This window comes from Sphingomonas sp. ID1715 (assembly GCF_013044515.1).
Lineage (GTDB): Bacteria > Pseudomonadota > Alphaproteobacteria > Sphingomonadales > Sphingomonadaceae > Sphingomonas_B.
Map to the genome: position 1 here is coordinate 1 of NZ_JABEPR010000011.1, position 41,920 is coordinate 41,920.

36 protein-coding genes and 2 pseudogenes are annotated in these 41,920 nt (G+C 60.7%); 8 read left to right on the top strand and 30 right to left on the bottom strand.

Annotation, left to right across the window (positions count from 1 at the left end; translation table 11 throughout):
- Positions 1–232: pseudogene (locus HJG53_RS16895) on the top strand (recombinase family protein); the annotation flags it as partial.
- Between the two features lie 6 nt (positions 233–238).
- Here the strand turns inward: HJG53_RS16895 and HJG53_RS18435 are convergent.
- From HJG53_RS18435 to HJG53_RS16915, 5 genes are all read right to left on the bottom strand, one after another.
- Positions 239–517 (bottom strand): hypothetical protein, encoded by a 279-nt coding sequence (locus HJG53_RS18435; protein ID WP_217352916.1) that lies wholly within the window; start codon positions 515–517, stop codon positions 239–241.
- Between the two features lie 453 nt (positions 518–970).
- Positions 971–1,117, bottom strand: coding sequence for a hypothetical protein (locus HJG53_RS16900; RefSeq protein WP_217352917.1), 147 nt, complete (start codon positions 1,115–1,117; stop codon positions 971–973).
- Positions 1,118–1,161: 44 nt separating this feature from the next.
- Positions 1,162–1,539 (bottom strand): hypothetical protein, encoded by a 378-nt coding sequence (locus tag HJG53_RS16905; protein ID WP_171132415.1) that lies wholly within the window; start codon positions 1,537–1,539, stop codon positions 1,162–1,164.
- 188 nt (positions 1,540–1,727) lie between these two features.
- Positions 1,728–2,150, bottom strand: coding sequence for an antitoxin Xre-like helix-turn-helix domain-containing protein (locus HJG53_RS16910; RefSeq protein ID WP_171132417.1), 423 nt, complete (start codon positions 2,148–2,150; stop codon positions 1,728–1,730).
- Positions 2,151–2,355: 205 nt separating this feature from the next.
- Entirely contained in the window at positions 2,356–2,619 is a 264-nt protein-coding gene (locus HJG53_RS16915) for a hypothetical protein (protein WP_171132419.1), read from the bottom strand.
- 117 nt (positions 2,620–2,736) lie between these two features.
- Here HJG53_RS16915 and HJG53_RS16920 point away from each other — a divergent pair, with 117 nt between their 5' ends.
- Together HJG53_RS16920 and HJG53_RS16925 are read left to right on the top strand one after the other, a co-directional pair.
- Positions 2,737–3,795 carry a tyrosine-type recombinase/integrase gene (locus HJG53_RS16920; RefSeq protein ID WP_171132421.1) on the top strand — a complete coding sequence of 353 codons (1,059 nt, stop codon included), beginning with the start codon at positions 2,737–2,739 and terminating at the stop codon, positions 3,793–3,795.
- Positions 3,796–3,999: 204 nt separating this feature from the next.
- Positions 4,000–6,063 (top strand): FG-GAP-like repeat-containing protein, encoded by a 2,064-nt coding sequence (locus HJG53_RS16925; RefSeq protein ID WP_171132423.1) that lies wholly within the window; start codon positions 4,000–4,002, stop codon positions 6,061–6,063.
- A gap of 418 nt (positions 6,064–6,481) precedes the next feature.
- On the opposite strand, the gene HJG53_RS16930 is transcribed toward HJG53_RS16925, so the two are convergent.
- The 11 genes from HJG53_RS16930 to HJG53_RS16980 all read right to left on the bottom strand — a co-directional run bounded on the left by HJG53_RS16930 (position 6,482) and on the right by HJG53_RS16980 (position 19,209).
- Positions 6,482–7,510: a hypothetical protein gene (locus tag HJG53_RS16930; RefSeq protein ID WP_217352918.1), complete on the bottom strand. Its 1,029-nt coding sequence runs from the start codon at positions 7,508–7,510 to the stop codon at positions 6,482–6,484.
- Between the two features lie 194 nt (positions 7,511–7,704).
- Positions 7,705–9,927, bottom strand: a complete 2,223-nt coding sequence (locus HJG53_RS16935) for a polysaccharide biosynthesis tyrosine autokinase (protein ID WP_171132427.1) — start codon at positions 9,925–9,927, stop codon at positions 7,705–7,707.
- 15 nt (positions 9,928–9,942) lie between these two features.
- Complete coding sequence (locus HJG53_RS16940; RefSeq protein ID WP_254447847.1) at positions 9,943–10,656, bottom strand: polysaccharide biosynthesis/export family protein; 714 nt, start codon at positions 10,654–10,656, stop codon at positions 9,943–9,945.
- Between the two features lie 39 nt (positions 10,657–10,695).
- Positions 10,696–12,045 (bottom strand): O-antigen ligase, encoded by a 1,350-nt coding sequence (locus tag HJG53_RS16945; RefSeq protein ID WP_217352919.1) that lies wholly within the window; start codon positions 12,043–12,045, stop codon positions 10,696–10,698.
- A 52-nt stretch (positions 12,046–12,097) separates the two neighbouring features.
- On the bottom strand, positions 12,098–13,366 hold the full coding sequence (locus tag HJG53_RS16950) for a glycosyltransferase family 4 protein (RefSeq protein WP_171132431.1): 1,269 nt from the start codon (positions 13,364–13,366) through the stop codon (positions 12,098–12,100).
- Between the two features lie 3 nt (positions 13,367–13,369).
- On the bottom strand, positions 13,370–14,503 hold the full coding sequence (wecB, locus tag HJG53_RS16955) for a non-hydrolyzing UDP-N-acetylglucosamine 2-epimerase (protein ID WP_171132433.1): 1,134 nt from the start codon (positions 14,501–14,503) through the stop codon (positions 13,370–13,372).
- 4 nt (positions 14,504–14,507) lie between these two features.
- On the bottom strand, positions 14,508–15,608 hold the full coding sequence (locus tag HJG53_RS16960) for an NAD-dependent epimerase/dehydratase family protein (RefSeq protein ID WP_171132434.1): 1,101 nt from the start codon (positions 15,606–15,608) through the stop codon (positions 14,508–14,510).
- Positions 15,605–16,645 (bottom strand): polysaccharide biosynthesis protein, encoded by a 1,041-nt coding sequence (locus HJG53_RS16965; RefSeq protein WP_171132436.1) that lies wholly within the window; start codon positions 16,643–16,645, stop codon positions 15,605–15,607. Before HJG53_RS16965 ends, HJG53_RS16960 begins: the two co-directional genes overlap by 4 nt.
- 15 nt (positions 16,646–16,660) lie before the next feature.
- The gene (locus HJG53_RS16970; RefSeq protein WP_171132438.1) at positions 16,661–17,437 is read right to left on the bottom strand and encodes an AglZ/HisF2 family acetamidino modification protein; all 777 of its coding nucleotides are present in this window, start codon (positions 17,435–17,437) and stop codon (positions 16,661–16,663) included.
- Between the two features lie 3 nt (positions 17,438–17,440).
- Positions 17,441–18,058 carry an imidazole glycerol phosphate synthase subunit HisH gene (gene hisH, locus HJG53_RS16975; protein ID WP_171132440.1) on the bottom strand — a complete coding sequence of 206 codons (618 nt, stop codon included), beginning with the start codon at positions 18,056–18,058 and terminating at the stop codon, positions 17,441–17,443.
- Complete coding sequence (locus HJG53_RS16980) at positions 18,055–19,209, bottom strand: N-acetyl sugar amidotransferase (RefSeq protein ID WP_171132442.1); 1,155 nt, start codon at positions 19,207–19,209, stop codon at positions 18,055–18,057. The genes hisH and HJG53_RS16980 overlap by 4 nt, the downstream gene beginning before the upstream one ends.
- 194 nt (positions 19,210–19,403) lie before the next feature.
- Between HJG53_RS16980 and HJG53_RS16985 the strand changes: the two genes are divergently transcribed.
- Positions 19,404–21,488: a hypothetical protein gene (locus HJG53_RS16985; RefSeq protein ID WP_171132444.1), complete on the top strand. Its 2,085-nt coding sequence runs from the start codon at positions 19,404–19,406 to the stop codon at positions 21,486–21,488.
- Between the two features lie 3 nt (positions 21,489–21,491).
- On the opposite strand, the gene HJG53_RS16990 is transcribed toward HJG53_RS16985, so the two are convergent.
- The 13 genes and pseudogenes from HJG53_RS16990 to HJG53_RS17045 all read right to left on the bottom strand — a co-directional run bounded on the left by HJG53_RS16990 (position 21,492) and on the right by HJG53_RS17045 (position 34,648).
- Complete coding sequence (locus HJG53_RS16990; protein ID WP_171132446.1) at positions 21,492–22,355, bottom strand: glycosyltransferase family 2 protein; 864 nt, start codon at positions 22,353–22,355, stop codon at positions 21,492–21,494.
- Positions 22,356–22,379: 24 nt separating this feature from the next.
- Positions 22,380–23,591, bottom strand: a complete 1,212-nt coding sequence (locus HJG53_RS16995; RefSeq protein ID WP_171132448.1) for an O-antigen ligase — start codon at positions 23,589–23,591, stop codon at positions 22,380–22,382.
- Positions 23,592–23,684: 93 nt separating this feature from the next.
- Complete coding sequence (locus HJG53_RS17000; RefSeq protein WP_171132450.1) at positions 23,685–25,073, bottom strand: oligosaccharide flippase family protein; 1,389 nt, start codon at positions 25,071–25,073, stop codon at positions 23,685–23,687.
- Between the two features lie 59 nt (positions 25,074–25,132).
- A complete protein-coding gene (locus HJG53_RS17005) occupies positions 25,133–26,260 on the bottom strand; it encodes a DegT/DnrJ/EryC1/StrS aminotransferase family protein (protein WP_217352920.1) in 1,128 nt (375 codons plus the stop codon).
- 91 nt (positions 26,261–26,351) lie between these two features.
- Positions 26,352–26,810, bottom strand: a pseudogene (locus tag HJG53_RS17010) (acyltransferase); the annotation flags it as partial.
- Positions 26,807–27,874, bottom strand: a complete 1,068-nt coding sequence (locus tag HJG53_RS17015) for a Gfo/Idh/MocA family protein (RefSeq protein WP_171132455.1) — start codon at positions 27,872–27,874, stop codon at positions 26,807–26,809. The gene HJG53_RS17015 and the pseudogene HJG53_RS17010, both read right to left, overlap by 4 nt.
- 5 nt (positions 27,875–27,879) lie before the next feature.
- Positions 27,880–29,139, bottom strand: a complete 1,260-nt coding sequence (locus tag HJG53_RS17020) for a nucleotide sugar dehydrogenase (protein WP_368039599.1) — start codon at positions 29,137–29,139, stop codon at positions 27,880–27,882.
- A gap of 83 nt (positions 29,140–29,222) precedes the next feature.
- A complete protein-coding gene (locus HJG53_RS19225) occupies positions 29,223–30,410 on the bottom strand; it encodes a sugar transferase (protein ID WP_217352921.1) in 1,188 nt (395 codons plus the stop codon).
- A 402-nt stretch (positions 30,411–30,812) separates the two neighbouring features.
- Positions 30,813–31,076, bottom strand: a complete 264-nt coding sequence (locus HJG53_RS18910) for a ribbon-helix-helix domain-containing protein (RefSeq protein ID WP_254447849.1) — start codon at positions 31,074–31,076, stop codon at positions 30,813–30,815.
- Entirely contained in the window at positions 31,073–31,726 is a 654-nt protein-coding gene (parA, locus tag HJG53_RS17030; RefSeq protein ID WP_171132459.1) for a ParA family partition ATPase, read from the bottom strand. The genes HJG53_RS18910 and parA overlap by 4 nt, the downstream gene beginning before the upstream one ends.
- 259 nt (positions 31,727–31,985) lie before the next feature.
- Positions 31,986–32,792: a helix-turn-helix domain-containing protein gene (locus HJG53_RS17035; RefSeq protein WP_254447850.1), complete on the bottom strand. Its 807-nt coding sequence runs from the start codon at positions 32,790–32,792 to the stop codon at positions 31,986–31,988.
- Between the two features lie 405 nt (positions 32,793–33,197).
- On the bottom strand, positions 33,198–34,190 hold the full coding sequence (locus tag HJG53_RS17040) for a replication initiator protein A (protein WP_171132463.1): 993 nt from the start codon (positions 34,188–34,190) through the stop codon (positions 33,198–33,200).
- A gap of 170 nt (positions 34,191–34,360) precedes the next feature.
- Positions 34,361–34,648 (bottom strand): WGR domain-containing protein, encoded by a 288-nt coding sequence (locus tag HJG53_RS17045; RefSeq protein WP_171132465.1) that lies wholly within the window; start codon positions 34,646–34,648, stop codon positions 34,361–34,363.
- Positions 34,649–34,818: 170 nt separating this feature from the next.
- Between HJG53_RS17045 and HJG53_RS17050 the strand changes: the two genes are divergently transcribed.
- The 4 genes from HJG53_RS17050 to HJG53_RS17065 all read left to right on the top strand — a co-directional run bounded on the left by HJG53_RS17050 (position 34,819) and on the right by HJG53_RS17065 (position 40,286).
- The gene (locus HJG53_RS17050; RefSeq protein WP_171132467.1) at positions 34,819–36,462 is read left to right on the top strand and encodes a hypothetical protein; all 1,644 of its coding nucleotides are present in this window, start codon (positions 34,819–34,821) and stop codon (positions 36,460–36,462) included.
- Entirely contained in the window at positions 36,452–39,358 is a 2,907-nt protein-coding gene (locus HJG53_RS17055) for a site-specific integrase (RefSeq protein ID WP_171132469.1), read from the top strand. The genes HJG53_RS17050 and HJG53_RS17055 overlap by 11 nt, the downstream gene beginning before the upstream one ends.
- Before the next feature lie 250 nt (positions 39,359–39,608).
- The gene (locus HJG53_RS17060; protein WP_171132471.1) at positions 39,609–39,869 is read left to right on the top strand and encodes a ribbon-helix-helix domain-containing protein; all 261 of its coding nucleotides are present in this window, start codon (positions 39,609–39,611) and stop codon (positions 39,867–39,869) included.
- 3 nt (positions 39,870–39,872) lie between these two features.
- Positions 39,873–40,286, top strand: coding sequence for a putative toxin-antitoxin system toxin component, PIN family (locus HJG53_RS17065; protein ID WP_171132473.1), 414 nt, complete (start codon positions 39,873–39,875; stop codon positions 40,284–40,286).
- 349 nt (positions 40,287–40,635) lie between these two features.
- Here the strand turns inward: HJG53_RS17065 and HJG53_RS17070 are convergent, their stop codons facing one another.
- Entirely contained in the window at positions 40,636–41,265 is a 630-nt protein-coding gene (locus HJG53_RS17070; RefSeq protein WP_171132475.1) for a hypothetical protein, read from the bottom strand.
- Between the last annotated feature and the right edge of the window lie 655 nt (positions 41,266–41,920).

A 41,920-nucleotide genomic window follows, 5' to 3' on the forward strand; every position in this document is an offset into this window, starting at 1 on the left:
AAAACCCGCTCGGGAGCGGATTGAGGCGATGCTGGAACGCGACTACGCCATGGTAAAAAACGGCAATTGTGATTACAAACTGACCGTCGCCTATGACCCCGATCCGGATGGCATTTCCCTTGATGAGGAAATCCAAAGCCTCCTCTCCGAGATGTTCAACATCGCAGAGAGCTACAATTGCTCCATGGAAGCCGATATCTACGAGGTCGGTGGTCAGCAACGGTCCTGGTAGAATCAATCAAGCGTTCAGTGTTCGTTCTTCAACCTGGCCAAAATCGCAGCTTCGGGCCGACTGGGCCGCATAGGGAATCAGGACGAGCTCGCATCGCGGCTCGTGCAGAAATCCACGACACGCCTTTGGCGCGATTGAGGTGAGGGGATCGAGCGACCACCCTGCCAGCTTGGCGACCGCCAGAGCAGCGGAGAGAGAGCGCGCTTCTTCGGCAAGCTGGGCTTGCGACTTATACTTCATAGGTTCGAGTTCCTGAGCCGGGCGCGAGTGGCTGCCGTCCCGCACCGTGATCCTTTCGCCCTTCAGGCGTCAGCCGCAGACCAGCTCACGTCCCCCTTCACTCCCGCGGCTTTGGATTAGGGCCTTTGCGATAAGCATCGTGGGTCTCGGATCGTCGGCATCGGACCGTGCCTAGAGCACGCGATCACAGCATCGACATGCTTATCATCTGAGATCCGCGAAACCGGCGACATCCGCCGGCATGGTGGCTGCACGGAAAAGCCCGCCCTACCATCTCCACGTTTGTCGCAAGCGCGGCGTTGGCTCGACCTTCGCGTCCCATTCTTCTTTCAGACGAGCTAGGCATCCAGATGGCGCGAAACACCTGCAAGTCGTCCAGCTGCATGGTAAACAACTTGACAATCAGTCCACGTGCCCCACCGCCGTCGCTGAGAAAGACTTGAGTTTCCCACTTCCGTCGGATTGGCGCAGATCACGCCTTGGAACAGGTTCTTCTCTTCAGCCCTCCGGCAATCGCCTTGTGTCCCGCGACCGTCGCGCTTCGTCGATGATGACTTCGAGCCGGATCACGCGCTCTCGCGTTTCGGCATGAGCAGCAGTGAGCGCTTCCACGTCGCGAGCCAGCATGTCGACGCGGTGCTCCATGAGCATGACCTGTCGAAGACCAGAAAGAATGTCGCCAATCGTGCTCACCGGGTGAGTGCTTCGAACAGCCCTTCGCCCGAGCCGGCGAACTCCTTCTCAAACCGGACGCGCAGCTCCGTTTCGCGCGCCGGATCGAGTGCCGCGCGCACCGCTGCGCTTGCTTCCTCCAATCGTGCCGACATCCGCGATGTCGCGGCTTTCAGTTCCGCCGCCAGCGCCTGAAGCTCGGCCTCCTCTTTAGTGGAGATGGTCACTTCCTCCACCAACTCGCCAGGTCGTGCCGCGACGAGCCGTCCATTTTCGACGCTGACGTCGAGCGGCTCGCCCTCACGCGCGCCCATGGCCGCGAGGATCGCCTTCGGCACGATCATGCCCGTGGAGTTACCCATGCGGCGGAGGGCGGTGCGAGCGAGCGGTTCCATATAACAGAGATGGCTGGAACAGAGCGTTATTACAAGTGATAACGACACACCCGTCGAGCAACTGCGCAAGGTGCCAACGTGCGCGGGCTTCACCGACAGCCGAACGTACTGCACGGGAAAGTCCGCGCCACCATCTCCACATGTGTCGCAAGCGCGGCGTTAGCTCGATCTTCGCGTCCCATTTTGCTTCAGACGAGCTGGGCATCCAGGTAGCGACGGAGCGCTTGCAGATCGTCCAGTCGCCCGCTCATCAACACATCCAGCGCGCTGCGCCCGCCGAACAAAGGCGCATGGTTTGGCGCGCGCATCCAGGCGGCCGCTCGGGCGGGATAGGGGATGAGGGTAGTAATCGCCCGGTAAATGCCGAGCAGGAAGGAAATGCGCTCGAGCGTTTCCGGGCTGATCCTCTGAACCTCGCCGCGCCGCCACCGCCGCAGCGTGGCAGGGGAGGGTCCGCCCAGCAGGCGCCGCTGCTCCGCCGGACTGAGCTCCCATATCCTGGCCAGGTTAAAGAACGCCTTGAGAGCAGGGTCTGTCAGGCGGAGCCGGGTACGCCCGGAGTCTTCGCCTGCGGCGATTAACTCAGGGATGTCTTTCTTCCTTTTGGACATAGCCCAGCGCTGCCCGCGACGATTTCTCTATGATCGCCGCATGTCTGCGGCGCCGCACATGCGTCATTCTGAGAGTGGAGGAAGCACTTTGTGTCCCATTTTGTCGTAAGCGATTAGACCCGGGCTGCGGCCGATCATATCGCTGCATGTGAGGTTCCCGCGCGGTGTGTCACGGTGCAGTCCGCCTGGCCAACTGGAGCGCGGATCACTGGAGGGTTCGCCCGCTGTACCTACCCGGTTCGGCACTGGCCCGAACCGGGCACAGCAGATAGCGGCTATTCAGCGTCGTGATGACCTGTCCGCTCTCGATCGCATCCAATGACGTCAAGACCATAGAGGTGCGGATCCAGATGCCATCGGCAAACCGGCCTTTGCGGTCGCTATAGACCCGTCCGGTCAGAACGATGCAGCGCCGGGTGACGATCACCAGCCAGTCCTCGAACTCCGCATCATAATCTGGCTTCGCCACCTCCTATTTCCTCATGTTGTTCAACTCGCCTTCAGACCTCCATTTTGCACTAGCGATAATGTCTGCTATCGCTGGTGCGCTTGCCAAATCGGGCCGGGCAGGGCAGCTTGGGCGACCATGTCCGAGCTCCTCGCGCTTCCCGTGTTGGCGGCCGCACCCGCTCCCGTCGACTCCGCGGTGATCGACGCGGCCCGGCGCGCGATGAGCCCGAACAGCTGGCGGGCGCTGCGCGCAGACGCCCGCGTGTTTGCCGACTGGTGCGCGGCGCGCCGGCTGCTGACCGTGCCGGCGCTGCCCGCCACGGTCGCCGCGTTTCTCCGCGACCAGGCCGAGCACGGCAAAAAGGCCGCGACGCTCAGCCGCTATGCGAGTTCGATCGCGCGGCTGCATGCGCTCGCTGATCAGCCGGACCCGACCCGCACCGAACTGGTCCGCCTCGAGCTCAAGGCGCAGCGCCGCGCGCTCGGCGTGCGCCAGCGCCAAGCGCGCGGGCTGCGCTTCAAGGGCGAGGTTGCCGACCCGCTCGCCGCCGCCGGTCCTGTCGGCGTCTGCATCGAGGCGATGCTGGCCGCTGCGGCCGACACGCTTCAGGGGCTGCGCGACAGGGCGCTCCTCAGCCTCGCCTTCGACACCGGCCTGCGCCGCTCGGAGCTGGTCGCGATCCGCTGCGGCCATCTCGAGCGCGGCAGCAGCGGTGGCGGGCGGCTGTTTGTGCCGCGCTCGAAAGCCGACCAGGAGGGTGCCGGCGCCTATGCCTATCTGTCGCCGCGGACCATGACCGCCCTGTCCGGCTGGCGCCAGGCGGCCGACATCCGCGACGGCGCGGTCTATCGGCGGCTGCATCGGACGCGCGACAAAACGGGCGCGGATATCTGGACCGTGGGCGCTGCGCTAACCGCTCAATCCGTAACGCTGATCTACCGCGCGATGCTGGACGCGGCGCGCGCAGCCGGGCTGCTGGAGAGCATCGGCGCGGCTGACTTTGACGCGTGGCGCGCCGGGCTGACCGCCCACTCGACTCGCGTCGGCCTCACCCAAGACCTGTTTGCGAGCGGCCAGGACCTGGCCGGCATCATGCAGGCGCTCAGGTGGAAAAGCCCAGCCCAGCCGGCCCGCTATGCGCAGGCGTTGGCGGTGGAGGCGAATGCCGCCGCGCGGGTCGTCGGAAAGCTATAGCAGATTGTTCTGCACCATATTCGACATGTCGATATGTCGACGCTTCAGATGTAAGCAGATCGGTAGGCACGTCAGCGCTGGATTGTGACTGCCCAGCCAAGTTCGGGCTTGATTACATTAGCGAATCCGCCCTTTCCGCATGTTCGGGGAACCGTTCCACGCTCGCAATGTTCAGCCTGAAATTTGTGTGCAAGGGAGCGTTCTATGGCCGCCACCGCGTTTGTCTCTACTCCTCGGTTCGTTGTCCGTGAAGGTGATAACGTAATCCGAATCGCTCTTGTTCTTAGAGATGTTAACTCGGCGAGTGGAACGGTCAGCCTCTCGTTCCTACAAAACCAATCAACTGTCACAAACAACTCGGATGTGATAGTTCCAAATTACTCTGGAAGCTATAACGTCACAATTTCTCAAACGGCTGATTACGTTATCAATCTTCCGGAAATATCAATTTTCGACGACATTATTGACGAGGACACCGAAACCTTCACCGTCCGTATTCAAGCGTCTGGGCGGGTTTTCGATAATGGAACAGATACGACCACACTCTCATTTACTGTTGAAGACAATGATCTGATAGGCACTGACGGTATCGACACGCTGACTGGTAGCACCTTCGCGGACTATATCGATGGTCGTGGCGGCAATGATCGGCTGTTCGGTGGGAGCGGTAATGACACTATCTTGGGTGGCGCCGGGTCAGACCGCCTCGACGGTGGATCGGGCGCGGATCGTATGAGCGGCGGCCTTGGCAATGATGTATATGTCGTGGACTCTACTGGAGATGTGGTTGTCGAAGATGCTGATGGCGGTGATGCAGATGCTGTCGAGTCGAGCATTAGCTACACGCTAGGTGCCTCCATCGAAGATCTGATTTTACTCGGCTCGGAAAGTCTGACTGGCACCGGCAACGATCTGAACAACTCTATATTTGGTAACAGCGCAGCTAACCTGCTAAATGGGCTCGATGGGGCTGATCGTTTGTTCGGGCTGGGTGGCGATGACATTCTGATTGGTGGTTCTGGCATCGACACTGCCTACTTCAGCGGCCTCAAGTCAGGTTATAGTCTCGTCTATCAAGGCAATGGTCGTGTGAGCGTTGTCGGACCGGATGGGAATGACCGGCTGGAAGGTGTGGAGCGGCTGTCGTTTGATGGTCCTGGCGGTGTTCAGACCTTCACGGTTCCGACCAGTTTCTTTGCGTCGAGCGTCACGCAGGCGAGCAGCAGCTTTGGTGCGGATCCGAGCGCGGGTGGCTGGACGCAGGGCTCGGTGTATCCACGCATGACTGGTGACGTGAACGGCGACGGCCGCGCCGACCTGGTCGGCTTCGGCGGTGCCGGCGTGTTTGCAGCACTCGCCGACGGTAATGGCGGCTTTGGCTCCGCCTATCAGGCCAGCAGCCTGTTCGGCGCCGACCTGGGCGCCGGTGGCTGGCTAAGCGTCGATGCGGCGCCGCGCACGTTGGGCGACATCAACGGTGACGGTCGGGACGATCTGATCGGCTTTGGCGGGGCCGGCGTGTTCGCAGCTCTCGCTGACGGCAATGGCGGCTTCGGCTCAGCCTACTTCGCCAAGAACTCGTTCGGCTCTGACCTGTCGGCAGGCGGCTGGGCGAGCAACAAGGCGCACCCGCGCCTGCTCGGCGACATCAACGGTGACGGCAGGGACGACCTGGTCGGCTTTGGCGGTGCCGGCGTGTTCGCCGCACTGGCTGACGGCAATGGCGGCTTTGGCTCCGCCTATCTGTCGTCGACCAGCTTCGGTGCCGACCTGAGCGCCGGTGGCTGGACCAACAATGACGCCAGTCCACGCCTGCTGGCTGACGTCAATGGCGACGGCCGGGACGATCTCGTCGGCTTCGGCGGCGCCGGCGTGTTTGCCGCACTGGCCGACGGCAATGGTGGTTTTGGCGCCGCATATCTCGCCTCATCGAGCTTCGGCGCCGATCCGGGTGCAGGCGGCTGGGCCAGCCAGACCGCCTTCCCGCGCCAGGTCGCCGACATCAATGGCGACGGTCGCGCCGACCTGGTCGGCTTTGGCGGATCCGGCGTCTACGTGGCGCTCGGCCAAAGCGATGGCCGCTTCGCCGCACCCGTCCTCGACGTCGGCCTGATGGGCCAGAACGCCTCCGCCGGCGGCTGGACCGACAACGACAAATACCCCCGCATGCTCGCCGACACCAACGCCGACGGCCGCGCAGACCTCATCGGCTTCGGCAACAACGGAGTCTTCGTCGCTACCGCATCAGACTTCTTCGCACTCGGCTGATGGCAAAGCTTGGCTCAAGAGCCAAGCTACAGACATGCCGGGTATTCACGCCAAGGGTGTGGCCGAACACCAGCTAACGGCGGTTCGGCCCACCCGCCTTGCGCGCCTGCTCTCCTGCGACCTTAAACGGCGATGCCGCGTTTGCTTGCGGATCATAATAACGGTCGAGGCGACTGCGGATTCGAGATTGAACACGGTTCTGTACGCGGCTGGGGATCCGGATCATTGGTTGGAGATTAGGCGCCGCCTCATCCCTTCTTTGCCGTTGCCCAACCTCACCGAGCGAGGTCTCTGCAGTGCGTCCACCAGACCGTTCCTGCGCACTGGCCGGCGTGGTCAGGGCGAGTAGCAGCAGGCTAAGCCAAACATGGTACATGACGTTTGTCCCTTTGCCCCTACTGATCTGCTTGCCGTCATCTCAGCGAACCGGATAGAGCCGCGCCTGCTCAATCTGCCCAGTCATACCAGATGCCGAGTTCGAGGGACGTGCAACTAAAGCAAGGACCTGGACCGGGCATCCGCTGGGCACACTGAACTGACCGGAAAATAATCCGTTCAATCTTGAGGAGTTGGGCAGGACGATCCGTCCCAACTCGCGACCGTCACGTCGACAAGTGAGGATCCAGTAAGGGCGCGCGCCTTCATCCTGATCAATCCCGGCACTGCGGCCCACGAGACGGTAATCCCCGGCTGGAAGAACCTGTATCTGCTGCAGCAAAGTTCCGCCCACACTCGGAGACGCTGCGAAGTCGAAAACCCCTTTTTGGTTGCCGGGCTGAATAGAAGTGGTGACGCCCGCATCATTGATCGGCGTCCAATCGAACAGCGAGGGCGTGGTGCTGCGGGATGTGAAAAGCGGGTCCCGTGACGTCCGCCGATCGGCGCCCGGGTGAATGGCCGCATAATAGGACCAAGCATCTTCCCAGAAGCCTCCTGAGATGAGGCGATTGATAACGACGGAGCTTGCTTCGTCTAGAACACTCACCCCGGCCCGACGTAGATCTCTGTAGAGAGAAGCCACTGCACGCGGATTGGGAGCATTGACCGCCGCATGGAAGATAAAGCTTTCGGCCCAGGCTGGCTTGCCGGAAAGTGTCTTGACCAGAGCCAAGCGGATCGCCTGATCATCTGTAGCTGCCGCAAGGACGGGAAAGAGCAACTCCGGAGCTGTCCGCGAAGTGCGAAGCGCCACATCGTAGTTCACCAACGCCGCCGGGATGTCGTTTCGACCAACCGCGTCTTCTATTGCCCAAAGCCGCAACTGAAGATCGCGCCGCGATAGGGCATTTCCATAAACCAACAGTCGTCGCGCTGCCGCGGTATGGCCACGCAGCTGGGCATCCAATCCCAACGTGGCGACGGCTTGAACAGCCGTTGGGTCCTGCCGCAGCGCCAGTCGTGCAAGGTCTGCGGCTCTTGCACGAGCGCTTTGCTTGCTCAGAAGCATCTTCTGAGCAAGTCTCGCGGTGATCCGGCCGTCGCCTGGCGCCAGCGCATGCGCGCGCTGTGGATTTGCTTTAAGGGCAAACCCGAAAGTTTGGCTAACGCTCACATATCCAACCACAGCCGCGAACAGAGCGAGCGCTCCCCGGAGGCCCCACTCCACCGGCGTACGCCGCGAGGCGAAGCCGCTTTGTGGCATCAGCCGCGCGCAGCCTTTGCTTCAGCGTCTCCTACACGGCCATAGTTATAGCCATACTCATAACCATAGCCGTAATGGGCCCTCTTGGCCTCGAACTTGGTCAGCACGCCGCCAATGATCCTCGCATTGGCGCTTGCGAGGCGCCCAAGTGCGGTTTTGACCATGCTTGACCGAATGCCGTGCGACTCAACCGCATAAATCACGCCTTCCACATGGCTAGCGATCAGCGGTGCATCGGCCAAACCCATCACGGGCGGAGAGTCGATCACCACATGGTCGTACGTCTCGAGCAGACGCGTAACCAATAACGACAGCCGCTGACCTGTCAGCAGTTCGGCAGCGTTTGGAGGAATGGGGCCAGCTGACATCGCAGTGAAGCCAAAGTCGGTCATCTTGAACGTGAGCGCGTCGATATTGTCCTGACCAGAGAGGAAGTTGCTAAGGCCAAGGTCATGGGAAACCCCGCCGAGGTGGTGGACCGATGGCGAGCGCATGTCCCCGTCAACCAGAATGACCTTCCGATGGGCGCGGGCGAGGGTTGTAGCCAAAGCTAGAGCGGTTGTTGACTTGCCCTCAGCAGGACGAGTCGACGTGACCGCAAACGACCGCGGCACGCCATGTTCAGTTGTGAAGGAAAGGTTAGTCTGAATGGCTAGATAGGCGTCGACCAACTCAGACTTACGATCGAGCAATGCCTCCTTGGGAGTGCCCTCCTCCAACTTCGGAACGGACCCCAGAAGCGGCAATCCAAGCCGACGTTCCACTTCAGCCGGATCTGCGATTGCTTCGTCGATCTGTTCGAGCGCGTAGGCGATAAGTGCTCCCAGCCCAATGCCTGCCAGAAGCGCGATCGCAAGGTTCAGGATCAGACGAGGACTTGAAGGTTCTTCCGGAGCCTTAGCCAAATCCACAATGGCGATGTTGTTGATTCCTACGCCTCCGGCAACACCGATCTCCTTGAAGCGCTGGAGAACGCCATCATAGAGCGCCCGATTGGTATCAACTTCCTGCTGATAGATGTTGTATTGAATGCTCCGGCGGCGTTGATCGAGATAGTTGGATTTTAGTTGATCAACCCTGCCCTGTAGCGCACGTTCTCGCTCTACGGCCTCAAGATAATCCGCGCGAAGGGAGCCAGAAACCCGTCCCTCCTCCCGCGCAATGCTGCGGTCAAGTTGATCAATCTGAGACTGGATCGCCCTTGCAGCTGGATATCCCGGTTCGAACTGAGTCATCAGCCGCTGGTACTCGGCCGCCGACTCTGCGCGCTTTTGGCGTAGGCTATTGATGGCCTGATTGCGCAATGCTTCAGTTGAGGCGCCAGCACGGCCCGCCTGCTGGTAACGCGCTTCCGCCTGGATGCGATCTGCCGTTGCTTGGGACAATGCCGTGTTCAGGGCTGCAAGATCGTCGACGACGATCGAACGCTCCACTGTTGTCCTGCCGTCTCCGGATTGAGCAGGCAAATTGATAATTTTCTGCGCGGATGCGTAGGCAACGAGTTGTCGTTGCGATTCGTCGAGCTTGTCTTTCAGCTGTCCCAGCTGACGCTCCAACAGATTACGACCGTAGGAGGTGGCTTGCACCTTACGCTCCAAGTTGGTCTGAATAAAGTTTTCAGCCCAAGCATTGGCCACGCGGGCCGAAAAGGTCGGATCGGGGCTGGTAAACTGAATGTCCACGAGCCTTGAGAGGCGGGCGGGCGCAACGTCCAGATTCTTGAGCAGAATCTCGCCAGCAATCCGCTGCCGTGCCAAGCGGCCCGAAGCGGGATACCGCCCGTTCACCATCTCAAGGACTGGCATATCGCCACCCACTCCGAACATCTCAAAAAATTTCGGGTCGTCGGAAAGCTTCAGTTGAGCGGCCACTCGTTCGGCAAGCGACTTTGATCGCAAAAGGCCGTATTGAGTCTGATAGAATTCTTGGTCTGCGACGCTTGTCTCTCGCTCCACCCCCTGAAAGCCAGTAACTTGGTTTGATTCTCGTGAGATTTCTATAGTTGATGCTGCCGTATACTTTGGCGTCATCAGTAATGTCACAATGAGCCCAAAGATTATGCTCAAAGCTATTACGCCAAGAATAACATACCGCCATCTTTGGGCGATACGAAAGTATTGGCGAATAGCGGGGATGCGGTCGGCTTCTGCGGTCCGAGCGTCAGCAAGGAGTGGCGCAGCCGTAGGAAAACTGCCTCGCAGGTTAGATGCGACCAAATTCATGACAATGCCGAACCTTTACTTCTGCAAAACTGCAATAAGTGGCGCGGCCAGCACTGGCGAGACCGACACCAAATCTCTGAAGAGACGCCGCTGCGGCGAGTCACCTACTACGATCACATCGTTGGCGAAAACCGGCGGATCGTCATAGACGCCCCGCCGAATAGCCGAAACGTTGTACAAACCGGCCATTTTCTGATTGTTCGCAGTCCTCAGGATGACAACATCGTCTTCATCCGCGAACTCCGACAGCCCCTTTGCCGAGGCGATCGCCCGCATCAGCGTCATCTGATTGGTAACTGGATAAAGGCCTGGTTCAACGACCTGGCCATCGATCGTCACCACCTGACTAACAGAACTCTTGATATTAACGGTGACCTCTGGATTGCGAACATAGCGGCCGCGCAGCGCTGCCTCGATCGCCTCAGCCAATTCTCCCGCCGTCTTCCCTCGTGCATCGACCGTGCCAACCAGGGGCATGGAAATGCGGCCGCTCGCATCGACCTGCATCTCACGGCTGAGTTCCGGAACGTTGAAGACGTCGACCTGAATGGTGTCGAGCGGTCCAATAAGCGAAGGGCGGTCAGCCGCCGTCAGATCATTACGATCAGGCGGAGGCAAGACGTTGCTATTCTGGACAACAGTCAGATTTTGCGTCGACACCAAGGGCATTTTGCGCCCGCATGCCGAAACTGCGGCCGTGATCAGAAGAACAATGCAGAATTTACGCATACGTTCGAGAAGCTTCCAGTCTGTTGGGGAGCAGGTGCTCTATAAGGGTTGGCCGGACCCGGGTAAAGCTGAGCCGCGGGAACCCTTTGCCCGCTCACAAAGCCACACGCCCGCTATGACGATGACCGCCATAATCATTGGCGTTCGCGCTGGATAGTCGATGATGCTGGCGATGAGAATCAACAATAACATTGCCGATCCCAGCTTGGGCACGGCATGGCGCGGGCTGACCCCTACTCGCCACGCCCTTACGCTCGCCAAGCCCCACCAAAGCAGACCAGCAGCCAGCAGCAGGATGCCCACCAGCCCTGCGTCGATAGCGATTTCCAGAAAATCGTTGTGCGCGTGATTGAAGTAATTGAGCTTGAGCAGATCGAAAGGCTCATGCTTGCGGAAAATTGGATCGAAACCGCCAAGCCCTGATCCAGCAGGGAAATAATCCCGTATTAGATCGAGAACGGTGGGCAGCGTGCGAGCACGCAGATCCTGGCCTGCATCAAGGTCCAGCACTCGCTCGATCGCTGCTGCGCGGTCTGCCGCAATGCTGATCAGCACGAAGATCACGATCGTACCAACGATACCGGCGAGGATGGCGAGGAAGACCCAGCGAGGGTATCGACGCAATTCGCGCCTGATCCCTTCCCCAACCATGACCAGGCCGAGCCCCAATCCGAGAGCACCAAGCAAGAGACCAGCCCGCGAACCCGTCGCCAGGATCGTCAATGCGAACAACAGCACCAGTCCTAGCGCTGCCGGGCCGCGCCACTGGGGCTGCCGCCCGTCCAGAAAGGCCCAGACCGGCGCCAGCATACAACCGAATGCCGCAAACAAGGCAAAATGGTTGCGGTTGGCAAAGATGCCGCTGACCTGTCCGGCGGTGTCGTTGATGAGTGGATTGTTGAAGCCGGCGCCCGAGAACTGGAGCAGGCCGAGAAAGGTGGAGCCCACGATGAGGCTCAGAACCAGTCCCGGCAGCCAGGACCTCTCCGCTTCCTTCAGTCCTGCAACTAGTACGAGCGCCACAATCGGCACGATCAGCGAAGATGCCGCATTGACGGTGGCGCCGGGAACAAGCGACCAAGGCCGCCATGGCTGTTCCTGACCACTCGCCGCAGCCGCTTCCATGAAGAACGCGCGGCCAGGCAATGCCTGCCAAATGCCAGGCGGCAGCGGGACCAGCTGCAGCAGCGTGAGTAGCACCGCCCCGGCGAGCAGAAGCAGCACAGGCTTCATTCCTCCAAAAGAGGGGCGTGCACCAAACAGAATGACGATAATCAATGCGATCCACGCAACGCTGCGGACCACGACCTGACCGAGTGCGTCGGCGCGAGACGCTCCCCCGGCCAACCAGAGCACCCCTAGGTAGACGACCAGGAGAACAAGGGACAAGCTGGGCTTGAGCCGCAAGAGAGAGCGTTGAGACACGTGCATTCGAAGGTCTTTATGAAACTGGGCGGCCGAACGAAACCTGGGGCGCAGGCGATCGGGCACTATGGCATTCGCCAATCCATGCCTCGAGTGAGTCAACAAGGCTCTCGCGGTCAAACTCCCGCCGGCCATATCGCAGGCCGTTACGCCCCATCTGCGAACGGATGCCGCCATCGGCCGCCATCAGCTGCTCGACATTGGTGGCCAAGGCCCCGCCGTCTCCCGCCGGCGCGACCAGGCCGGCTTGTGCTTCGGTGATGACGCGACCGCCCTCCCCATCTAGCATGGCTAGGAGCGGCTTGCCGGCAGCAAGGTAGCTTTGCACCTTGCCGGGGATTGTCATGCTCCAGATCGGCTCTTTGCGAAGCGTCACCAGCAGCGCGTCGGCGCTGGCGAAGAAGGAGGGCATGCGCTCCAGAGGATGTCGTCCCAGCAGGATGACCTTCTCCTCAAGGCGCCGGCGCGCGATCTCCGCGCGCACCTGCGGGGCCGCGCGCCCGTCTCCCACAACGATCCAGCGCAAGCCCGGCCTGTCCCTCAGCCTTTCGGCTGCGTCGAGGATGGCAGGAAAATCCTGCGCCTCGCCGATATTGCCGGCGAACAGCACCTTGAAGTCGTTCGCATAGGGCGCGAGTTCCGGCGCCGGCTGTGGGGAAGAGCCACCGCTTGCGAAAACCCCTTCGGCCCAGCCTGGGAAATAGCGGATGGTGTCGCTATGGCCCGCCAAGGCTGCGACTTTGGGTTCAAAGGCGCGCGACTGCACCAGGATGCGATCGCACCGTTGGTAGATGAAGCGCACCAACGCCCCGACTAGGGCCAAGAGCCGCGGCGATTTCACGACGCCGATCGCTGAAAGCGTATCTGGCCACAGATCCAGAATCCACATCAGCATCGGCGCCCGCTTCAGGCGGCGTAGCAGAACCGCTGGGAGCGCCGCCGTGACCGGCGAAGTTTGGAAGACGAAAATGGCGTCGAAGGATTGCCGGCGCAGCTTCCAGACACCCACCACCGAGGCGCTGATTGCAAAGCTCAGATAGTTGAGCACCAGCCGCACGCTGGAACTGCCCCGCGGCACGATCGGCACTCGAATGACCGGTACGTCCCCAAAGCGCCGGAACGCCTTGGGGTCGGCCCGGAAATTCGGAAATAAATGGCCCTCGGGGTAATTCGGCTGACCTGTCAGCACGGTCACATCGTGCCCTCGTCCCGCCAACTCCTCCACCAGGTCGTTGATCCTGAAATTTTCAGGCCAGAAATACTGGCTGACGATCAGGATCCGCACGGCTCACTCATAATCCCGCCAGACCACCCGCCGAATATAGTCGGTGTAGCTGTGGAGAATGCGCACCACCTTGGCCGAGACGTTGGGCATGGAATAATCGGCCACGAGCCGCAGGTCACGGCGCTCGCCTCGCCCTTGGCTCTCCAGGATGGCGAGCGCCTGTTGCACCCGCTCAAGGCTCAAACCGGTCATCATCACCGCCCCTTCTTCCATCCCTTCGGGCCGCTCATGCGCCTCGCGGATGTTGATTGCGGGAAAGTTCAGGATCGAGGATTCCTCGGTGATCGTGCCGCTGTCCGATAGCACGGCACGGGCCGATTTCTGCAACCGCACATAATCGTGAAAGCCGAGCGGCTTGCCGAGTTCGACCCTGGAGTGAAACGATACGCTTGCAGCATCGATGCGGTTCTTGGTCCGCGGATGGGTGGAGACGATCACCGGGCGGTCATAGGCGTGCGCCAAGTGATTCACGATCTCGACCAAGCGGAAGAAGGTCCGATCGGACTCGATGTTCTCCTCGCGGTGCGCGCTGACGACGAAATAGTCGTGCTCGGTCAGACCGAGGCGGTCCAGCACGTCGGATGCATCGATGCGATCCATGTAATGGTGAAGCACCTCGAACATCGGGCTGCCGGTCTTGATGACGCGGTCCGGTGGCAAGCCCTCGGCGAGGAGATACTCGCGTGCAATATCGCTGTAGGTCAGGTTCACGTCGGCCGTATGGTCGACGATGCGCCGGTTCGTCTCCTCAGGCACACGCTGATCGAAGCAGCGATTACCGGCTTCCATGTGAAAAATCGGGATGTGGCGGCGCTTGGCCGGGATCACCGACAGGCAGCTGTTGGTGTCACCGAGGACGAGCAGTGCGTCAGGCTGCTCCTCCTTCAACACCTCGTCTATTGCGATCAGGATATTGCCGATCGTCGCCGAGGCGCTGCCCTTGGCGGCCTCTAGGAACCGATCGGGCTTGCGGATGCTCAGATCTTCGAAGAACACCTGGCTGAGCTCGTAATCATAATTCTGGCCGGTGTGGACGAGCACGTGATCGCAATGCTGGTCGAGTGCGGCAAGCACGCGCGACAACCGGATGATCTCCGGGCGCGTGCCGACCACCGTCATCACCTTGAGCTTCTTCATCGATTCAGACCTTCATGGCGACAGTGTCGGGCCGCGCGTGATCGAAGATCTCGTTGGCCCAAAGCATCACCACCAGCTCGCCATCACCGATGTTCGTGATGTTGTGCGTCCAACCAGGGATCGTCTCGACGATCCGAGCTTCGCGACCCTCGACCACGATCTCGTGCACTTCGCCCGTCTGGATGTGACGGAAGCCGAAATGCGCCTTGCCCGATATGACCAGGAACTTCTCGACCTTGCTGTGATGGTAATGATCGCCCCGCGTGATCCCCGGCCCTGCAGTGAAATAGGAGAACTGCCCGCTGTCCCGGGTCTTCAGCATCTCCACGAAGCGGCCGCGCGGATCGGCGTGGATCGGCACCTGATAGTCGAACCGTTCGGGCGGAAGATAGCTGAGATAGGTCGAGTAAAGGGCCCGGATCAGCCCCGTGCCCACGGGCGGCATGGTCAGGCTGCCGCGGCTCTCGGGAAAGCTTCGGATGATGTTGGCGAGTTCGCCGACCGTCGTCCGATACTCAGGCTCGACCTCATATTGACCCGTCGAGAACGGGCCTTGGATCAGCCGGAGAAAGGCGTCGATCACATCGTCGACATAGACAAGCCGCACGGGCGCCGCCGGATCGTGGATGTCGATCGCCTCGCCGCGCGCGATGCGGTGGCAGAAAGTGGCCACGGCCGAGTTATAGTCCGGCCGTGCCCATTTTCCGAACACGTTGGGCAGGCGAAAGATCGCCACCGTCGCCCCGGTTGCATCGGCATGGGCACGCAGCACGGCCTCGGCCGCGGCCTTGCTCTGCCCGTAGGGCTGGTCGCGATCTGCCTGGATGGAGGAGCTGTAGATAATGGGCGCCCCGTGGCCCGCCTGGGCCAGCAGCGTGCACAGGCGATCGGTCAGCCCGACATTGCCGCTCTCGAACTCAGATGGATCGGTCGGCCGGTTGACGCCCGCCAGGTGCACGACGAAATCGGCCGCCTGCACGGCTCCAGCCCAAGCCTCCTCCCCATCATCGCGGCCAAGGCCCAGAGCTTCGTGACCGGCCTCGCTCAATCGCACCACAAGGTTGCGCCCGACAAAGCCGTTCGCGCCGGTTACGAGCACCCTCATGCGTAGGCATCCTCCGAGATCGGCTCACCCTTCAGCACGCGGTTGATGAGCGGAAGCTTTAGCAGCAGTTCCTTCATGCCCTCGACATCGAGGCGGTGCGTGTTGTGCGAGTTATACTCCTCGCCATGGCTGAGGCGCTCTTCGCCCTGATCGAAGAATTTATCGTAGTTCAGGTCGCGCCCATCCGGGGGCACGCGGAAATAGTCGCCCATGTCATCGGCGACGGCGCGCTCCTCGCGGCTGAGCAGCGACTCAAAGAGCTTTTCGCCATGGCGCGTGCCGATCACGCGAACTTCGTGACCGGGCCGGTTCAGCAGCGATTTCAGGGCCTCGACCAGCGTGTCCACGGTTGCCGCCGGCGCCTTCTGGACGAAGATGTCGCCGTTCCGGCCATTGTTGAAGGCATAGAGAACCAGCTCGACCGCATCGTCCAGCGTCATCATGAAGCGCGTCATGGCGCCGTCGGTGATGGTGATCGGCCGTCCCGCCAGCATCTGGTCGACGAACAAGGGGATCACCGACCCACGCGAGGCCATGACATTGCCGTAGCGCGTGCCGCAGATGACAGTGCCCGTCCCTTCCAGGTTGCGCGACGAGGCGACCATCACCTTTTCCATCATCGCCTTGCTGATGCCCATGGCGTTGATCGGATAGACTGCCTTGTCGGTCGATAGGCAGACGACGCGCTTCACCCCGGCAGCAATGGCGGCCGCCAGGACGTTCTCGGTGCCCAGCACGTTCGTCCGCACCGCCTGCATCGGATGGAACTCGCAGGACGGCACCTGCTTGAGCGCGGCAGCGTGAAACACATAGTCGACGCCGCGCATCGCCGGCTCGACACTGCGCTCGTCGCGCACATCGCCCAGATAAAACTTGATCCGCGAGCTGTTGTACAGCTTGCGCATATCGTCCTGCTTCTTCTCGTCCCGGCTGAAGATCCGGATTTCCCGCAAGCCGGAGTTGAGGAAGCGGCGCAGCACGGCATTACCGAACGATCCGGTGCCGCCCGTGATGAGCAGGGTCTTATCGTCGAACATACTATGGTCCTCTGGTCAGGCAGCGAGCGCAGCTCGCACCATCTGTTCCTTGGTGTCCGGAGAAGGATAGTTGATCAGCACCGCGCGGTAACTGCCCTTGAAAACGAACAGGCTGCCCGCCGCGGCGCCGACAACGCCGACTTCCCGGATCAGCGCTTCGATATCGGCAAGCGAACCCGCGCCCCCCAGGAAGGTGACGGGAACTCCTACAGCTTCGCGAACCCGCCGGGCCAGCTTCAGGTCGTAACCCCGCATCGCGCCATCGAGATCGATCGAGTTGATCACAATCTCTCCCGCGCCCAACCGCGCCGCCTCCTGGGCGAATTCAACCGGGTCCAGCTTGTGGGCGCGGCTCGCATTGTGGGTGCGCAGCTCATACCCCCCGAAGCGTTTCTTGCGCACGTCGAGCACGACAACGATGCTTTGTCGCCCGACCTCCGCAGAAATTTCCGAAATCAGCTCGGGACGTTCCACGGCCGCAGCGCTGATCGAAACCTTCTCCACGCCCAGACCGATGATCCGCTTCGCCTGCGCCGCGGTCCGCACGCCGCCCCCATAACAGAGCGGCATCCGGCATTCGGCCGCTAGATGGGCAATCACGGCATAATCGGGCTCAGCGCCGTTCACGGTCGCGTCGATGTCGAGCACGACGAGTTCGTCGCTTTCCTTTTCATTGAAGATTTTGACTGCGTTGATCGGATCCCCGACATACTTCGGGTCCTTGAAGCCGACGGTTTTCACCAGGCCGCCTTCATGGATCAGCAGGCAGGGAATGATGCGCGGGCGCAGCACGGCTCAAAGCTCCGCGAAGTTCTTGAGCAGCATCGCTCCGAAATGGTGGCTCTTCTCTGGGTGAAACTGCACGCCCCAGACATTTCCTCGCCGTACCGCACAGGCGAAGGGTGCACCATAGGTCGCCACAGCCACCCGATCGGCGGGGTCCGCGCACTCGTAATAAAAGGAGTGGAGGAAATAGAAGCGGGCGTCGCGCTCAAGGCCGCGAAACAGGCCCGCATCCCCAGGAAGGGGTTCAACATCGTTCCAGCCCATATGCGGCAGCGGCAGGCTGTTGGGCACTTGCATGGACCGAAAATGCCGCACAGCACCCGGAATCCAGCCGAGCCCCCGCCCTTGCCCTTCCTCGCTCGTATCGGCCAGGATCTGCATGCCGACACAGACGCCGACCACCGGCACTTTATCGCCGACGACCTTTTCCTCGAGCAACGGCCGCATCCCAGAGGCGTCGAGGAGCTCCAGCGCATGGTCAAACGCGCCGACCCCGGGCAACACGATTCGTTCGGCGTCGGCAAGCTCATCGGCAGTGCGCGCAGCCTTGGCGGCCACGTTCATCCGCTTGTACATGTTGAGGAACGCACCGATGTTCCCCAACCCATAATCGACAATCGTGATCAACGGATGATCGCTCGCTGCACGCCGGCCAGGCGCAGCACCTTCGCGCCCACATCCATGATCGCCATGTCGTTCTTATAATCGCGAAACGTCTTCTTGGGCCCATCGTGCAGGGCGCGGAGTTCGGCTACGGTGACGCCGAGCTTGGTTGCGATATACTCGAAATCCTCCGCAATCGTTTCCGGATTGTAGGCAGGCACGGCAATCTTCTCGAGCGCCTCCGCACGGGTCATCTGACCAGTCAGGATAAGGCTGGAGAAATGCGCGCGGCGCTTGTCGTACCCGAACTTAGTCGGCAACCAGTAGCTTTCGTAGAAGCGGGTAAAGCGCGATTCATAATGCTTGTGCGCGTAGCGCTGCCAGCCGAAACGATCGACCAGCTCCTGCATCGCCTCTTCCTTGCGATAGGGCACGTAATTGAGCGGCTTCACGACGCGGACGCCTTTGGCAAAGCGGTACCAGACCTTGAAGCGCAAGATGCCGGCAAGCGGGAATTTCTTCAGCGGACGCGTTCCGAAACGGCGGTGAATATCCTTCAGCTGCCGCAGGTCGGACGCGTGGTAATGCCACTCGAGCGGTTCACGCACACACTCGGTCGAGTAGTTCGCGCCGGTCAGGATATACTTGACCTTGTGCTTTGCCGCGAAGTTGTAGAGGCCGGCGAAGAAGGCATGGTCCTGCGGTGTGTCGAGGTGCGGAACATTCGCCTTGAAGAAGGCGAGCTGAAGGTCGCGCATCTCCGGCCAGTCCACCACTTCGGTGAAGAGATCGAGATTAAGGCCATCGACCAGCTTCTCGATATTGTTGACTGCCTGTTGGGAATTCCAGCCAGCGTCAACATGATAGAGCAAAGGGCGGAGTCCGAACTTCTCCTTGGCGAGGTAAGTGACGTAGCTGCTATCGACGCCACCGCTGAGGCCAATCAGGCAGTCGTGATCCCGCCCCCTTCCGTCGCGCTTGATCTGCTCGACCTGAGCCATGATCTCGCGCTCGCCCTGCTCGTCCGGGTGCCAGTTCGGAACGATGTTCTCGTGATAGTTGTTGCAATAGTCGCACCAGCCACGTTCGTCGAACACGATACCCGAATCCGAAGTGTCCATGATGCAGTTGGCGCAAATCTGGTAAGAGCGCGTCAGAGCCAGGCTGTCAGCCATGAAAATTATGCCAAAGTGGAGGAATGTGGCCGCCTGTTAGCGGGCGGGTCTCTGTTCGCCAAGAGGGCAAGCGGCTACCCTGCTGGTTCGCAATATATCATGGAACTCCCGGGCAAGGCTGGCTTTAGCGCGTCGTGCTTGGAGAAAACTATGCCGAGCATGGCCAAGCGCCCTGTTGAGCAGGCCTGAGTCAAATGACCGATCAAGCGGATGAAACTGGCCTGATGCGGAAGGTTGCCGATCGCCGAACGGCTCTGACCATCCTGGTGAGCGGCCTCCTTCTCCCCTCCGGCACCCTGAAGGCAGGAGTTCCGTTGCACATTGGCCTCTTCACCGAGTTTCGACGGTGGAGAATTCCAGCGGATATCCAAACGGTACGTACCTCAGGTCACAGTGCTACAAAGATCGGTTCTGCTGTTTACGAGCGGCTTCCGGTTTATTCCGATGTACTGGAGGAAACAGGCTTTCGGACCCGCGATGCGCTTGGTCACTGGTGGGAGTTGGCCGAAGAACGCATCACGCCACAAATGTGCGGCATTGTCGGAACTCCCGACGATCATGTGACCTTCCATGAATGGGCACGAGCAACACGCGAACTGAGGCGCGAATGGGTTATTCCGGAGGGTACTTATACCTTGAACGGGACGCAGGCCCTCGCGCTTAGAACCGGCGGCCGTTGTTACGGCACGTTGCTGATCCCCAAGAACAACTCTTCCTTCCGGATCGTCTTCGAACGAGACCTTGCCGGCACAGTCATCAAAACGGATGGGTGGCGCCCTTTGAGCCGTGGCGTCCGCGCAGTCGGAGCCCACAACGCGGCTGACAAAAACCTTTTCATCAACTCCACGGAAGTTCTGATTGAACGTGATGGCGGCGCATCCGACCCTTATATCAAGCAGGAGTTCCTACGATGCGGCCCCGATGGTTCGTTCAGCACTCCCCTGGTTTGCTCGTACGATGATCCGAAGGCCGTCATGGTTACGGCACATGAGCCTTCCCTACCGATCCGGGTCGAGGGATTGCGCATTCGCCGCACAGGCTCCCCGGGCGGCGCGTTGGCAGATCGAGGCGTCGTCGTTTGTGAACGAGATCGGGCAACGTTCGATGACTTGACCGTCAGCAACGACGATCCGACTCAACCGCTCTCCGTCATGGTGGAGATCGGTTACTGCGCCGACGTCACCTTCAACCGGCCAAAGATTCAAGGCGCCAACGATATTGCCAATGGTCTCGGATATGGATTGTTATTTGCCACGACAATCGGTTGTCGGATCAATCATGGCCGGATCCTGGATTGCCGGGAAGCAGTCTCCGGCCGCCACAATGTAGACCTCCATATCAGTGGCGGAGAATATTCCTGCGCAATTGACGACCATTGGGGCGATCGGATGCGGATAGAAAATGTCCTGATCGCCTGCGCCCAGGGCGGAGCGGCCGTTCAATATGCCGGCCACGACCTCCTGCTCAGTAATGTGCGCCAGGTGAACGGACGCGCACTCCTGGTCATTCGCGACGACACCCCCAGCCTGGGCGGAGCCGTAACCCTCCTCGATTCAAATGTATTTTCCAGAGGAGAGAAAGGAGATTATTATCTTTTTTCTTTCAGCTCCCCCAACGGCCCGATACGTCCGCCAAGGTCGGGCAGTGGGAAGATCCTCCTTCCAGACAGCTTGACGATTAGGGGCGGCAGCATCGACGTCGATGCCCCCACAACCTGGATCGCCTATCTCGCCGCACTTGCGGCTCCCCACCGCAACTGGGGCCGAGTCAATTTATCGGGAGAGTGGACGTTCAAGGGGAATTCCCTTCCGGTAGGCGTCATCCTTTTCAAGGACAGCAGCAGGCAGGAAGAACGCGCAACCGAGATCATCGTCGACGGTCCCATCAATTTCAAAACCGGCTACGCTGTCTACGTCACCGCAGCGGATAGCCGCGATACACGTGCGGCAAGCGTGCGGATCACAAACCTTGGCGGCGGCAATCTGCGCTACTCGCCTCATGGCGTCGCATCGATGTCGGTTAGTGGCGGCCGTCTAGGATCAATCGAGAATGACGACCCGAGCGAGCCTGCGGGTCGATCCTCATCCCGCTTCAGCAGCATTGAGATGACGGGTGGGTTTGTAAGGCCGACGCTCGGCAAACTGCGCTTCAGCGACTGCGTGTTCACCGGCAGCTATGCGGTGTTTCCAAACGCCGATGATGTCGAAATGGTGCGGGTGCGCGCCGCGGACAAGGCGATCCTCCCCGCACATGTGCGCCGGCTGATCGCCTTGTCCTGAGGATCACCAACCAGAAAACAGCTTATAAGCCCGGCGTCGAAAGGCATAGAGTTTCGGCCCGGACAGTGCGATCGCGCGCAAGGCATCCACCAATGACACGCCGCTCCGGAGGATGCCGAGGATGTTTCCTTGCTTGCGGGCCTGCTCGCACCGAGCATGAGCCCTCAATGCCCGTACTGCACCAGAAGTCAGCTCGTCACGATGTTGTGCCAGGAAAACCTCTGGCGCGATCATGCGCGCAGACAGCTTGCGATTGAACTCCTCATAAGGGACGAGCATGTTGATGCTGTTGCCCGAGTGGATGCGCCACTTGGCCCCTATAGTGCTGCTGACGATGGATCTCATGCCGAGATACCTAGCCGCCAACTCCATCCACGTGTCCTCGTTGGGAAGGACTTCCGGAACCGGCCACATGCGGGCCACGGCTTGCCGGTTCATCAGAAAGCAGACACCCGAATAGGTCTGTTTGTTCGGATTTCTCGGCACGATCTGGCCATCCAGCTTTCTATTTTCGGACATGGTGATCAGACGGCACGTGCCGATCACCGGCACATCCAGTGGCTGATCCTTTACTGACTCGTAGCGCTCGTTCAACGAACCCGGCGGCATCAGGTCGTCGCCGGCGAAAAGGCAGACCCATTCCCCCCTCGCCTGCGATATGCCGAGGTTGAATGCCCTCACCTTCCCTTTCTCAGGAACGCGGAAGAACCGTACCCGGGGGTCCCGCGCAGCCCGCTCCTCCACGATGCGAACCGTACCGTCCGTAGACAGGTCATCCACGACGACAAGCTCGATCTCGGGCCCGGTTTGCCCAAGAATGCTGTCCATGGCGTCTTGAATGAAGCCTTCTTCATTATAGACCGCCATCACGACCGATATAGCAACCAAAACCTACTCCGCTGGACGACCGATAAAGGATCTTCTCGGGGCGCCATCCGGCACCACGATCTTGGCAAGGCCGCTTCTGTTGCGCACGCCACTCAAAATACAAGCGACCCCAACGATAGTCAGGCCATATAGGAGGCGCGGCGATGTGATATCGCCTGACAAGCACGCGTTCGTGAAGTCGAATATGAACAAAAGGAGCAGGAGCTGCATCCTAGGGCCAGTGTAGTACAGCCCCAGCCCCCCCACAAAAAACAAGGCTATGTATGCACCCCCCGACACCCAACCCCACTCGGCTAGGAATTCGAGTACTATGTTGTGGGGGTATGTGAAGTTCATGAAAGAGAATGCGCCAACACCTATTCCTTCGTTAAACTCCGATATCAGGTATCTTGTGTAGTCGAACATACTCAAGCGTATGAAATAGCTTACGTCGTCGGCCTCTCCGAAAGAAAGACCTCTTACGCCTCCAAACTTTCCTGTCACCTCTACGAACAGAGCGATGAGTGCGAGCGCAAAGAAAGCTGCTATCATGATCGGATACTTGTTCCGGATCGGGTTTATCAAAAATGCTACTCCGGCAGCTAATATGAACGCAAATACCGGCCCTCGACTTCCCGTTGCGGTCATCGCGATAAAGAGTGGCAGCAACAGCGTAATGGCGACTGCAGGACTGACGCGCCCGCTGATCAATCCGTAAAGCGCCGCCACGCATGACATGCCGAACAGGCGGCCCATCCAGATCGGATTGCTGTCGCCGTAAGTCAGGCGGCCCGCGTCATACTCATTGATGTTCGTCAGGAGAACCAAGAGAGCGATCACTCCCAAAGCCATTAACGCCCGGTCCAGGTTCTCAAGAATTGGTGGAGCGCCAACGGATAGCGCTAAAAGAAACCCGAATATAAACAGCACACCATTGAAGACCAGCATCTTCTGCGGATCGACAAATTCGCTTAGGATCCAAACGGCTCCGTTGAAGAACAGAATGCTGGCAGATATCGTGATAACCCATATCTTAAAGGACATTGAGGAGAGCGCGAGGCCGCAGAGCGCGCTGATCGCCAAAGCAATGATCGTGGGAACGACAACAAGCGAAAGGCTACCGTCGCTTTCTCCGAACAGTGCTGCGAGCGGATAGGAATAAGCCACGATGGCCAGCAACAGCCATTTGGCGCCTCCGCTCGTGTAAGGAGGCGTGGATGCATCCGCGCTCACCATGGAAATACCTTTTCAAAGCCTTTAATCATAAGTGAACCACTTGGTGTATCGATTGAAGCGATCAAGCGAGCACTGTGGAAGAGCGTAGCCTGATTAGACATCAAACACCTGAGATGCGACCAGCAACAACCCCCATGCCATCAGGCCGCCAAGCAAGGCAAAGGGGATCGAGCGAGCAATGGAGCCGATAACTTCCGCAGATCGCATCCCCGTACTGCGACCGACGACGAACAGATACACTGCGTAGAACACGAAGCCGGATACAGCATAGGCTTCCGCGACGATGTCCATTGCGACGAGAAGGGACAGTGCAACTGCGGCCAAGCGGAGAACCAGCCCTCCGATCTGAAGCACCATCGCGGCTTGCTGCCGACCGACGATGTGCAAGGCCGTCGATACCGGGACCGCAAGCAGCTGCATGAAGAACCATGGCGCCATCCATGCAGCCAGGGTTCCTGCCCGGTCCCAGCCTGGCCCAAACACAAGCCCGAAAATCCTTGGCGACAAAACCGCAATCAGCATCAGCGGCCCGGCGGAAAGACGTGCAAGGTGCGTGATCGTGACGCTGGTATAATCTGCCAGTTGCCCCTCGCGGAATCTCTCGGGCGCCTGGGAGATGTAAATTTGGCCGACGGCGTTGCCCACCAGAGCCATAGGCATCTGCAGCAGGAAGATGGCGAGTGTCAGATAGCCTGCCTCAGGCGTATCAGTCAGCGCGGCGATGAGAAGCATCGGAGCATGAATGGACGCCGCATTGGCGAGCGCTTCCCACGTCGAAAACAGCGGGAATCGGCGGTATTTGGAGACAGCCTGAGCAATGCCCCGCAGAGACACGCTCCGTAGAGACACCCGATTCTTGATAAGCACAGCGCAGCCCAGCCAAGCTGAGCCGGCACCATAATTGAATAGCTGCCCTACAATCAGGCCGAGCGGAGCATAGCCTGCGAGGCCGAGGGAAATCTGCCCAACCGCCGCCGAGGTCGATTGGGCAATCCGACTGCTGGCGATACCTGCAAAGCTCTTATGCCGGACAAACCACATCTGAAGGGCCAGGTAGGTGCCGCCTATCGTCACTCCCACGGGCAACAACCAAAGCCATCCCTCAAGCGCTGGCTGCTTCAGCAATGAAAAAACCGATTGGGGGAGCAGCGCGATCGTAACGCCCAAGACCACCGCCACCGCCAATGCAGTGAGAACCGACAAGACCAGCAGGTCGGCTGCTTCGGTTTCATCTTCTGGCAATGGGATCGCCATATCAAAGCGCAGGCACGCTGCTGCCGAAAATATCCCGACCAAACTGGAAAAGGCGGCTGCGACACTGAAATCAGCAGGCGTAAACAAGCGCGTGCTGATCGGCATCGACAATGCGGTGATCGTGTGGGCTGCGACCGTACCTCCAACCAGCACGGCAATCGAGCGCACGACCCCTTGGCGCAGGAACGTCGCAAAGTACGACTTCGCCCCCGCCCAATGCCGGTCCATTCGAAACGCCTTATTCGCCACCCGTCAGGAACGCCTCTTATATGGCGCGGTGAAGGCGATTACGCTGCCCTCGCCGATATCCCCGCCTTTCCCAAAACATCTATGATGTCACGTTGTGCGTCCTCGGTGAGATACGGATGCATCGGCAGGCTCATCACCTGCTGACTTGCCTTCAAACTATGCTCAAGCTTGCCTGAAACACGACAAGCGTCCTTGTACGCCGGTTGGCGATCGAGCGGTATCGGATAGTGGACTGCCGTTGGCACTCCCTGCTCTCCCAATAGGGCAACAGCCGCATCGCGGTTGTGAGACAAGACCGTGAATTGTCCCCATACCGACGTGCGATCGGGCACCACGCGGATCGGCGTCACACCCGGCACCTCGCGCAGCAACTCAAGATAGCGGTCGCCAATCGCGATCCGCGCCGCCACCTCCTCGTCGAACGTGTCCAGCTTCGCCAACAGAATGGCGGCCTGTATGGTGTCGAGCCGACCGCCAACGCCGACCCGATCATGCTGGTAGCGCTTGCTCTGGCCGTGAACCCTGATCTCGCGCATCGCCTGGGCGAGGCCGTCGTCGTCGGTGAAGATCGCGCCGCCGTCGCCGTAGCAGCCCAAGGGCTTGCTTGGGAAAAAGCTGGTGCAGCCGATGGTCGACACGCCGCAGCTCCGCCGGCCCTTATAGGTGGCGCCGAAGCTTTGGGCGGCGTCCTCGATCACCGGGATATCCCCATGACGCGCGGCGATCGCGTTGATCGCGTCCATGTCCGCGCACTGACCGTAGAGCGACACCGGCATGATCGCCTTGGTGCGCGGCGTGATAGCCGCCTCGATCAGGTTCGCATCGATGTTGCAGTCGGCCAGGTCGATGTCGACAAAGACTGGCGTTGCGCCCACCAGGACAATCACTTCTGCGGTTGCCGCGAAGGTGAAAGGGGTGGTGATCACCTCGTCGCCCGGGCCGATGCCGAGCGCCATCAGCGCGATCAGCAGCGCTTCCGTGCCGGAGGCTACGCCGATGCAGTGCCTGACACCTACATAGGCCGCTAGGCGCTCCTCAAGCTCGCCGATCTCCGGCCCCATGATGTAGCGGCCATGCTCGAGCACCTGTGCGATGCGCGCGTCGATGGATGGCTTGAGCGCGCGATACTGCGCCTTCAGGTCGATGAATTCGATTTTATCACTCATGTCCAACGCAGCTTTCCGAGTTGATTGTGTAGGTGCGGCCGCATTCGCATCGCACTTCGCCTTCACCTGCCAGACGTAGGCCGCAGCGGCACATCCATCCCGCGCGACGGGCGGGGACGCCTACCATCAACGCGTACGGCACAACATCGCGATTGACCACGCTGCCGGCGCCGATGAACGCATGCTCGCCGATTGTCACGCCGCAGACGATCGTGCAGTTCGCGCCCAATGTGGCGCCGCGCTTGACCAGCGTCGGGCGATATTCGTCCTTGCGCGAAACGGCTGAGCGCGGGTTGTAGACGTTGGTAAACACCATGCTGGGCCCGCAGAAGACATCGTCTTCCAGCCGTACCGCGTCATAGACCGAGACATTGTTCTGGATCTTCACATTGTCGCCGATGATGACGTCGTTGGCGACGAACACATTCTGTCCCAGAGAGCATCCCGCACCTATTCTGGCGCCGGCGCAGACATGGGTCCAATGCCAGATCCTGGTTCCCGCTCCGACGACGGCCCCTGCGTCGACAATCGCCGTTTCGTGAATGCTCACGCGCCGCGGTCCAGCGGTAGAGCGACGCGCTTGCCCTCGCGGGCCGCCCGATAGATCGCGGTCAGCAGTTCCAGCGACTTCAGACCGGAGCGGCCATCGGTTTCGGGCTCCGCCTGCCCGCGCAGCACGTCAATCACGTTCCGGTAGTAGAGCGGATGGCCGAAGCCGTAGACGGACGTCGTCTGATAGCTGGCCTCCCTGATCATCTCGTCATCGGGGTGCGGTTCTGCGAACTGCCATTCCTGCACTTCGTTCACCGCCACGCCCCCGATACGGGCTGTGCCCTTCTCACCGAGGATCGTGATGCTGCCCTCGAGATTCTTAGGGTAGGTCAGCATCGTCACACTAAGGCTGCCCAGCGCACCCGACCGCCAGCGCAGGCTCGCAACAGCGGTGTCCTCCGCCTCGATCTTGCGGCCAAGCGTCGCGGAATAGGCCTGGACGCTTTCCACCGGCCCGATCAGCCAGTCGAGCAGGTCGATATAATGGCTCGCCTGGTTCATCAGCGCGCCGCCGTCAAACTCCCAGGTGCCACGCCATTTGGCAGCGTCGTAATAGTCTTGGGGGCGCTGCCAGAACACGTTCAATGCCACGAGATAGATGCGGCCGAAGCGCTCGGCCTCGATTGCGCGCTTCAGCATCTGCAAGGTGGCGTTGCGCCGGTTCTGCTTGACGACGAACAGCTGCACGCCCGCTTCGTCGCATTCTCGCACCATGCGCAAACCATCGGACCAGCGGGTCGCCATCGGCTTTTCCGACACGATATGACGGCCGCTGCGGGCGACGGCAATCGCCTGGGATGGGTGGAGGCCGCTGGGCGTTGTCAGGATCACCGCGTCGGCAGTCGTGCTGCCCAGCATCGCATCAAGTGTGGCATGCCCCGTGGCGCCGGTTTCGGCGACGGCTGCCTGCAAGGCGGCGGGGTTGACGTCGCAGACGTCGACCAGCTCGGCATCATCGGCGTGGGTGGCGAGTGCGCCGAGATGGTTCTTCGATATGCGTCCGCAGCCGACCAGGGCAAAACGAACCTTGCGCCCCGTGACGGGCGAAGAAGAAGCGGTCATTGTGGTCAGGCTTTCACGACATTGGCGGCAGCCGGCAGCCGCCCCCGGCTGTCGACGACCAGAGACGCGTGCTTCGAGATTAGCTCATAATCGAAGCGATCATGGTCGGTCGCGAGCAGGATGCAATCGAACTCGCCCACATTCTGCTCGGTGAGAGTGACGCTCGATAGATCGAAGTGGTGCTCGCGCGTTTCCGGGAAAACGGGCACGTGCGGGTCGGAATAGCTCACTTCGGCGCCGGCATCGCGGAGCTTTTCCATCAGGATCACAGAGGGAGATTCCCGCATGTCGTCGACATTCTTCTTGTAGGCAATTCCGAGCACCAGGATCTTGCTGCCCTTGAGTGGCTTCATGCGGTCGTTGAGCGCGCTGGCAAGCTTCATCATCACATAGTCGGGCATGGCCGAGTTAACTTCGCCGGCGAGCTCGATGAAGCGGGTGTGGACGCCGTATTCGCGTGCCTTCCAAGTGAGATAGAACGGGTCGATCGGGATGCAGTGCCCACCCAAGCCCGGCCCCGGCTGATAGGCGGTGAAGCCAAACGGCTTGGTCGCAGCGGCGGCGATCACCTCGTGAATGTCGATGTCGAGCTTGTCGGCGACGATCTTCATTTCATTGACGAGGCCGATATTGACGGCGCGGTGGATGTTCTCGAGCAGCTTGGTGAGCTCGGCCGCGCGCGTGGAACTGACCGGCACCAGGCGATCGATGACGTGGACGTAAAGCGCGAGCCCGACATCGAGGCATGCCGGCGTGCTGCCGCCAACGATCTTCGGAATCGTATTGGTAGTGAAATCCGGGTTGCCCGGATCCTCGCGCTCTGGCGAGTAGACGAGGAAAATGTCCTCGCCGATCTTGTGTCCGGCCCGTTCAATCCGTGGGCCGAGCTCCTCGTCTGTGGTGCCGGGATAAGTGGTGCTCTCCAGCGAAACGACCTGCCCAGGCCGCAGATATGGCAGCAACGAGTTGAGCGTATCGAGAACGAAGGAAAGATCGGGCTCCCGGTGCTTCGTCAGTGGTGTCGGGACGCAGAGGATCAAGGCGTCCGCCTCCCCCACCCGCGAAAAATCGGTGGTAGCGCTGAAGCCGCGTGTGCGTGCGGCCGCGATGGCGGAGGATGGGATATGCTCGATCAGCGTCTCGCCGTCGTTCAGCCGCGCGACCTTGCCGGCGTGAATGTCGAAACCCAGAACCGGATAGCCGACATCCGAGAAGCGCAGGGCGAGCGGCAGCCCCACATAGCCGAGACCCACAATACCGATCACCGCTGTCTTGTTCTCAAATCTCTCGATCAAACCAGTCCGGAACACAAATCCTCCGCGTTATGTAAAACCTGGAATCAATCCGCCTATTTGGCGCCGTTCCCAGAAAACATCGTCTTGATCGTTCTGACAACAATCAGAATATCAATCCAAAGTGAGTAGTTCTTGATATAGTAAAAATCATAGTAGAGTTTGCTACGAACCTGCTCCACATCAGCGACATGCCCCTGCATGACCTGTGCCCATCCAGTAATCCCAGGTCGCACGATATGCCGATATCGGTAGAACGGGATTTCGGACTCATACCAACTGGACAGAACGGCGGCTTCTGGCCGCGGTCCAATCCAGCTCATTTCGCGTTTCACGATATTGATTATCTGCGGAAGCTCGTCGATTCTCGTTCTACGCAGAAATCTACCGAGGCGGGTAATTCGATCATCATTTTCGCGTGTTATCGCGGCGTCCAAGCCTCCTTTATCGGCTTCGTGACGGTTTCTCATCGTCCGGAACTTGTAAACTGTGAAGGGCTGCCCTCGGAAGCCGACCCGTTGCTGACTGAAAATCGAAGGCCCTGGCGAGTCAATTCGAATGAGCACGGCTACGATGACAAGCAAGGGTGCGAGCAACACCAAAGCGAGGACTGAAGTGACGAAATCAACAATATGCTTGGGGACCATGTAGGCGCTTGGCGGAGACAAGGTTCCGAAGCTCGTTTCCGAAAGATGCTCGAGCTCGACGCGCCCGGTCAGCGATTCAATTAAATGCTTGCGTTGGTAAACCGGCACGCCAGCCAGGGCGAAATCGGCGATCCGCCTCTCCCATTCGATCGGCAAATCCCGCCGTAGATCGACGGCAACCGCTTCCAGGCCCAGAACATCATGGTCTGGATCGCACAGGGTGAGCCATTCGACGCCGGCGACATCAAGCGGCTCATCTAAGTGGTCTTCTAGGGCAAGAACCCCGACCTTCAGCCTCTTTCGGCCGAACACTCCAGAGTAGCCGATATAAAATATGACAATCGCGGAAATGTACGAGCCGGCGAGCACCCAACGGCTATAATCTAGCCGAAGCATCAACAGCACCACGACCAATATACCGAAAGACACCGAAAAGCCGGGAATGATGGACGCGGCTTTTTCGACGCCGGGATAGCGCCCTACGTTTCGGATCAACAGGATGCCTAGGAGGATTGCGACACCACCGCCCCACATAGCGTTGATCGTTGCTGTAATTCCCTCTCCGACACTATCGGGCCCTACGATCGCTAGTCGCACGAGTGGAGCGATTGAAAGAGCTACCAGCCCCCAGAAAAACTGCCATCGTAATCGATGCCAGTGACTATGCCTTGAAAGAAGACTACCAGTCATCAAATCACGTACCTGGTGGCCCAATCGCCAGTTCCAGCAACACCGAACAGCGCCAATGTCCTTCCTTCAGACCAGTCGCTGCAGTTCGGCACCACTCGTCCTTCTCGATTTTAGCGCCTTGAGTTGTCGTTCGATCGAGCGGGAGCCCAAGAGAACATAGCGGAGAGTGTCCGCGACGATTTAACAATAGCCGGTGATCTCTGGCCACGGCCCCTTACCCGCGGGGCCGCCGCCTAGCAGGAGCGCCTCTAATCGACAATATCTAACGACTTCGGAGCGGCTCGTCCCAAACTCCGGCAACCTCACGCGTCACTCTCCGACCGGGCTCTCGCCGTACTTCCTAAGCACGTCGTCGAAAGCTTCGGTCATCAATGCCTGAAGGCTGCGGCCTTGGCGGCGGGCCAACATGTGGAGGCTGAGTGACATCTCCGGGCTGAAGAAGCCGGCGATCTGCTTGCGGCCTTGGCGGCTCGCAGGGCCTTTGCCGCCCTCCCCTGCCCCAGATTGCGGTGCTGCGGTTGATGCTACCGGCACTGCACTCTTTAGGTTCCCGAATTTTGACCTGGCGCTCATGCGGCGACCTTTCTCTTGCGGGGTTGCGGAACGTCGAGTTGTCGACACGTCCACTTGTAGAGCTGTTGAACTTCAGTGGCAGCCTTGCCGCTGGGCTCTAGCTCGATGACGGTGCGTCCCTCGGCCGAGGCGTGGCGATAGGCGGCGCGGTCGGGCAGCAGGATGGGGCATGGCGGCACGCCGAAGCTGTTCACCAGCTCGCCTGCTTCCTGGTAGATGCGCGGGGCGTTGGGCGGGCCGGCGGTGAAGACCACGAACGCGGGCTTCTTCAGCAGTTGGACGAGCTTGGCCGACAGCTGGATCGCGGCCAGGTCGAAAGCGCTCGGGCGGCACGGGATCAGCACCAGGTCGGCGATCTCGACGGCTGCACGGGCCGCGCTGTCGGCATGGGGCGGCGTGTCGATGACGATCAGCTCCGCCCCCTGCCCTGCTGCCTGGGCCGCTTTGGCGGCAAGCCGGGGCGGCGGGCTGTCGATCACCTCCGGCGGCGCATCCTGGCGCCACGCCGCCCATTGGCTGGCGGTCGCCTGCGGGTCGGTGTCGATCACCAGCGCGACGCGGCCTGCGTCCTGAGCGGCGGCGGCAAGATGAAGGGCGAGCGTGGTTTTCCCCGCCCCACCTTTTTGACTGATAATCGCGATCGTCGGCATGACGGCTCTTCTACCTGTCTACACGCCGACAATGCAACATGTATGCGTGCATAAGGTTCGAGGCCTCTACGTGTCGATAGCAAGCGACAGGTCGCAGATGCCGTTCTCGATGATAAGGATGCGGCCGAAATCGCTTGCTCCCATTGGGGAGCATTGCGGCGCCGAAGGCGACGCTTGGGCGGTGGGCCGGGTTTCGATTCTCGCTTTGTTGTTTGGGCGGTCCTGTTGTTCTGGCCGTCAGGCCGTGCTTGTCGGCCGACTAGGCCGACGCAATTGTCCCGTTGTTATAAGATTTCAGTAGCGGTTGCGGATGGTTTTGAGACTCACGCTCGGCAGCGTCGATGCGCGCGCCGAGCCGCGCCAACAGCCGGCCAAGCTCTCCGCCCACCGTTGTCTCGGCGAGCTCCCGGCAGGACAGGCCCCCGTGCATCGCCGCCAGCTCCTCGACGCGGTCTGCCAGTCGCTGCACTGCATCGGCTGGCAGGGGAGCAGGGCGGAGCCAGCGCGGCAAGAGGCCGAGCAGGCGTTCGGGCAGGGTGGGGCGGTAGGCGTTGGACGTCTGCTCGTAACGCGGGCCCGGCCCCTCGGCGGTGACCCGCTTGCAGCGGCGCTGGCGGATCAGGAACCCGGCCGCCTCGAGCAGATGAAGGGCGCGGGCCACCGTAGCGCGCCCGAGCGCAGTCGCTTCCGCCAGATAATCATAGGTCGGAAACACGCGCCCCCCGTTCAGCCGGGCAAGCGTGCAGATCTCCTCATAGACGCGAACTGCACCGGCGGTGAGCGCCGCAAGCGCCCGTTCCGCGGCTGACAGCTCGCGTCCTTCAGTTCGTGCGAGCCGCTTCAACCGCCGTCCCGCATCGACAGCAGCGCGTGCCATCCGCAGCAGGCGGTCGGTCTCGCCCTTGGCGGGCACGGCAAAGAAACCTTCCTCGAACGTTCCCGCTTCAAGGCTGCCACGCAGCACCGGCGCGCCTGTGCGGTGCACGGCGCCACTCCGCTGGGGCCCGCGCACTCGAATGCCCTTCAGCGCCAGCGCCGTCGCCTGGCTCAGGGTATAAGCCGTCATCGTCCATCCCCTCATGGGGCTGGGACCGGAGACAAAAATGATCCGTGGCGCGAAACACGCATCCTTGAACCGATGTTCGTTTGGGAGTATCAGGAGGGGGTCTTCCTCAGAGCTTGGATGACCCCGGATCGACGTCGCCAAACGTCGCTCCATCAAATCCCTGGGATGCCCGGCCTTCGCGCCGGGCTTTCCTTTATCTGGTCACAGCCGCTTCCTTACCTGCACGCCGGCCCATGCGCGGCGCGGCTCCGAATGTCGCAGGGAACGCCGATGTAGGAAAGCGTTCACGGTTCGTGCTTTCGAGTATTTAGGCCGAAAAAAGTTCGTGCTTTCGGATATTAAAGCCCGTTCCATTCGTGCTTTCGAGTAGGAATTCGCTCGAAAGTTCGTGCTTTTGAGTAGGAATCAGGCGGCCGATCGCACTTTCGGCGCCGATCTCGCCGGTTCTGATTCGCCCGAGTCGGCCGTGCCGTCGCCAGCCTCGAGCTCGGGCGGCCGCCGCGTGATCACGACGCGTACGGGATTGGCCTTGCGCCCCCGCCCGGTCCTGCCCTTGCCCGTATCGGCCTCGCCTTCGACCGTCTCGATCAGGTCCAGCCGGTAGTCCGGGATCGCATCGGCGGCGGCGATCTGCTTCAGCGCCGCGCGGAAGTTGGGCAGGGGGTTCTGGTAGCCGATCTGCAGCCGGAAGGTGGCAAGATCGATCTCCAGCCGGTCCTCCTCGCAGGTCGAGCGCGCGACTTCGTAGATCCGCCGTTCAATGGGCCCAAGCTGGAAATAGGCATGGGCATAGTCAAGCACATGACGATCGAGCAGGATCGCGCGAAACAGCCAGTCGCATAGGCGTACCTTGACCGCCTTCAGCCGGCGCTCGCCAGTCCGCGTCTTGGTGTAGTGCAGCCGCGCCTCGGAGAGCCAGGAGAAAAACCCTTCCTCGCCTTCGCCGCCCGCTTCGATATTGGTCTTGATCTGCGTGCCTTGCAGCCGCTCCAGCGCTTCGGACAGGCGCCCGTAAGAGCGCGCGGAATGATTGCTGCCGGTGACCGAGAACAGGTCGTGCGCGGTGAAGACGAAGTCCTGCGCGACCTGCTCGCCCGCCTCGAGCTTCGAGGCCATCAGGCTCGCGATATAGAGCACGATTTCCTTGTCGTAGATGGTCGCCACGCCATTGGCGCTAGGCCGAACTTCGATCGAGACGGCGCCGCTATTGTAGGTGAGCGGCTTCATCCAGGCATTCTTGGCCAGCGCGAAGAACGGAAACGCCATCAGCGACCGCTCGCCACGCACCTCGCCGAGCAACGGGCTGTCGAGCCGGAACAGCTCGCCCTGCGATGTCTTGGCTGCCGGCTTGTCCTTGGGGCGAGGAGCAGGGGTGGAGCGAGGCGCTGATCGGGGCATGACGATTTCCTACTCGAAAGCACGAAGAATGGGCAGTCCAGACGGCTCCAGAGGGGGGAAGGGCGCCTTTTCCGCGTGAAGTTCGTGCTTTCGAGTAGGAAATGAAAAGCGCGCTAAGCCAAATGACTACATGTCGGGAGCTCTAGTTGTCGACGTGTCGACGAGTTGGATTAATGAGGCGGTGTGACATCCCCCGCACGGCGATAGGCAACCCCAATCCGCCGCGGCGAAGAAGCTCGACGCGCAAGCGTGCGATGAACGAACCGGGCTGCTGCAGCTTGGTCTTCGAACAGATGCCGCGCACACGCTCCCGCTGCACCAATGCGGCCCCAAGCCGTTTCCACCACCCAGCCGCCGAACAGGTCTCGATCGACCGAAATCCGGTAGCGACGACGGATGTTGCGAGCCGCATCGATCGCGAACAGCTCGATTGGTCGATCGGGCGGGGCGGCATCCATACCCCGACGCTAAGCAACAGCCGTGCAGATGTCCGACGAGTTTTCTGACTCAGTTTGGCCACATTGATTCACAAAACGAATCAGTGCCTTGTGGCTAGTTTGCCTTGTCTCTGCGCGAAGCCTGCTTACGGGCAGGCACGCATGCCGAGCGTAAGAACCAAGCCACTTTGATGAGCGCAACAGATCGGGCCTTTCTTGGCCGCCGGCGCGCTCAGGAGAGGCGCAATAACGAACTTCCAATCGCGCTCAGCGCCACCTCTGCAATGGATGTGCGGAGGATCTGTTTTGCAATCGACCATGCCCTTGAGCATGGTCTCGACGAACCGATGGCAGCCGCCGCGGCAGCCGTCGCGCTCATGCTCATCAGCGGACGCGATCTAGAAGAGCTTTGCTGCCTCCGTTTCTTCTCCGGCCGCCTCGACGATGCGCGAGATCGCTCAGGGCATTGGCTGATCCATTATGGCCAAGGCTATGCGCTGGCCATGCCGGCGGGTGCTTCGCCGACGAAAGCCCAGCCAAATGCCGCCGCATCCAAGCTGGTCTTGCCACCGTCCGATCAGGTTATTTTCAAACTGGGGGAGAGGGCGGCTCGCTGCCTGAAGGTTTATATCGGCTCCGATTGGGACCGGAGCGGAACGCCCGCTCTTTGGAAGGAGCAGAGGCCGGTATTTTCCTACAGCCTGGGAAAGCTCGAGGAGTTGGTTGACACGTTCCTCCGCCAAGCGGGAACCGCATATGGCATCTCAAGGCGCTCGCGCATCGTCGATCCGAAGCGCATCGAGCGCGCCTTGGAGACCGGCTTAGTCAATCTGAAGGGCAGCGACCGCGGCATGGCTCGCCTGCTGACTGGTGGTAAGCAGCCCGCGCGGCAGGCAGCGGCCTATTACTCGGGCGGGACTGAACCGCACATCACCCAAGAGCACGAACGGGCATGCACCCAAGCCAGCGTCGACACCTTCGACGACTGTGTCCTCGATTATTTCCAAAGCGATGTGGAGCTCTCGCTCGGCAGCCGCTTCATACCGACAACTGCTGCCGTGGAAGGCTTACGCGACAAGCTCATCGACGAAATCCGCTTCTGTAAGCCGGCGCGAGAGCCCCGGCAGGTGGCATCGGTGCACAACGCCATGCTGACGTACAGCTGGATGCTGTGGTCGCTCTGTGTTGGCGGACGCCGAGTGAAGGATCCCATTCTCCACCCCCGTCAGATCGATCCTGGCACCGGCTTCGGCCTATTCCGCGACAAGGGCTACACGCCCGCAGCGACCGTCGCTCTGCTCAAAGAAACGACTGCATTTCGTGACAATCTTGAGAGCTACAAGCTGCGCCTAGTCTGGGCTCCGGGTATCGTCCAGAGGCAGCTGCAGGCTTACTGCGACCATATCGAGGCGTTGCTCACCGACCCGAGGCTTCCCGAGAGGAGCCAAAAATCGATCAAGCGTTGGCGTGATGAGGATGAACATCGCCTGCCATTTTTTCGCCTTGATCGGCACCTGCAGGCAAAGCGCTTAGGGGCTGGCCAGTTTGAGAAGATGTTGGCGGGTGACCCCTGGTACTGGCCGCTACCGATGAACGCCCTTCGGCACTATCTGCGTGCGGAGCTCTGCGGGCGCGTCAGCCATGAAGTCGTCGACGCTCTTCTGGGACATTGGCAGATCGGCGCCGAGCCTTGGTGGAACGGCGGGGCACTCGATCCCTTGCTGTTCAAGGAAAGCTTGAAGGCAGCCTTTCGCGCAATTCTTCCCGAAGGGTGTGGCGGCTGGGCGGTCCAGTCTGGCCTGAGCAACCGACTCGATATTCACGATGAAAAATGAAACGGAAAAGTTCCCCCCGAACCCACTCATGGGGGCTGACTTCGAAAAGCTGCGTTCCCTCGATGAGCTCGAACGCAAACTGCGCGCCCATTGGGGCACCGTTCCTGCCGCCCCAGGGGCTTGGCTCGGCCAGATCCTGACAAGTGCGGTCATACATGGCGGGCTGGTGGCTCCGCAGGCCTGGTCATCATGGCTTGAACGGGTCCGAAGCCGTCAGTTCCAGACAACGACCACACCGTACATCGTTTTTAGTCTCAAAGATGGGGAAGGCCGATACAGGCAGCGCCGGTGGTTCGCAGACCCGCTGACGACGGCATTGCTCCGGGGCTGGAAGCGTTCGAAGTTGACCGCCGATGGACAGCTTCCCGCTCCAGAAGTGCTGATCCACAACTATTGTCGCGCGGTCGAAGGGGATGTCGGCGGGGAAGCGGATTCCTTCATGGGCTGGTTCCTTCCAGCTGTCGTCCTGCGGCTACGACTGCAGATGCCTGGAGTTCTGGCGGACTACGCGGCGGGGATTGAGCATAGCTCTGCCGTGGCGCAGCCGCTCTGGCGCAACTTGCTTTTAGCTCCCACGCCTGAGCTGTTTGTCTCCCAACTCGATGCCGACAGCCTCTTAAGATTCCAAATTGACCTGACTCCGGCCTCTGCGCGGCGTGGGTATCGTTACTACACGGGTGGCTCCGCTCACATCTTGAAGCTCCTGGCGCCGCTCTCTTCCGCCAAAGCCCAAAACCTAATGAACAGACGAAGCGAAGCATTGCTCGTTCGGTCGCAGGTGAAAAGGTTGCTGGGAACGAAGACACTCAGCGGGCTGCTCGATCGCCCTCCGCGCACAATAAGAGAGGCCGTGTACAACCTGTTTGGGCTGCTCTCGTATTCCGGACGTCGCCCAGGGGAAGTTCGACTGAACCGGGTGCGCCTCAGCACCCAATTGTCGTATCTTGGCGCACTTGCCCGCTATGATTGGCGGGAGTGCTGGATGCGCAGATTCAAGGACGCACCCCCTGACCTGATGCACTCCATCTTTGATGCTGTGGTGAGCGCGGCCAAGACCCGGGAAGCCCCGGCGCACAGCGCCGTGCGAAAATTGGACGCCTATATCTGCCACCATTGGAACCATCTTAAGCCCTGGCCCGGCCGGGACCGGCAGCCTGACACATCCGGAGGTGTCGCCGAGATTCTCTCAGGTGCGCAGTTCAGTTGTGCATTGCGCCTCATCGACCAGCTGTCAGTGGAGCCGCGGCACCGGCTGATGATTAGGCTTGCCGCCATCCTGATGTTCCGAGCTGGTGTCAGGGGGCGGGAGGTGCGGCATTTCCGGATTGGCGATCTCGATCGCCATGAGGGGCTCGTCGAGCTCACGGTGCGCGTGAACGACGATGTCACGCTCAAGAGCCTGTCCAGTTATCGGCGGCTGCCGCTCGACATTCTGCTCCAGCAAGAGGAACAGGACGAACTTATCGCTTGGCACCGGCGACGCCTAGTCGAAGCACGTGGCGACACGGCAAAGCTTCTCTTCCCTGCATGCCCCGACTGCACGGGCGCCGAGGAGCCTTGTACCGATGCGGCTCTGCTGCATCCCATAGAACGTATTCTGACGATCATATTGGGCGATACGGACGCCAGCAAACGCATCCTCCACCGCCGCTACGCGCTTGGAACCACCCTCCGGCACAGCTTCTGCACGTACCTCCTCGCAACGTTACTGCTGCCGGAAGATTCAGGCGGGCTGACCCTGCCCGAGGGGATCGGCCCCGAGCTGGTCTCGCTGGATCGCAAGGGGCGCGTATCGGAGCGCTTGTTAGGGCAGGGTCGCCTCGGCCAATCGGCAGTGCATGCCGTCAGCACGTTGATGGGTCATGCCCATATCTCGCGCCTTCTCAAACGCTATGCTCACCTGCTCGACTGGAGCTTGTCTGCCTATCTCCACCGCCGGTCCGCTCAGATCGCCCTTCAACCCGCCGTTTTGCAAGCGCTGGTTACCCCGCCCCCTACGTCCGAGAACATCCGTAAGCGAACGCAACGTCGATTAGCCGCAGAGGACCAAGCCGCTGCGTCGGCTATGAGAACCGAACAGAACAGCCGGTTTCTCCCCGTCACGGCGCCAGCGCGCGTCCGTCGCCTAAGAGGGCGGCCGCGTGCTGACGATCATGTGAGCGGCAGCTGCTTTATCGACCATTTTGCTGAATGTAGCCCAATCACTGGCACAGCGTACCAGCCCTGGCTTCCACCCCGTGTGAGCTTGCCCAGCCCGCATCGATTGGACGTCACAGAAGCGATCTTGGTCATTGCGGATCGTGGTGTTGCGCTGCGCCGAATAGCAGAGTTGCTAGATATCCCTCTCAAGACCGTAGAGGGAGTGGTCGAGCGAGCGAATGCCGTAGTTGATCTCACGACCCAGCGCAGATCGCCTGCCAGCCAAGCCTCGCTCCGAGAGGAAAGTCTTCAGCCGGAGCTTAGGGCAGGGGGCTGGCTACGGCTTGGTCAACACGTACCGCTGGATATCGAAATAGCGGCCAAAGAGGGCAGGATCGATAAAAGTGCGCGCCTCCGAGCGGCACTGATGAGGGTCATTCGGCGACCAAGAAACGTCTACCCGTTCCGCAAGCAGGAGCGTGCCCAAGCCTTTGTGGACGCGCTCCGCACGATCGGCGTTTTGCCCCACCAAATCAAAATGAGTAAAGGGTCGGGGCGAGCAGGGACATGGTTCCCTCGTACCGGAGCCCCCCAGGTCAGAACCAAAGTGCACCTCACACTGGATTCGGCCACTCGCTTTGGCCTGGCATTACTTGTGGCAAGTTCGGATCGGATCTCAGCTAATGCTTTGCGTGCTACGCGGCGCAAGCGTGGTGGCGACCAGGAGGCCGGACCTTTCTTTCTGAGAGCTGCGTAGAGACCTGCCTGGGTGGCTGTCACACGAGGAACGCTTTGCAAGCGCCCCGCATGCTCCTTCTTGCCACGATGCTGCATGGGAAAGGACGTAAGAACAGGTCTACGTGCCCTGATGCCATAGCTGAGGAAGGTCTGAGTGTCCCATTTCACGGAGGCATCGGACCGGTCTGCTTGGGTCTGATGGTGCCGAATGACTTCATTGTACCCTCACGAGACCATGCGTATATGTGTCTAGACGCATGAGGTGACGGATGGGTGAACTTGCTCGATGGAGCCTGAAGGTCTCGCGCGACACCGACGTGGCGCTTCGCACGCTGTTGGCGACCCGCGGCGGGCGGAAAGGGGACCTTTCCCGGTTTGTCGAGGAGGCGGTCAACCGCGAGGTGCTCCGCCAGACCGTGGTAGACATTCGTGCGCGTAACGCCGGCGTCGATGACGACGAGATTGCCCGGCTCGTTAACGAGGAGCTTGGCGCAACCCGCACGGCGTTCTGGACGGATCCGCTGCGCTAAGTTGTGCGTGTCATCCTCGATACAAACATCCTTTTGAGCGGCTTGATTGCACCGGGCGGAACGCCCGGACGACTGATCGACGCCTGGTTTGACCGGCGGTTCACATTAGTTAGCCATCGTCTCCAGCTCGACGAGCTCCGCGCCGTCAGTCGCCGGGACAAGATCAGGGCGCTGGTTCGACCCTCGGAGAGCGGCAGGCTGGTCAACCAGATCGCGGTGCTCGCCCAGATGCCCGAGAAGCTGCCGCCCGTCGAGCGCTCAAGGGACCCGCGCGACGACTTCCTGCTAGCGCTTTGCGAGGCTGGAGCCGTCGATCGCTTGGTGACCGGCGATAAAGACGACCTGCTCGTGTTGCGGCATCATGGCTCGGCCCAGATCATAACTGCATCCGCATTTGCCGCCCAACTCGAAATCTGATGACGCTTTGTTGCCCTATAATCCGTCCTCACCAAGCGGCGGCTTAGGACGTCAAGACTGCACGGGAAGGGACGGGACCACCGGTCCACGTGCACCAACGCCATCGCCGAGGAAGGTTTGGGTGTCCTATTTAAGTCGCTTGATGCGGCCCGAAAGAATGTCGCCGATGGTGCTCACCGGGCGAGAGCTTCGAATAAACCCTCGCGGTGCCGGCAAACGCCTTCTCGGACTGGGCGCGCCCTCGAACAGCTCGTCGCGGTGCATCCCGGCGAGCTGTTCATTTCCGACCCTAGCCTTAATTAGTTCGCCTTACACAAGACAAGCGACCATTGCACACGACAGGTCGGCTTTACGGCATCATCGTGTTCCAGCGCTTGGCAAAGGCGCGCCATTCATCGGATAGAACCTGCTGGCCAGCGTCGCAGAAGATATCGTTGGCATAAGGACCGAAGCCACTCGCCGAATGAGCACGGGCGAGGGCGATCAGGTGAACATGCGGCAGCGAGCGGGAGTCCGACTCTCCGGGGACGTGCAGCACGACCAGCGTCGAGAGGCGGCGCGCGCGGGCCAGCCGCTCCGTCGCAAACGCATGACCCATGTCGAACATATCGTGCCGGGTGTGATCGAGCGAAAAGCGGAGCGTCAGCACGATGAGGGAGGCGCTCTCGGCCGCGAGCAGCCCCGCCTCGTAGCGCGTGAAAAGGATCGCCGGGTCCGCCCACTCGTCCGCCACGCCAGGCGCCAGCGCCAGTCCCGACATTGCAGTCGTGGCTGGCCAGCTGCCAGCGACCGGTTCATCCGCCTGCACGGGCTCGCGCGGGTTGAGCTTGGCAAAGGCAAGCGCTGCAGCGCTGGTCGGCTTGCCGCGCATCGAGGTACGCAGCATCGAGAACGAGAAATCCTCCATCGATCCCAGCGGGTCGTTGAACATCATATCCATGACGACGGAAGGGCTGATCCAGTCGGGGCGGGGGCTCATGACGGCATCTCCCCAAGCAGACGGGCGAGCGCCGCATCGGCGCGCGCGAAGCCGGCATCCCGATCGGGTGCGGAAGACCAGGGTGCCACCGCCGTTGGACGCAGGCGCGTTCGCGCCAACTCGAGGCAAGGCCCCCAGCGATCACAGCCTTGATCTGCCGCAAGCCAGAGGCGCTCGTCCTGGCTCAACCAGAGCCGGCACGGACCGAGCCACCTGGCTTGACCGGCATCCCAAATCACGAAGGACGCCAGGAAAGACGGCTCCAAACCGGGTGCAGCTTCCTGGATAATCAGCGCGTCGGCGCGGAGCTCGCGAACACGCGCCTCGATGTCGGCACGGAGTTGATCCACTGCATAGGCCCAGTCGGCCCCAAGCTGCGATTTTGGCCAAGTCGGAGAACGTTTTGGGAACGTGGCATTCGGTATTGACGATGGAAATCATAGAAGAGGACAGTTCGCTCCATCATAGGGAGTGGGTTGATGGATCGGAGTATTCCGGGCGGGGATTTGATCGGACGATGGAGCCTGAGCTTTGCCGATATTGATTTTGTAAATTCGAAGCCGGCCCTGACGCGCCTTGGCCTCGCCGCGCAGCTGAAATTCTTCGCTTCCCTGGGGTTTTTCGCGATCGATCCCGGCTCAATCCCTACCGATGG

Coding starts and splice junctions, on each gene's coding strand:
- HJG53_RS17040 (WP_171132463.1), bottom strand. CDS start 34,190: ATGCCCCGATCAGCGCCTCGCTCCACCCCTGCTCCTCGCCCCAAGGAC.
- HJG53_RS16905 (WP_171132415.1), bottom strand. CDS start 1,539: ATGGAACCGCTCGCTCGCACCGCCCTCCGCCGCATGGGTAACTCCACG.
- HJG53_RS16965 (WP_171132436.1), bottom strand. CDS start 16,645: ATGTTCGACGATAAGACCCTGCTCATCACGGGCGGCACCGGATCGTTC.
- parA (WP_171132459.1), bottom strand. CDS start 31,726: ATGCCGACGATCGCGATTATCAGTCAAAAAGGTGGGGCGGGGAAAACC.
- HJG53_RS17045 (WP_171132465.1), bottom strand. CDS start 34,648: ATGGATGCCGCCCCGCCCGATCGACCAATCGAGCTGTTCGCGATCGAT.
- HJG53_RS17055 (WP_171132469.1), top strand. CDS start 36,452: ATGAAAAATGAAACGGAAAAGTTCCCCCCGAACCCACTCATGGGGGCT.
- HJG53_RS16940 (WP_254447847.1), bottom strand. CDS start 10,656: ATGCGTAAATTCTGCATTGTTCTTCTGATCACGGCCGCAGTTTCGGCA.
- HJG53_RS16925 (WP_171132423.1), top strand. CDS start 4,000: ATGGCCGCCACCGCGTTTGTCTCTACTCCTCGGTTCGTTGTCCGTGAA.
- HJG53_RS16960 (WP_171132434.1), bottom strand. CDS start 15,608: ATGAGGGTGCTCGTAACCGGCGCGAACGGCTTTGTCGGGCGCAACCTT.
- HJG53_RS16930 (WP_217352918.1), bottom strand. CDS start 7,510: ATGCTTCTGAGCAAGCAAAGCGCTCGTGCAAGAGCCGCAGACCTTGCA.
- HJG53_RS17070 (WP_171132475.1), bottom strand. CDS start 41,265: ATGAGCCCCCGCCCCGACTGGATCAGCCCTTCCGTCGTCATGGATATG.
- HJG53_RS17050 (WP_171132467.1), top strand. CDS start 34,819: ATGAGCGCAACAGATCGGGCCTTTCTTGGCCGCCGGCGCGCTCAGGAG.
- wecB (WP_171132433.1), bottom strand. CDS start 14,503: ATGAAGAAGCTCAAGGTGATGACGGTGGTCGGCACGCGCCCGGAGATC.
- HJG53_RS16910 (WP_171132417.1), bottom strand. CDS start 2,150: ATGTCCAAAAGGAAGAAAGACATCCCTGAGTTAATCGCCGCAGGCGAA.
- HJG53_RS17015 (WP_171132455.1), bottom strand. CDS start 27,874: ATGACCGCTTCTTCTTCGCCCGTCACGGGGCGCAAGGTTCGTTTTGCC.
- HJG53_RS16985 (WP_171132444.1), top strand. CDS start 19,404: ATGACCGATCAAGCGGATGAAACTGGCCTGATGCGGAAGGTTGCCGAT.
- HJG53_RS17000 (WP_171132450.1), bottom strand. CDS start 25,073: ATGGACCGGCATTGGGCGGGGGCGAAGTCGTACTTTGCGACGTTCCTG.
- HJG53_RS16990 (WP_171132446.1), bottom strand. CDS start 22,355: ATGGCGGTCTATAATGAAGAAGGCTTCATTCAAGACGCCATGGACAGC.
- HJG53_RS16920 (WP_171132421.1), top strand. CDS start 2,737: ATGTCCGAGCTCCTCGCGCTTCCCGTGTTGGCGGCCGCACCCGCTCCC.
- HJG53_RS16935 (WP_171132427.1), bottom strand. CDS start 9,927: ATGAATTTGGTCGCATCTAACCTGCGAGGCAGTTTTCCTACGGCTGCG.
- HJG53_RS17005 (WP_217352920.1), bottom strand. CDS start 26,260: ATGAGTGATAAAATCGAATTCATCGACCTGAAGGCGCAGTATCGCGCG.
- HJG53_RS16995 (WP_171132448.1), bottom strand. CDS start 23,591: ATGGTGAGCGCGGATGCATCCACGCCTCCTTACACGAGCGGAGGCGCC.
- HJG53_RS16900 (WP_217352917.1), bottom strand. CDS start 1,117: ATGGAGCACCGCGTCGACATGCTGGCTCGCGACGTGGAAGCGCTCACT.
- HJG53_RS17060 (WP_171132471.1), top strand. CDS start 39,609: ATGGGTGAACTTGCTCGATGGAGCCTGAAGGTCTCGCGCGACACCGAC.
- HJG53_RS18910 (WP_254447849.1), bottom strand. CDS start 31,076: ATGAGCGCCAGGTCAAAATTCGGGAACCTAAAGAGTGCAGTGCCGGTA.
- HJG53_RS17035 (WP_254447850.1), bottom strand. CDS start 32,792: ATGACGGCTTATACCCTGAGCCAGGCGACGGCGCTGGCGCTGAAGGGC.
- HJG53_RS16980 (WP_171132442.1), bottom strand. CDS start 19,209: ATGGCTGACAGCCTGGCTCTGACGCGCTCTTACCAGATTTGCGCCAAC.